The organism is Hallella seregens ATCC 51272, from assembly GCF_000518545.1.
GTDB classification, from domain to species: domain Bacteria; phylum Bacteroidota; class Bacteroidia; order Bacteroidales; family Bacteroidaceae; genus Prevotella; species Prevotella seregens.
Genome location: NZ_JADU01000017.1, coordinates 1 through 57671 on the forward strand (window position 1 = coordinate 1; position 57671 = coordinate 57671).

At 53.2% G+C, this 57671-nt stretch carries 36 protein-coding genes and 1 tRNA gene; 18 read left to right on the top strand and 19 right to left on the bottom strand.

Annotated features, from left to right (window positions below):
- Positions 1–150 (bottom strand): Arm DNA-binding domain-containing protein (locus tag L888_RS14050; protein WP_245594842.1); only part of this gene is annotated, 150 nt, incomplete at its 3' end.
- Positions 151–624: 474 nt separating this feature from the next.
- Here L888_RS14050 and L888_RS0106770 point away from each other — a divergent pair.
- The gene (locus L888_RS0106770) at positions 625–2190 is read left to right on the top strand and encodes an alpha-L-fucosidase (protein WP_027952341.1); all 1566 of its coding nucleotides are present in this window, start codon (positions 625–627) and stop codon (positions 2188–2190) included.
- Between the two features lie 138 nt (positions 2191–2328).
- Here L888_RS0106770 and L888_RS0106775 read toward each other — a convergent pair whose 3' ends face one another.
- Together L888_RS0106775 and L888_RS0106780 are read right to left on the bottom strand one after the other, a co-directional pair.
- Entirely contained in the window at positions 2329–3033 is a 705-nt protein-coding gene (locus L888_RS0106775) for an FKBP-type peptidyl-prolyl cis-trans isomerase (protein ID WP_027952342.1), read from the bottom strand.
- A gap of 7 nt (positions 3034–3040) precedes the next feature.
- Complete coding sequence (locus L888_RS0106780) at positions 3041–4609, bottom strand: glycine--tRNA ligase (protein WP_027952343.1); 1569 nt, start codon at positions 4607–4609, stop codon at positions 3041–3043.
- A 254-nt stretch (positions 4610–4863) separates the two neighbouring features.
- Here L888_RS0106780 and L888_RS0106785 point away from each other — a divergent pair, with 254 nt between their 5' ends.
- The 9 genes from L888_RS0106785 (at position 4864) to L888_RS0106825 (ending at position 16248) form a co-directional block, all read left to right on the top strand.
- Complete coding sequence (locus L888_RS0106785; protein ID WP_027952344.1) at positions 4864–6429, top strand: AMP-binding protein; 1566 nt, start codon at positions 4864–4866, stop codon at positions 6427–6429.
- Entirely contained in the window at positions 6408–6650 is a 243-nt protein-coding gene (locus L888_RS0106790) for an acyl carrier protein (RefSeq protein ID WP_005844721.1), read from the top strand. Before L888_RS0106785 ends, L888_RS0106790 begins: the two co-directional genes overlap by 22 nt.
- An 18-nt stretch (positions 6651–6668) precedes the next feature.
- Entirely contained in the window at positions 6669–8039 is a 1371-nt protein-coding gene (locus L888_RS0106795) for an MBOAT family O-acyltransferase (RefSeq protein WP_027952345.1), read from the top strand.
- Positions 8040–8070: 31 nt separating this feature from the next.
- A complete protein-coding gene (locus tag L888_RS0106800) occupies positions 8071–9117 on the top strand; it encodes a hypothetical protein (RefSeq protein WP_027952346.1) in 1047 nt (348 codons plus the stop codon).
- A 79-nt stretch (positions 9118–9196) separates the two neighbouring features.
- Positions 9197–11953: a DNA gyrase/topoisomerase IV subunit A gene (locus L888_RS0106805; RefSeq protein WP_027952347.1), complete on the top strand. Its 2757-nt coding sequence runs from the start codon at positions 9197–9199 to the stop codon at positions 11951–11953.
- Positions 11954–11981: 28 nt separating this feature from the next.
- On the top strand, positions 11982–12797 hold the full coding sequence (locus tag L888_RS0106810; protein WP_027952348.1) for a DUF3316 domain-containing protein: 816 nt from the start codon (positions 11982–11984) through the stop codon (positions 12795–12797).
- A 65-nt stretch (positions 12798–12862) separates the two neighbouring features.
- Positions 12863–13861: a S41 family peptidase gene (locus L888_RS0106815; RefSeq protein WP_027952349.1), complete on the top strand. Its 999-nt coding sequence runs from the start codon at positions 12863–12865 to the stop codon at positions 13859–13861.
- A gap of 17 nt (positions 13862–13878) precedes the next feature.
- The gene (locus L888_RS0106820; RefSeq protein ID WP_027952350.1) at positions 13879–16005 is read left to right on the top strand and encodes a Tex family protein; all 2127 of its coding nucleotides are present in this window, start codon (positions 13879–13881) and stop codon (positions 16003–16005) included.
- A gap of 161 nt (positions 16006–16166) precedes the next feature.
- A tRNA-Leu gene (locus tag L888_RS0106825) sits at positions 16167–16248 on the top strand.
- Positions 16249–16349: 101 nt separating this feature from the next.
- On the opposite strand, the gene L888_RS0106830 is transcribed toward L888_RS0106825, so the two are convergent.
- From L888_RS0106830 to L888_RS0106900, 15 genes are all read right to left on the bottom strand, one after another.
- Positions 16350–17981, bottom strand: a complete 1632-nt coding sequence (locus L888_RS0106830; protein WP_027952351.1) for a beta-N-acetylhexosaminidase — start codon at positions 17979–17981, stop codon at positions 16350–16352.
- A gap of 103 nt (positions 17982–18084) precedes the next feature.
- Entirely contained in the window at positions 18085–19455 is a 1371-nt protein-coding gene (locus L888_RS0106835; protein WP_027952352.1) for a sialidase family protein, read from the bottom strand.
- Positions 19445–20635 carry an AGE family epimerase/isomerase gene (locus tag L888_RS0106840; RefSeq protein WP_027952353.1) on the bottom strand — a complete coding sequence of 397 codons (1191 nt, stop codon included), beginning with the start codon at positions 20633–20635 and terminating at the stop codon, positions 19445–19447. Before L888_RS0106840 ends, L888_RS0106835 begins: the two co-directional genes overlap by 11 nt.
- A 3-nt stretch (positions 20636–20638) precedes the next feature.
- A complete protein-coding gene (locus L888_RS0106845) occupies positions 20639–21556 on the bottom strand; it encodes a dihydrodipicolinate synthase family protein (RefSeq protein WP_027952354.1) in 918 nt (305 codons plus the stop codon).
- 77 nt (positions 21557–21633) lie between these two features.
- Positions 21634–22875 (bottom strand): MFS transporter, encoded by a 1242-nt coding sequence (locus tag L888_RS0106850; protein ID WP_027952355.1) that lies wholly within the window; start codon positions 22873–22875, stop codon positions 21634–21636.
- Positions 22876–22887: 12 nt separating this feature from the next.
- Positions 22888–23979 (bottom strand): cyclically-permuted mutarotase family protein, encoded by a 1092-nt coding sequence (locus tag L888_RS0106855; RefSeq protein ID WP_044248892.1) that lies wholly within the window; start codon positions 23977–23979, stop codon positions 22888–22890.
- A gap of 211 nt (positions 23980–24190) precedes the next feature.
- Positions 24191–24925, bottom strand: a complete 735-nt coding sequence (locus L888_RS13460; RefSeq protein WP_044248872.1) for a creatininase family protein — start codon at positions 24923–24925, stop codon at positions 24191–24193.
- A gap of 251 nt (positions 24926–25176) precedes the next feature.
- Positions 25177–28614: a glycoside hydrolase family 2 TIM barrel-domain containing protein gene (locus L888_RS0106865; RefSeq protein WP_245594839.1), complete on the bottom strand. Its 3438-nt coding sequence runs from the start codon at positions 28612–28614 to the stop codon at positions 25177–25179.
- Between the two features lie 258 nt (positions 28615–28872).
- A complete protein-coding gene (locus tag L888_RS0106870; protein WP_027952358.1) occupies positions 28873–29517 on the bottom strand; it encodes an RICIN domain-containing protein in 645 nt (214 codons plus the stop codon).
- Between the two features lie 179 nt (positions 29518–29696).
- The gene (locus tag L888_RS0106875) at positions 29697–31706 is read right to left on the bottom strand and encodes a SusD/RagB family nutrient-binding outer membrane lipoprotein (RefSeq protein ID WP_027952359.1); all 2010 of its coding nucleotides are present in this window, start codon (positions 31704–31706) and stop codon (positions 29697–29699) included.
- Positions 31707–32032: 326 nt separating this feature from the next.
- Positions 32033–35605: an endo-beta-N-acetylglucosaminidase gene (locus L888_RS0106880; RefSeq protein WP_005844787.1), complete on the bottom strand. Its 3573-nt coding sequence runs from the start codon at positions 35603–35605 to the stop codon at positions 32033–32035.
- Positions 35606–35845: 240 nt separating this feature from the next.
- Positions 35846–36019, bottom strand: a complete 174-nt coding sequence (locus tag L888_RS14655) for a hypothetical protein (protein ID WP_169732670.1) — start codon at positions 36017–36019, stop codon at positions 35846–35848.
- A gap of 12 nt (positions 36020–36031) precedes the next feature.
- Positions 36032–39433 (bottom strand): SusC/RagA family TonB-linked outer membrane protein, encoded by a 3402-nt coding sequence (locus tag L888_RS0106890; RefSeq protein WP_044248874.1) that lies wholly within the window; start codon positions 39431–39433, stop codon positions 36032–36034.
- Positions 39434–39715: 282 nt separating this feature from the next.
- Positions 39716–43510, bottom strand: a complete 3795-nt coding sequence (locus L888_RS0106895) for an endo-beta-N-acetylglucosaminidase (protein ID WP_027952361.1) — start codon at positions 43508–43510, stop codon at positions 39716–39718.
- A 111-nt stretch (positions 43511–43621) separates the two neighbouring features.
- Positions 43622–43909 (bottom strand): hypothetical protein, encoded by a 288-nt coding sequence (locus tag L888_RS0106900; RefSeq protein ID WP_005844796.1) that lies wholly within the window; start codon positions 43907–43909, stop codon positions 43622–43624.
- A gap of 530 nt (positions 43910–44439) precedes the next feature.
- On the opposite strand from L888_RS0106900, the gene L888_RS0106905 reads away from it, so the two are divergent.
- The 8 genes from L888_RS0106905 (at position 44440) to L888_RS0106940 (ending at position 55655) form a co-directional block, all read left to right on the top strand.
- Positions 44440–44973 (top strand): RNA polymerase sigma-70 factor, encoded by a 534-nt coding sequence (locus L888_RS0106905; protein ID WP_005844797.1) that lies wholly within the window; start codon positions 44440–44442, stop codon positions 44971–44973.
- Between the two features lie 140 nt (positions 44974–45113).
- Complete coding sequence (locus L888_RS0106910) at positions 45114–45872, top strand: FecR family protein (RefSeq protein WP_245594840.1); 759 nt, start codon at positions 45114–45116, stop codon at positions 45870–45872.
- Positions 45873–46082: 210 nt separating this feature from the next.
- Entirely contained in the window at positions 46083–46871 is a 789-nt protein-coding gene (gene nagB / locus L888_RS0106915; RefSeq protein ID WP_027952364.1) for a glucosamine-6-phosphate deaminase, read from the top strand.
- Between the two features lie 37 nt (positions 46872–46908).
- Positions 46909–48900, top strand: a complete 1992-nt coding sequence (locus L888_RS0106920) for a glucosamine-6-phosphate deaminase (RefSeq protein WP_027952365.1) — start codon at positions 46909–46911, stop codon at positions 48898–48900.
- Positions 48901–48922: 22 nt separating this feature from the next.
- A complete protein-coding gene (locus L888_RS0106925) occupies positions 48923–51088 on the top strand; it encodes a GH92 family glycosyl hydrolase (RefSeq protein ID WP_027952366.1) in 2166 nt (721 codons plus the stop codon).
- 4 nt (positions 51089–51092) lie between these two features.
- Positions 51093–52388 carry an MFS transporter gene (locus L888_RS0106930; RefSeq protein WP_027952367.1) on the top strand — a complete coding sequence of 432 codons (1296 nt, stop codon included), beginning with the start codon at positions 51093–51095 and terminating at the stop codon, positions 52386–52388.
- The gene (locus tag L888_RS0106935; RefSeq protein ID WP_027952368.1) at positions 52385–53383 is read left to right on the top strand and encodes a glycoside hydrolase family 130 protein; all 999 of its coding nucleotides are present in this window, start codon (positions 52385–52387) and stop codon (positions 53381–53383) included. Before L888_RS0106930 ends, L888_RS0106935 begins: the two co-directional genes overlap by 4 nt.
- Before the next feature lie 13 nt (positions 53384–53396).
- Entirely contained in the window at positions 53397–55655 is a 2259-nt protein-coding gene (locus tag L888_RS0106940) for a GH92 family glycosyl hydrolase (protein WP_027952369.1), read from the top strand.
- Positions 55656–55898: 243 nt separating this feature from the next.
- Here the strand turns inward: L888_RS0106940 and L888_RS0106945 are convergent, their stop codons facing one another.
- On the bottom strand, positions 55899–57290 hold the full coding sequence (locus L888_RS0106945) for an MATE family efflux transporter (RefSeq protein ID WP_027952370.1): 1392 nt from the start codon (positions 57288–57290) through the stop codon (positions 55899–55901).
- Positions 57291–57671: the final 381 nt, after the last annotated feature.

Consider the following 57671-nt stretch of genomic DNA (forward strand, 5'->3'; position numbering starts at 1 on the left):
GATGTCCCACAAATCAGGATGGATATCGCATTTGCAACTGAACTGGGCAATGGTGCCGTCAATGGTGATACGACACATCACGGGAACGGAACCGTTCTTCTTGGGAGCGTTCTTTTTGAGGTAGAACAGAACCTTAAACGTACTACGCATAACTCTGACTTTTTACGGTTTACAAAACTATTCATTGTCAGGTTATTTGTTGCTATGCAAAACATTGTCGTTCAATGGTAAAGAAACAATCCGCAATTTATTTGCCTGTTTCTTTTCATCGACGTACCTTTGCAGGAGGTAATCCCCGAAGTTCAGGTCGGATTTTGCACTGTTCGTTACCGCTTTTCCCAATCCTCATTTGCAAAGGAGGTGGTAATGTTTTGGTAACGCTGCTCTGTCCGAAGTTGGTATAACCCCGTCTTTTCGAGGTTTTGCGTCGAAAGGGTCAAAAAACAGAACTGACTGACTCACAAATCATTCACGCTATTTCGCCTTTTCTTGAACCTTGGGGATAGATTTTTACAAAAAGGAGTGCAGCCCCAAAGAAATGCTGAACTTTTCTGCGCCAAAACGGTTTTTTCACAAATATTATTCGTAATATTGCAGTTATTGTTTAACCCTCTATGTCATGATATGAACAAACAAAAACAACTGTTCCAGATACCGGCCCGATGGCTTCCGCTTGCCATGAAGGCAGGTTTGTGCCTCTCGTTGGCGCTTCTGCCCCACCTCGTCAAGGCTCAGGAACCCAACATCGTGGTCATCGACCCAACCGATTCGCCGGCAGAAATCATCAGGAAGGCGGTTCGGGTGAGACCCTCCGAGCGGCAGTTCCGCTGGCAGCAGCAAGAGCTGACGGCCTTTATCCACTTTGGTATCAACACCTTTACCGACCGCGAATGGGGAGACGGAACCGAGCAACCCTCCGTATTTGCACCCACGGCCTTGGATGCCGACCAGTGGATCAAGGTTCTGAAAGACGCCGGTTTCAAGTGCGCCATCCTCACCTGCAAGCATCACGACGGCTTCTGTCTCTGGCCATCTGCCTACACGGAGCACAGCGTGAAGCGCTCGCCTTGGCAAAACGGGCGGGGCGATGTGGTGCGCGAGGTAAGCGACGCATGCAAGAAACATGGCATTTCATTTGGTGTTTATCTGTCGCCCTGGGATCGCAACTCCCCGCTTTATGGAACGGAGGACTACAATGACTACTTCGTTCATCAGCTCACCGAGCTGCTGACCCGGTACGGCAAGGTGGGCGAGGTGTGGTTCGACGGTGCCTGCGGCGAAGGCCCAAACGGGAAAAGGCAGTCCTACGACTTTGTCAGATGGTACCAAGTAATCCGCCAACTCCAGCCGGAAGCGGTCATCGCAGTGATGGGGCCCGACGTGCGCTGGGTGGGAACAGAGACCGGACGGGGCCGGGAGACGGAGTGGAGCGTTGTTCCCAACGACAACCTCGACCAAAAAGCAATAGCCCAAAACTCGCAGACCGAAATGCTCGCACAACCGGCAGGAGACATGACCGGGCAGGATTTGGGCAGCCGGAAAGTGATAGAGAAAGCCAAGACGCTCGTGTGGTATCCCGCAGAAATAGACGTGTCCATACGCCCGGGATGGTTCCATCACGACCATGAAGACGCCAAAGTCAAGACTCCACAGGAGTTGATGGACATTTATTTCAGCTCCGTCGGGAGAAACGGTGTCCTGCTGCTAAACGTTCCGCCCAATCGGGAAGGCCGCTTCTCAGAGGCAGACGTACGAAGCCTGAAGGACATGAAAACACTGCACGACAGCATATTCGCCCGAAACCTGCTGTCCAAGGCGCATGTCAAATGCCCATCGGGAAAAGGAAACTTAAGGGCCATAACCGACGGAAATTACGACACATCCTATCAGCTGGCCGGCAAACGAGGCGTGGCGACCATCACCTTTACCCTCGGTCAAGAAGAAAAATTCAACGTGCTCGCCCTTCAAGAGGACATTCGCCAAGGGCAACGCGTGGAGAAATTCACGGCCGAAGTGAGGAATCAGGACGGCGAATGGGAAAAAATCGCAGAGGGAACAACCGTGGGCTTCAAACGATTGCTAAGGTTCCCGGCGGCCCAAGGAAAGCAAATACGCGTGAACATTCTACAGGCAAGGGATGTGCCTTGCATCGCAGAAATCGGCCTTTACCATTCGGAAGCCCTGTATTGATGATATAAGATGACAGGCATGCAGCGGGGGCACACCTTGGGTGTGCCCCCGCTGCATGCTTGGTTTTCGGGACATACAGGGCGTATGTCCCTATGAATCGGCAACAAACCAAGGGGTTGACCAGCCCTCGTTGGGGAGTTACTCGCTCACCCAGTCCGTGCCACGCTTGGCGTGGAAGTTGGGAACGGGGGTGCCTGCACGGAAGTAAGCCACGAGGTTGATGTCGAACGTCAGCACCGAGTAGGCAGGGATGGCCGCATTGCCCTTGGTTCCTGCACCCAAGGGCCACGCCATGTAGACCTCCCACTCGTCGCCGATGTGCATGCGCTGCAAGGCGGTGGCGAAGCCGTCGTAGAGGCCGGCCACGGCAAACTGGGCCGGTGCGGCCGTCGCCGTGGACGTGGCCTTGTTCCACGAAGAGTCAAACTCGCGGCCGTTGGGATAGGATGCGGAGGGCAGCAGACGGCCCTTGTAGTGCACCCGCACGGAGTCGGTGTAGAGCGGACTGCCCGAACCCGTACCCTCCTTGAGCACGTGCACTATAATAGAATAGGTGTTGTCCGTGCGCAGGGTGTCGGGGATGCTCCAGCTCTTGTATATCTTCCACGTGGTGTCGCCGGCGGCAATACGCTGCTGGGCCTGGGTGTAGAGGTTATTCCAATAAGCGGTGTTGGTGTTCCGCCAGTCGGGGTACTCCTCGGTCTCGTCGGTGGCTTCCGAGCACGAGGCCAGCCCCAGCGCCAAAGCCATGAGGGCCAGGGGCAGCAAGGCCAAGGCACGGCGCAGGGCGCGGCGGGCATTGGCCGCCGCGCCTTGCAGGATGATATTGTCGTGATGCTTCATACGGTGTTTACTTGTCGAGTCCGGCAATCTGCTGCCCGAGCTTCTTCAGCACGGAGATAATGCTCACCCGGTCTTCGATGATGGCACGCAGCTGGTCAATGTCCACACGCTCCTGCAGCATGGTGTCGCGGTGGCGCAGCGTCACCTTGTGGTCGTTGGGGGTGTCGTGGTCCACGGTGACACAGTAGGGAGTGCCCACGGCATCCTGACGGCGGTAGCGTTTGCCGATGGAGTCCTTGGGGTCGCCGTAGTGGGTGTTGAAGTGGAATTTCAGCTCGTCCACTATCTGATGAGCAATCTCAGGCAGCCCGTCTTTCTTGTCGAGCGGGAACACAGCGCACTTCACCGGGGCCAGCGCCTCGGGCAGTTTCAGCACCACACGGCTCTCGCCGTTCTCCATTTGCTCCTCCGTGTAGGCGTGGCACATCACGCTGAGGAACATGCGATCCACGCCGATGGAGGTCTCCACGTCGTACGGCGTGTAGCTCTCGTTGGTGTCGGGGTCGAAGTATTTGATGCTGCGGCCCGAGTATTTCTCGTGCTGCGACAGGTCGAAGTCGGTACGGCTGTGGATGCCCTCCACTTCCTTGAAGCCGAACGGCATCTTGAATTCAATGTCGGTGGCGGCGTTGGCATAGTGGGCCAGCTTCTCGTGGTCGTGGTAGCGGTAGTTGTCGTTGCCCATACCCAGAGCCTCGTGCCAGGCCAGGCGCACCCGTTTCCAGTATTCAAACCACTTCATCTCGGTGCCGGGCTGGCAGAAGAACTGCATCTCCATCTGCTCGAACTCGCGCATGCGGAACACAAACTGGCGGGCCACAATCTCGTTGCGGAACGCTTTGCCTATCTGGGCGATACCGAAAGGCAGCTTCATGCGGCCCGTCTTCTGCACGTTCAGATAGTTTACAAAGATGCCCTGTGCCGTCTCGGGGCGCAGGTAAATCTTGTTGGCGGCATCCGACACGGAGCCCATTTCGGTGGAGAACATCAGGTTGAACTGGCGCACGTCGGTCCAGTTTTTGGTGCCCGAAATGGGGTCTGCGATGCCCTCGTCAAGGATGATTTGCTTCAGTGCTTCGAGGTCGGGGCCCTGCATGGCCTCGGTATAGCGGGCATGAAGCGCGTCGCGCTTCTGCAGGTTTTCCAGCACGCGGGGGTTGGTCTGGCGGAACTTGGCCTCGTCGAACACGTCGCCAAATTTCTTCTGCGCCTTTTTAACCTCCTTGTCTATCTTCTCCTCGTACTTGGCAATCTGGTCTTCTATCAGGTTGTCGGCACGGTAGCGCTTCTTGGAGTCGCGGTTGTCGATGAGGGGATCATTGAAAGCATCGACATGCCCGCTGGCTTTCCACGTGGTGGGGTGCATGAAGATACTGGCATCGATGCCCACGATATTCTCGTGCAGCAACACCATAGACTGCCACCAATATTGCTTGATATTATTCTTGAGCTCCACGCCATTCTGACCGTAGTCGTACACGGCGGCGAGCCCGTCATAGATTTCCGAACTGGGGAAAACGAAGCCATACTCCTTGCAATGGCTTACAATCTTCTTGAAAACATCTTCCTGTGCCATGTTTATTACTTGCTTGTTTTGATATAATTTGGTGCAAAGGTAAGGCTTTTTCAGCGATTACGGCCGGGACGAAGCGTTAAAATAGGGTAAAATAGAAACTTCCCGCCGACAGACAAAAAAGGCATTGCCCGATGCAAGAAATATGCAGAAAGTGCATTAAAAAAGAGAAAAACGAGTAGGGGAAAAACGTTCCTTTGCCGTTATATTTCAAAAAACAAGACTGCAAACAGAAAAAAGAACGTTAGCAAGCAACCATGCAACAGACAACCGAAAACACCGCAACATCGACAGACGGACCGTTGGCCGCGCCCATGCTGGCCCGGCTGCGCCAAACCATGCAGCAGCATGCCGACCGCCCCGCACTGTGCATCGACGACCAATATTACACTTACCGCCAGCTGGCCCACGCCGTGGGCACCCTGCGCCACGCCCTGCATCCCCTGCCCGACCGCCACGTGGGTCTCGTGGCCAACGACGACCTGCACACCTATGCCGCCATCCTGGCCCTGTGGATGGAGGGCAAAAGCTATGTGCCCCTGCACCCGTTGCAGCCCCTGGCCCGCAGCCTTGACATCATCGGGCAGGTGGACATACAGACCGTGATAGACACCTCGGACAATACGCGCTACACCGAGCAACGCGTTATCCGCCCTGACCGTCTGGAGCCACAGCCGACAGGCTGGGCCGCAGACGGCCCCACGACCGACGACCAGACGGCCTACATCCTCTTCACCTCGGGCAGTACGGGGCGGCCCAAGGGCGTGACCATCACCCTGGGCAACGTGGCAGCCTTTGCCGACTCGCTCTTTGCACTGGGCATCGAGCTGGGGCCCGACGACCGTTGCCTGCAAATGTTCGACCTGACGTTCGACATGTCGGTGGGCAGCTACCTGGCCCCATTGCTCTGCGGAGCCTGTGTCTACACCGTGCATCCTGGCCGCATCAAGTGGCAGGAGGTGTACCGGCTGATGGAGCAATACGCCATCACCGAGGCCCAGCTGGTGCCTTCGGTCATTCATTACATGCGCCCCTACTTCGATGAGATAGAGGCTCTGTCCATGCGCTACGTGCTCTTCGCGGGCGAGGGACTGCCCGCCGACGACGTGGCGGCGTGGCAACACTGTGTGCCCCGGGCCGAAGTGTGGAACGTGTATGGCCCCACGGAGAACACCGTCTACAGCACAGGCTACCTCATCCCCCGCAACAACATGGCCGCCTACAACGGCATCGTGGGCATAGGGCGCGCCATGCGCCACGTGCAACTGCGCGTGGCTGACGGGCAAGGCCGCCCCCTGCCCGCCGGACAGCCGGGCGAACTGTGCCTGGCCGGCCGTCAGCTCACCCCCGGCTACTGGGCCAACACCGAGAAAAACCGAGAGGCTTTCTTCGAGGCCGACGGCCAGCGTTGGTACCGCACGGGCGACATCTGCGAGCTGCAGGCCGACGGCACCCTGCTCTATCAGGGCCGGCGCGACTCCCAGGTGCAGATACAGGGCTACCGCGTGGAGCTGAGCGAGATAGAGCATGTGGCCCGCACGTTCTACCATAAGGAGACGGGCGTGGCTGTAGTGCCGATGAACAACGGCAGCGGCGACATAGCCCTCTGCCTGGCTGTAGAGGGCACAGACGGGCAGACCGACAGGCCCTTGATGGCCCATCTGCGGCAATATCTGCCCCAGTACATGCTGCCCACGCAGATACTCCACCTGCCGCAATTCCCACAAAATACCAGCAACAAGATAGACCGCAAGGAGATTCAGCGGTTGGCCATTGACCATTATCATCACAACATCCCATCATGGAAAGAGAAGAAGTATTGACTCAACTCAACGAGATTTTTGCAGAAGTATTCAAACGTCCCGGCATGCAGCTGGACTATGCACAGTCGGCCGATGACATAGACGAGTGGGACTCGCTCACCAATATGACGCTCATCAGCGAAGTGGAGCACCGGTGGGGCTTCAAGTTCAAGCTGCACGACATCATCAAGATGCGCAACGTGGGCGACATGGTAGACTGTATCGTGAAGCGCGCCAAATAGTCCTCAGACACCTTTTTTATGGAATTTCTCACCTTTGCGTTCGTGGCGCTCTTCGGCATCACGTTTCTGCTCTATTATGCCCGCCCGTCGCGGGCTTGGCAGCACGGCGTGCTGCTGGCTGCAAGCAGCATCTTCATTGCCTATTACCACTGGCAGTATCTGGCGGTGGCAGCGGGCGTAACCCTGTTCACTTTCTACATGGGCCGTTGGCTCCACCGCAGTCTCGACACGCGGCAGGCACCCGTCCTCTTTTGGAGTAGTGTGGCGGGATTGGTCGGTTTCTGGCTGCTGGCCCGCTACTGGTCGGGCATGTTCCCGCTGGGCATCTCGTTCTACACCTTCCAAGCCCTGGCCTATCTCATTGAGATTTACTGGGAGGAGGAGCCCGAGGACAGCCTGCCCGACTTTACTCTTTACATGCTGCTCTTTGTAAAGTTTCTCTCAGGCCCCATCGAACGGGCCGACAACCTGCTGCCACAGCTGAAGACCGGCCGCCGGTTCGACTATGTGGAAGTGACACGCGGACTGAAACTCCTGGGCTGGGGCTGCTTCCTCAAACTCGTCATTGCCGACCGCATCGGGCCGTCGCTCGACGGTATTCTCGACCAGGTGCGGCAGGCCTCGGGCATGCAGATTCTGGTGGCCACCCTGCTCTACCCCATCCAACTCTACGCCGATTTTGCCGGCTACACCTGCATGGCTCTCGGACTGGGACGCATGCTGGGCTTCAACCTGCAACCCAACTTCGACCGGCCGTTCCTCTCGCAGTCCACGGGCGAACTGTGGCGGAGATGGCACATGTCGCTCTCGTTCTGGGTGCGCGACTACGTGTTTACCCCACTCAACGCCTCGCTGCGCGGCATGGGACGCACGGGACTCTGCCTGTCGCTGCTCGTCACGTTTGTGACCATCGGTGTGTGGCACGGTGCCGGATGGACGTTTGCCGCATACGGACTGTTCCAAGGCCTCATCATCATCTACGAAACACTTTTCAAGACCCAGCGGCAACGGGCCGAGCAGTGCGTGGGGCACCGGCTGTGGGCCGTGGTGATGCGGTTGCGCACCTATCTGCTCTTCGCCCTGTCGCTGCTCTTCTTCCGACTGCCCACCATCGGCGACGTGGGCTATGCCTACGCCCATCTGGCCGACGGGTTCAACACTGACGTCAAGGAGTTGCGCTTGGGGCTGCCCGACCATCTGTGGATTGTCTTTGGCATCGCCGTGGTGCTCATGTTTATCATCGAAGCCCTGAACAGCCGCCGTGACCTCATACAGTGGAGCGAGCAACAAAGTGCACCCCTGCGCTGGACGCTTTATGTGGTGGCCGTGTTCATCATCTTCCTCTACGGCTCGTTCGGAGTCGAGAACTTCATCTATGTGCAATTCTAAACAGACATCACCGTCCCATCCCAAGCCGAGCATGAAAAAACATCCTCTTGCCATCCTCTGCCTCAAGGCCTTGGCCCTGAGCCTGCCTTTCCTGCTGCTGGTGGCCTATTATATCCAGCGCGATCCGTTCATGGTGATTCGCCATTATGCGGACTACGACCATAGTCCCATCTGCCAGAATGAGGGCTATGTGTCGTGGCAGAAATACAAACGCTACCGCGACACGCAACGCTATGATGCCTTTATCATGGGCAACTCGTGCACCATGGCCTTTGCCTGCGCCGACTGGAACCGGCACATTCACGGCCGCCCTTTCCGCCTGTTCTGCAACAACCTGGGGCTGGCCGACCTGCTGGAACAGCTCCAGGCCCTCGACCGGCAACCCCGGCAGCCGTTGCGCCACCTGCTCGTGGTGCTCGACCGACAGTCGTTTGTGAACTATCATCCCAGCACGGGAGCCATGCACATCATGCCGCCCGAGGTGAGCCACAAGCGGTGGCTTAAGGTGCAGACCGTCTTCCTACAGGCCTTTCTCGACCCCAAGGTACTGCTGCCCTATCTGCAATATGAGCTGACGGGCCAGCTACGCTCCTCGATGAGGGGCATCGTCAACGCCCATGTACCCGTGCGAACCACCTATACCAACGATGCCATCCTGGCGCAGGAAGACTCTATCCGCAAACAAGGCGAGGCTTATTGGAGCGGAGACTCATGGAAACACGCCCGAGAGACACGCCCATCGACAAGCCCCCGGCTGCTCTTTGCACCCCATGTGAGGCTGCTGCGCGAGATTCGCACCATCTGCCGACGAAACAACACCGACCTGCGCCTCGTCATCGGGCCCAACACCGACCGCATAGCCATGAATCCGCACGACGTGGCCACCCTGCGAGCCGTGCTCGGCCATGGCCGTGTCTACGACTACAGCAACGAAGACCGACTGAACGACTGCCACAACTTCTACGACGCATGCCACTACCGCCGACCGGTGGGCCGGCAAATCATGGATGCCATCTACCGGCAGCCTACAAGGCCAAGCCCAAGCCAACACCAAGGCGCGGGCCTCACTAAAAAATGACCACAAAAGGGCGGGAAGCCTCGGTTTTTGTCGATTTTTTGCTATCTTTGCAAGGAAATCCCAATGACAACCCATTCTTATGGACGACGATAGAACGAAAGACAAAGACCAAGACATGCCGGAAGACACCAGCAGCCACGCCGAAGAAACCAGCACAGACAGAGACGACGAGCTCACCGTGGACCTGCATTCCGACTACAAACCGGCCGGGCGTTTCGACGCCTCGGCCGTGCACCATCTCTCGGGCATGTACAAGAACTGGTTTCTGGACTATGCCAGCTACGTGATTCTGGAGCGGGCCGTGCCCAACATCGAAGACGGGCTGAAGCCTGTGCAGCGGCGCATCCTGCACTCCATGAAACGCATGGACGATGGCCGGTACAACAAAGTGGCTAACATTGTGGGGCATACCATGCAGTTCCACCCCCACGGTGACGCCTCCATCGGCGATGCCTTGGTGCAGTTGGGACAGAAAGACCTGCTCGTCGACACGCAGGGCAACTGGGGCAATATCCTGACAGGCGACCGTGCCGCCGCCCCCAGATATATCGAAGCCCGGCTCTCGAAATTCGCCCTGGAAACCGTCTTCAATCCCAAAACCACAGAGTGGCAACTGAGCTACGATGGACGCAACAAGGAGCCCATCAGTCTGCCCGTCAAGTTCCCCCTGCTGCTGGCACAAGGCGCAGAGGGCATCGCTGTGGGCCTGTCGAGCAAGGTGCTGCCCCACAACTTCAACGAGCTGTGCGATGCCGCCGTGAGCTATCTGCGTGGTGAGGACTTCCAACTCTACCCCGACTTTCCAACAGGCGGCGCCATCGACGTGTCCAAATACAATGACGGACAGCGTGGCGGCATGGTACGCGTGCGGGCCAAGATAGAGAAACTGGACACCAAGACTCTCGTCATCCGCGAGGTGCCCTATTCCAAGACAGCCGCCTCGCTGCAGGACTCCATCACCAAAGCCATCGAAAAAGGAAAAATCAAGGCCCGACGCGTCATTGACATGACGGCACGTCAAGTGGAGATACAGGTGCAATTGGCCCCGGGAGTCTCGTCGGACAAGACCATTGATGCCCTCTATGCCTTTACCGACTGTGAAATCAACATTTCGCCCAACTGCTGCGTCATCGATGAAAACCGTCCGGAATTTCTCACCGTAGGCGAGGTGTTGCGCCACAATGTGGACCGCACCATGGGACTGCTGCGCCAAGAACTCCTCATCCGAAAGGGCGAGTTGGAAGAGCAGTTCTTCTTTGCCTCGCTGGAGCGCATCTTTATTGAGGAGCGCATGTACAAGGAAAAGCGTTTTGAACAGGCTCCCAACCAAGAAGCGGTCATCGGATTTCTCCACGAGAAATTCTCCCCTTTCAAGGAAAAGCTCATCCGCGAGATTCGGCAGGAAGACTACCTGAGGCTGCTCGAAATCAAGATGCAGCGCATCCTGAAATACAACAAGGAGAAAGCCGAACAGCTTCTGGCCAGAATCAAGGCGGAGATTAAGGGCATCAACCACGACCTGGCCCACATGACAGATGTGACCATTGCCTGGTACGAACACCTGAAAGAGACCTACGGCAAGGACTATCCCCGACTCACCGAAATACGCAGTTTCGACACCATTGAGGCGGCCACGGTGGTGGAAGCCAACGAGAAGCTCTACATCAACCGGCAGGACGGCTTCATCGGCACCGGGCTGAAAAAAGACGAACTGGTGTGCAGCTGCTCCGATCTGGACGACATCATCATCTTCTATCGAGACGGAAAGTACAAGATTATCAAGGTGGCCGACAAGATATTTGTGGGCAAGAACATTATATGGCTGCAGGTGTTCAAGAAGAACGACAGCCGCACGATATACAATGTGGTGTACCGCGACGGCAAGCGAGGCAGCTGTTTCATCAAGCGGTTCAACGTGACGAGCATGACGCGCGACCGAGAATACGACCTCACGCAGGGTACGCCCGGGTCGAGGGTGATGTATTTCACGGCCAACCCGAACGGCGAGGCGGAGGTCGTCAAGGTGACGCTCGACCCCGAACCGAAAAAGAAAAAACAAAACATCTTCCTGGAGAAAGACTTCTCCGAGATAGCCATCAAGGGACGCACAGCCAAAGGCAACCTGCTCACCAAGAAGAGCGTACACCGCGTGACACTGAAAAGCCACGGCCGCTCCACGCTGGGCGGGCGAAAGGTGTGGTTCGACCCCGATGTGAACCGAATCAACTACGAGGAGCACGGACGGCTGCTCGGAGAGTTCAACGACGGCGAAAGCATCCTCGTGGTGCTCAACGGGGGCGACTTCTATATCACGGATTTCGATGTGAACAACCACTTTGAGAAAGGCATCAGGATTATTGAAAAGTGGAATCCCGAGAAAGTGTGGACGGCAGTGCTCTTCGATGCCGACAACGAGGGCTATCCCTACGTGAAGCGTTTTCTCATGGACGCCACAAAGCGGCGGCAGAACTACATCGGCGAAAATCCCAACAGCCAGCTCGTACTGCTCACCGACACCGTCTATCCACGCATACAAGTGACCTTCGGTGGCAACGATGCCGTGCGTCCTCCGATGGAGATAGATGTGGAGAGTTTCATTGCCGTGAAGGGATTCAAGGCCAAGGGAAAACGCATAGCCACTTGGCAGATAGACAAAATAGAGGAGCTGGAGCCACTGCGGATGCCCGATCCTGTCACCATGGAAGACGACGACGAGGACGAGACCGACACACATGCCGAAGAAACTGACCCTGATGCCGGCAAAAGTCAGCAGCAGATTATCGACGAGATGACAGGGCAACTCAGCCTCTTCCCGGATACCGACAACCTGGGCTGACATCCCGCCCCCTAAGACAAGACGAGCAATGAAAAAAGTGACGACCATGACCAGACCGCTGAAAATGCTTTTTCTGGGTGGGGTGCTGGCGACAAGCCAGACCGCCCTTGGGCAGACCGACTCTACAGGCCGACGGCTGCCGGCCGTCACCACACACCTGAACGTACTCGGCATGGGACACACCGATTTGCTCGACACCTATCTCTCACAGGAAAGGTTCACAGGGACGGAATTGGGCTATCTGTCGCAATCGGTGAGGCGGCGGCTTGACAGTAGAATCTCCAGTACATTCGTTCACCACATCATGCTGTCATCGGCCGGCACACGGGGCAACAGCAACTCTCTACTGACGGCAATGTACCATTTCATGCTGGGTTGGCACTACAACTGGAACTGGCCAGTGCCCCGCATCAGCGTGGCTCTTGGCGGAATGGTGGACGGCACACTCGGCGGCACCTACAATACACGCAATTCCAACAATCCGGCTCAAGCCCGAGCCGCCCTGAGTCTGGATCCGGCTGTGAGGATGGCATGGCAGTTTTCCATTGGCCATTGTCCGCTGGCCCTGCACTACGAGGCGGCCCTGCCGCTCATCGGTGCCGCGTTCTCGCCCAACTACGGACAGTCGTACTACGAAATCTTCTCGCGCGGCAACTACGACCACAACATTGTGATGACCTCGCCATTCAGCGGTCCACAGCTCCATCAGATGCTGCTGCTCGACTTTCGTCTCTGGCGCGTCACTTTCACCATCGGCTATGGGGCTGACCTAAGACAAATGCGAGCCAACCAACTGAAATACCATCAATATACCCATGCGCTGCTCCTTGGGTGGCGGTACTAATCTTTTGTCTCTCATCCCACAAACCATCTCATAGCCAGAAGACCCATACATCCAAAATATCACCCATGCTCCGTCATCTTGCACCTTTGCTCCTGCTGCCCCTGCTGCTCGTCTCCTGTGTCACGGAGATTGAGTTTGCCAACGACCCACAAGGCAACTTCGAGGCCTTGTGGAAAATCATGGACGAGCACTACTGCTTTTTCACAGAAAAAGGCGTAGACTGGGACGATGTGCACAGCCGCTACCAAGCCCAGCCCAATGCTGGAATGACCGACAGCCAACTATTTGAAGTGCTCAGTAACATGCTGGCTGAGCTAAAAGACGGACACGTGAATCTCTATACCTCGTTCGACACCGGCCGCTACTGGAGCTTCCATGAGAATTATCCAAGCAACTACAGCGACACCCTTGTCAACCGTTATCTTGGCACCGACTATCGATTGACCAACGGACTGCGCTACCGCATACTCGACGACAACACGGGCTATATCCGCTGCACCACTTTCGAGCGGGCTCTGGGAGGCGGCAACCTCGACAACATTCTGCTTTTTCTGGCTCCTTGTCGTGGCCTCATCATCGACTTGAGACAAAACGGCGGAGGAATGCTCACGGCAGCTGAAGAACTGGCGGCTCGATTCACCAATGAGAAACGTCTCGTGGGTTACATGCGTCACAAAACAGGACGCGGACACACCGACTTTTCGGCCATGGAGGAGCAGTGGCTGAAGCCCAGCAGAGGAATGCGCTGGCAGAAGCCGGTGGTGGTGCTCACCAACCGCTCTGTGTTCTCTGCCGCCAACGAGTTTGTGAAATATATGAAATGTTGCCCGAAAGCCATCATCTTGGGCGACCAGACCGGCGGCGGGGCGGGACTGCCTTTCTCCAGCGAACTGCCCAATGGCTGGAGCGTGCGCTTCTCGGCCTGTCCCATGTATGACCGCGAAGGCCGCAGCACTGAAGACGGCATCGCACCCGACGAAGCCGTGACACAGACCATGTTCGACTTTCTCAGAGGGCGCGACACGCTTATTGAACAGGCACGCCGACTTATTTCCAATCACTAAAGAAACTCTCACTCTATATGAACCCATTCACCCCATACATTGCCGAGAAGCTCCATATTCGTGAGCCACAAGTAGATGCCACCATCGACTTGCTCGAAGCGGGCTGTACCATTCCTTTCATCAGCCGCTATCGTAAAGAGGCCACCGGGAACCTTGACGAGGTTCAAGTGGCAGCCATCAGCGACTTGAACGACAAGCTCAAGGAACTGCAGAAAAGAAAGAAAACTATTCTGAAGACTATTGACGAGCAGGGAATGCTCACCGACGAGCTGAGACAACGCATAACCGGCACATGGAACACCACAGAGCTCGAAGACATCTATATGCCCTACAAGCCACGGCGGCGCACACGGGCACAAGTTGCCCGCGAGTTGGGCCTCGATCCGCTGGCCACGCTCATCATGATGCAGCGCGAGCGTAATCCCGAGGCTGCTGCACTGAGGTTTGTCAAGGAGGGTGTAGCCAACGCTTCGGCTGCCCTAAAAGGCGCACAGGACATCATTGCTGAGAACGTAAGCGAGGACGAGAGAGCACGCCAGAGCGTGCGTAGCGTGTTCCGCCGCGGAGCCACTATCTCATCGCGGGTCGTTCCGAAAATGAAAGACAAGGATCGAGCTCAAAAATATTCCGATTACTTCATCTTCAGCGAGGAGCTGCGCCGTTGCTCCTCGCACCGTCTGCTCGCCATGCGCCGAGGAGAGGCCGAGGGCATCCTACGCGTCAGTATTACAGCCGATGATGATGAGTGCACCGACCGACTGCGCCGCCACTACGTACATGGCTACGGCCCTTGCCAGACTCTCATGGCCGAGGCCGTGGACGATGCCTACAAACGACTCCTCCGCCCGTCAATAGAGAACGAATTTGCCGCACAGAGCAAGGAACGGGCTGACGATGAAGCCATCAAGGTGTTCAAGGAGAACCTGCGCCAGTTGCTCCTTGCCGCCCCGCTCGGTCAGAAGCGCGTCATGGGTGTGGATCCGGGCATTCGTACAGGCTGCAAGGTGGTGGTACTCGATGCACAGGGGAACCTGCTCTACCACGATGTGGTGTTTGCTGTGGGCCATCCATCCGGCAGCCCCAAAGCCGACACACCACTGCAGCGGTTTACCGACACTGCCATACGCTTCCAAGCAGAAGCTATTGCCGTGGGCAACGGTACAGGTTCACGCGAAACCGCCGACATCCTACGACAGATTCCCAATATCCCCACCTATGTGGTCAGTGAGGACGGGGCAAGTATCTACTCGGCTTCAGAGGTGGCCCGCGAGGAATTCCCCGATCAGGATGTTACCGTGCGAGGTGCGGTGAGCATTGGACGTCGGCTCATGGATCCGCTGGCCGAACTCGTGAAAATCGATCCTAAGAGCATCGGTGTGGGGCAATACCAGCATGATGTGGATCCCAATAAACTCAAGCACGGGCTTGACCAAACCGTGGAGCTTTGTGTCAACTCTGTTGGCGTAAACCTCAACACGGCCAGCAAGAACCTGCTTGCCTATGTTAGTGGCCTCGGACCGGCCTTGGCCCAGAACATCGTGGACTATCGACGCGAGCACGGAGCTTTTAGTTCACGTGCTGAACTGAAGAAAGTGCCTCGCCTCGGACCGGCCGCATTCCAACAATGTGCCGGTTTCCTGCGTATCCCCGGTGCCCGGAACCCTCTTGACAGCAGTGCCGTCCATCCAGAACGCTATGCGATTGTAGAGCGAATAGCGGCCGACTGCGGCTGCAAAGTGCCCGATCTAATGAATGCCCCCGAGCTGCGCAAGAAAATCAACATCCACCAGTATGTATCGCCCGAGGTAGGCTTGCCCACCCTGAATGACATCATGCAGGAATTGGAAAAGCCTGGGCTTGACCCACGCGACAAGATAGAGACGTTCGAGTTCGACCCGCGCGTCAAGACCCCGGAAGACCTTGTAACAGGCATGGAACTACCGGGAATCATAACCAACATTACCAACTTTGGTGCCTTTGTCGACATCGGTGTCCATCAAGATGGCCTCGTCCACATCTCCCAACTGGCCAATCGATTTGTCAAAGATCCCAACGAAGTGGCAAGGCTCCATCAGCACGTGCGTGTCAAGGTGCTGGAGGTCGACCGGCGTCGTCACCGTATCTCGCTCACCATGAAATTCTGACTCCATTGTATCATAGCGTTCTGATGCTGCATCATACGATTGCGCTGCCTCTCATTTACCATATAGCATATGGTTGAATTCCGTCACATGGTCGCTTCTGCAACTTTTCGGCCGTTCCAGGCCTTGATTTAGAAATATATGCTTACCTTTGCAGCACAAATGCGCCTGTGGCGAAATTGGTAGACGCGCTGGACTTAGGATCCAGTTGTTCACGCAGTGCAGGTTCGAGTCCTGTCAGGCGCACAACACCAAGCATGACGCTTTCCTCCCTTGCAGGACATAGAAAAGCAGATGGCATCGGTTTGATATGCCGATGCCATCTGCTTCTGCTCTATAAGGTTTGTTTACCAGAAAGACCTATTATGATTAAAACGTTCTGGCCAGAGGTGTGTGGCATACGTATAGCCATACCTGTCATAGAGCTTGGCCAAACGTGTGACACGAAGGGTGAAATCCTCAAAATTCTTCTTCTCATCATCCATCCACTGACTTTCGCACAGAGCGGCCATACGCGGCAACACGCCATACTCAGCACGGCTGGGCCAAGCTATGTATTCTGTCCACAGGTTTCCTTGGGCACCTATCACATGTTTGCGCACGGATTCAGGCATGTCGGCCGGGGCTGGATTCATGCTGTACACCTTGGAGACTGGCAGATACTGATGCTGTCCTTCGGGCTCGGTGTCCTCGTCCTTGTTCTGGCAATAGTCAAAGTAGCAATAGTCCACAGGGGTCATAATGACATCGTGACCCATTTCTGCCCCTTTCTGTCCCGGACCTACACCACGCCAACTCATGATGGTCGCACTCTTGTTGATGTCGCCTTCAAGAATCTCATCCCATCCGATAATGTTACGCCCTTTGCCATTGAGATATTTTTCCAGACGATTGGTAAAGTAGGCCTGCATCTTATTCAGTTCCAAATGATGGTCGGCCGCCAGTTTCTGACATCTGGGACATGTTGCCCAGCGGTCTGTCGGGGTCTCGTCGCCGCCTATATGGAAGTATTTGGCCGGGAAAATGTCCACCAGTTCGTCGATGATGTCCTGCACGAATCCGTACATTCTCTCATTGCCCAAGCAGAACACGTCACGATAGACACCCCAATGGTGACCCACCTCATAGGGGCCACTGGTGCAACCCAGCTCAGGATAGGCGGCCAGTGCAGCCTTTGTATGACCAGGCATATCCACCTCGGGAATGACAGTAATGTGACGCTGACGAGCATACTCCACTATTTCGCGGGCCTGTTCTTGGGTGTAATAACCACCGTGGGGCTGCTTATCGTCCACATCGGAATTGTGCCCCATGATGGTACCAGAGCGCATCGAACCGATTTCCACCAGTCTGGGATACTTCTTGATTTCAATGCGCCATCCTTGGTCATCAGTGAGGTGCCAATGAAAAACATTCATGTTGTGTAGGGCAATGAGGTCAATATACTGCTTTACGAAATCGATTGGAAAAAAGTGACGGGCACAGTCGAGCATCATTCCACGGTAGGGGAAGCGTGGCGCATCTGTCACCACGGTGGCTGGCAGGGCTACTGTGCCACCTGACACTTCAGTGGGAAGCGACTTGCGCAACGTCTGCATGGCGTAGAATACTCCCGCACTTGTGCCTCCAGCAAGAGTAACTTGGTTGTCGGTCACGGTGAGTCGATAGGCCTCTGGCCCCTCGATCTTCTTGTCAATAGCCAGCACTATGGCCGGTGTTTTCTTCGGCTTTTGGTTCATTACAGAGGCTTTGATGCCAGTGGCCTGTTCGATATAATCGGCCAGGAACTGTGCTTGTCGCTTCATGTCGGCATCCTCGCCCTCGTAGACAATGGGCGTGGCGGCTGAGAATACGAACACCGGATGGCGGGTAGGCGTGATGCTCTGCGGAAGAGGCACCACGCGGTAGTCAGCTTGCTGAGCATATCCCCCCAGTGCAAGCAGTGCGAGCAAAGCTGCGAACAGTTGTCTTTTCATCATCGTGTTGTTTGGTTTAAGTTGATGTTTTGTTTTCGTATGCTTGGGGGCAGGGAAATCCCCACCCAAAATTCACGTTCTTGAGATCAGGATAAAATTGGTTTCATCATGTCGGCCGGCATGGCTGCGTATCGTCGTAGTGGTATTGGTTGCCCGTAATCTCGTCCAACGAGAGGCGCTGGAACACAATATCGTAGCCGTCGTTATGAGAATTCTTTTCATATAGCAGCCCTATGTATCCGTCATCCATTAGCACCATCGTGGAATAGCATGCCGTAGCATCAGTGATTTTCAACCCTTTAACCCATCCGGCAGCAAGCCGACTGGGCGTGGCATAATCCGTGCGATTGGTCACAACCTTATAATAGAACCCCATGGTACGACGCTCGGGGCTCTGCGGAACAGACTGAAGCAGCAGACATATCGGCCGGCCGGTTGACGTTTGTCGGGCAGACACTACCATGATGCCTCCGTTTACTGCATTGATGCTGTCGCGTGTCATGTTGCTTGGCATCACCTCCTCACCCCATGTGCCGGCGGCTGTCTTCGGGTCGGTATAGGTATATACATTAAACCGGCGGCCCCCGTCTTTATCACGACAACTTAACAACACACTGCCATCCGGCAATTCCTCCACTTTTGATTCATCCTGCGCTATGGAAGCCGGCGCAGCCGTTCCGCCCAACACCCGCCAAGTCTTGCCGAAGTCGTCCGAATAAATAACAAAAGTGCCCATACGTTTGTCGAAGCTATCGAGTCTCACTGGGTGGGCAATGTAGAGCCTATAGTGCGAACCGGCCTTGACATATCGGCTCTGCATAATCTTTCCCGAAGTAAGAAACAGTCCATGCGCCGACTGCCCCCCAGGCAGGGTTCCCTCATAGAGGTTCCAAATGTCGTCGGTACGTAGTTCTCCCGGCCCCCAAGTATGGCCCCCGTCATTACTGCGAAAGAACACACAGTCCTGACGCCGACCACGTGTCGACCGGTTCTCTCCCCAATATCCTATCTTCCCCGCCACGCATCCCATAAGGATCTGGTCGCTTTCCCGGTCGGCCACGATGCAGGGATCGCCAAAAGCGGCATGCCAGTCATCTGCCAACTCGTTGCCTTCAGCTACAGTCTTGACAGCTCCCCACGTCCTGCCATTATCCGTACTCATACGCATCACCTCATTGATTTGCCACAATCCGTTGCGATTGTTAATACCGATATCCGACTTACTGATGCGATAATCGCACACTGCTATCAGCCGGCCGTCGCGGGTGTAGGCCAAAGCTGGAATACGGTAGGGAACCTCACTGTGCGCATTGTCGAAAACGACAACTTCCTTATCGGTCGTCTGCGCTGTTGTACCAATAGGAAAACCTACAAGCAATACGAAAGCAAGCTGCACGGGCGTAACTCTTAAGCCTTTGATTCTTCTGCAAAAATTATTTCTCATCAACATCTGGGATAAGGGAATACTATTCTTCATGTTTTTTAAAAATATCGTTGCAAAGCATATAACCTTTAATCAACATGCGTGGAATATGGAACGGCCCCTTAAAAAGATTGCCCTTGGCCGTCTGTGCCACCGTCCCGTCCCGGTGCAGGTATCCATACCATTCACCATATTCCGGGTCGGGGAAATGGGCATAAGCCCAGTCGCTCACCTGTTTGTGACGCAGGAGATGACGCTCGTCGTCAGTAGCAAGATAGGCATACAGACAGGCGATGACCGTCTCCGTCTGTGGCCACCAGAATTTCATGTCCTGCGAATAATCCTGTGGTGGGAAGTTTCGACAGTCGCGGAAATTGATAATTCCGCCATACTCCTTATCCCATCCCCATTCCCACGACCAATCAAGAATGGTCAGTGCAAGGTCGGTGAGCTTCTCGTCCCAAGCCCGATGGCGTGCTTCCTCAAGGATAAACCATGAAGTCTCAATACAGTGCCCGGGATTGATGACACGCCCGTTGCAGGTATCGATAAACTCACCTCGGGGACCAACCGTTTCGAGTACAGCCTTGAATTCGGGATGTACGAAGTAACGCTGCAGTGCCTGTATCGACTTTTCTATTTGTTGATCGAGCATTGAATCCTGCAGGGCAGCACGAAGCCGTGAGGCCGTGTTGATAAGAATCATCGTAAGCGAATGCCCTTGGCACTCCATGTCAGGAAGATACTTGGGTTGTAGAAGACCCGGAGTGTCTTTATAGTGCAGGATCAGCCGAAACATATCCAATGCGCGCTGTGCATACGACTCGTCGCCCGAGGCGATGGCATACTCTGACATAGCAATAGCTGCAAAACACTCGGAGAACAGATACCGGCGCATACGCAGCGGCTTGCCGTCAGCAGTCACCTCAAAATACATGCGGCCATGCTCGTCGCAGCAATGCTGAATGATAAAGTCTATACAACTTCTTGATGCCTCCAGCCACTCCTGCCGCCTCTCAATATTGTTATAGGCGAAAGCGGCAATAAAACCAAAACGTCCTTGGAACCATACAGACTTAGTGCCATCCATCAGTCTTCCCTCACGGTCGAGACAGGTATAGACACCCCCGTTCTCGCGGTCAAGACCATGATTGAGCCAAAAGGGCATGATATTGTCGGTCAAGTCTTTGCGATAGACCTCTGCCCAATTTCTTAAATATTTCTTAACATCCATAGTTCAGAACCGATTGCAACGTTCAAAGAAACCTATCTTCTCCAGTTCACGACACATGGCTACTTCCTCATCATCAGTCATGTTGCGGAACGGTACGCGGTTGGGGCCAAGGTCGAAGCCCATGAGTTTCATGATGCGTTTCCCCCCTACGATGTTTCCACGATAACGGCAGATTACATTAATGACCTCCTGGGAGAAGTTCTGCTTCTCTCGGGCCGTCTCCACATCTCCACGTTTCCATGCTTCGATTATGCCCACAAGCTCACGCCCGTTATAGTTCGTCGTGCCGCCAATACCGCCCTTTGCACCTCCCTGTGCCAGGCTCGGCAGGATGGTCTCGTCTTGACCGTGAAGCATATCGAACTTACCATTTTTGTACAGACAGCACTGATTGTACTCGTACAGACTCTCATAGGTGTACTTGATGCCGGCAAAATTAGGTATGCGACCGTCAACGGCTTCCAGCAGGGAGATCATAGGGAGGTACGCTCCGTTGAAAGCGGGGATATGGTAATAGTAGAACGGGAGTTCAGGAGCAGCAGCAGCGATGACCTCGCAGTATCTCACGAGTTCCTCTACCCTTCCGATTTTTGGGAAAGGAGGAGCCATGGCTCCGATGCCCCATGCACCAATTTGCTGTGCATGCCGGGCTAATTTCTCGCTCTCGCGCAGACAGCAACTGCCCACATGCACAATAACCTTGAAACCTGCAGAAGCCGCCACGGCCCATTTCTCTGCCAACAGCATGCGCTCTTCGGTGGTAAGCATATAACCTTCTCCGGAAGAACCATTGATGAACACCCCTTTCAGTCCGTTCTTCACCAGCACGGACGCATAAGCCTCAATAGGTTGCAGATTAACGTCACCATTCGGATGGAATGGAGTAAAGGGGGCATCAATCAGCCCAATGATTTTCTCCATAGTTGTTTGCGTTTATATTTTTTTGTTTATGATTCCTTGAACTTGCCGCCGGACGAGCTTCTGCTGCCGGCTACAAATCATTCCATATCGTCCGTCTTCGGTCGAAGGCAGGAGAGTTGCAAGACGAGAGCCAGCACCACCACGCCGCCCAGAATGGCGAAACCCAGTCCGAGATTACCGCCGTCTGTCCATTTGCCCAATACCTGTGTCACTGCAGCACCGGCGAACACACCGGTCATGTTCATGATACCGTAGGCAGTGCTGCGGTATTTCGACGAGATTAACTGGCACAAGATGGGCATATTGTTGGCATCGAAGATGCCATAGCCCACCCCGAAGCAGAGACCCGCCCCCACGACAGCCACGAGGCTATGGCCGAAACCGAGCAGTATCAAGGCGGGTACCGTGAGTCCCAGGCCTATGGCACTGGTATAGATGCGGCCACGCAGGTTGCGTTGCACCCAGCGATCGGACACTACACCACCCAAGAGTACGCCCACGAACGATGAAACGGCAATGGTGATAGTAGAGATGGGACCTGCACTCGACATAGGAATTCCCAAGCTATCGGCAAAAAGTGTCGGCAGCCAGTTTTTTGTGGCCCAGCCTGGAAGACTCGGCACGGCGAAATAGAACAAGATAATCCAAAACGCCCACGTGGACAGTACCACGGAAAGCCCTCGGAACGGGTTGCCCCGCTTCGTCACCATTGCCCCGGGTTGGGCTTGGGAGTGGTTGTGCTTGGGGTTCTCCTTGAGAAGTACCATGAGCACCAGCGAGTAGACGATGCCGACGATGCCGAACCCATGAAAAGCGGAGTGCCACGAGAAGAGGGCCGCCACTGTGGCTCCAAAGCCGCCGATGGCCTGGCCCACGTAGAGGCCAGTCATGTGCACACCGATGGCCAGCGAGCGGGACTTGCCTTCGTGCCAGTCGGCGATAAGCGAAAGGGCCGAGGGGATATAGAGAGCCTCACTGACCCCCATGAACGCGCGCAGCCAATAGAGTTGTTGGAAATTCTGGGCATAGCCCATGAGATACGTCACCGTCGACCACACAAAGATACTGCCCACCACGAGCCATTTACGACTCACTCTATCGGCCACAATGCCGGCAAAGGGGCTCACAATGCCGTAGACCCAAAGAAATACGGCCATCAGCGCGCCGAACGCCTCGGCACGGTTCAGCTCGGCAATGTCTGCTTTCATAGCCTCTTGCATGGTCGAGAGCATCTGCCGATCCATATAGTTCAGCAGGGCCACAAACCATAGCAGCCCCACTAATATCCAAGGATAAGATTTATTTTCAAGTTTAAACATAGTGAGGTGAAATTAGAACTTAGAACCCAATGCTTGCTGATTCCTGAGCCGATATATCTTGCTTGTTCTCACTCTCGGCTTCAACTCGCCGCCTATCACGTATATGCCGTGTGACGTTTGTGCCAAAGCCACTCCGGAACGGGCCGTTGACTGACTTTTGGCAACAGTCTTCCAATGCCCTCCATTATATAATAAGGTATAGGGATTGAAGCGGTACCATGCTACAGGATGAGACAGATAGTCGGACTGTGGATGATTCAAGGCATCGAGGAAAACTTCTTTGTTCACGCCTCCCATCACCAGCAAGCTGTCTTCCCCTACGTTGGCGGCAATGCCACCCCCCACGAAAAGGGGCTCGTTCCAATTGTCTGCAGGTCCATCCACTACCGTCCACTCGCCGCTACCCTCGTCGTAGACACATCCGTCCATCGCCAGTTCGGCCGGGCGCCCATCCGCTGCAGGGGCAAATCCTCCGAAGAGGCACAGTCGGCCCTTGCCCATACTGCCCGCCACGGGCTGCACCCGTGCGATGCCAGGAAAAGGAGTAACTTCTTCCCATCCTCTCACCACGTTATCCATATCAAGACGGAACACCCGGCAGGATGCCTTGCCGTTTGTAAAACCTCCTGCTACATACAGTTTGCGGCCCACCAAGGCTCCGGCCATGTTGTCCATTGCGCAAGGTAGTGACGGCAGTTTTCTCACGTGCACCTTTCCCTCCATGAGTTCAATGCGACAGACATCTTTCAAGCTGCCTTTCGCATTGATACCACCGGCTACGACCAACCCACCGTCGCACGCCACAGCCACGCCATAGGCCATTTCCTGGGGCAGCACCCCCGCTTTCGTCCAGTCCAGCCGGTCGGTGCCACTGGCTTTGGCCACGTAGATGCCTTTATAAAACCGTTTCTTGCTGTCGGGATCCAGCGTGTTCTCGGGGAAATTACAGCCACCGGCCATCACCACCCATCCATCCACACCTCCGGCGTAACATGCCGAGACACCTAGTTCTATCCCTGCTTCCCCGTTAGGGAAGCCAATCACCGGTTGTAGATGGCAGGTTTGTCCAGACAGTCCACTCAATCCTATAAGAGTCATCGCCATTGTCAGTATATTCCGCATTTGTTCAGATAGGAATTAGATCGAAGCGCAAAGGTCCTGTTGCTTTTCCATAGATGTCATTCCGTTTAGGTTATACAACATATTGAACACACGTAACATGAAAAAAGTACGTACTGCCCCCCTTTCTTCCTAATTATCCCCATGGATCGTAGAGGTCGGTAACAGTGTCCACCTTGGCGAAGTCGTTAAGAAATTAGGCGTAGCTGGAGGCCACAGCCTCGGCAAACCTACGGCCTTTCTCTGCGGTGGCGAGTGAGGGGTCGCCAATGCCTGTATCGCACGAAACCATATTCCAGTGCCGCGGCAGCCACACCTTTCCCGTGCGCAGAGCTTCAGACGCAAAACCCCGGTTAGTACCCTTTCCAGCTTCGTCAAGCCTCACCAATTCGGGATGATAGTACATCATCACCGAAGTCTCCAGTTCATCAGCATGGTCCTCGGGCGCATCGAAATAATCTGTGGCCCGTGCCTGACGAAACCACTCGCTCGTAGCCAACAGCATATCGGGATAGTCCGCGGTGAGGTCACGTATCATGTTCTTGAAGTTGTTGCCGCCATGTCCGTTTACAATCAGTATGCGACGGAAGCCCTGTCGGTTCAGCGAGTCCACGATGTCAGCAAGGATAGCGCGCTGTGTGTCGTATCGTGCGTGCACACAGAAAGGCAGTTCACGCTGCCCAGGATTCTGCGCACCCATTGTCACAGGGGGCATCACCATCGACAGTACACCATACTGTTCTCGGGCCAGCCGTGCAGCATCCACTGCAATGTCGTGTGCCAAGATGCAGTCGGTCATGTAGGGCAAGTGCAGATTGTGAGGCTCCGTGGCACCCCAAGGCAGCAACACCACCTCATAATTGCGTTTTTTCGTCATGCCATACGGAGCGATGGACAAATCAAGCTCACGGATATTCTTTTTGTCGGTCATCAGTCAATTATAAATATCAATTAAAAGAAAAATCCTTAGAAACAGTAACAACTCCAATCTTTTCGGGTCTTTTTAGGGCAAGCCACAAGCTAAGGAGTCAACCAGCAAGTGCAATATTACGAATAATATTTGTAAAACTTTCGCTTAGGGATATAGGTTATTTAATTTTAGCTGCCTCAGATGTGTTCATTCCATACAGGATAGGAATACGTCCGACAAGGTAGACATGAGCCCTGCGCTATATTAGGAGACTACTTTATCAGACTTGGCGTCAGACGCAGGGTATAGGTGTAAGAGCCGGATGTGGGGCATACATACTCCGGAAGGCAGATATCTCCACCGCACGAGTTGTTACCCAGTCCGCGCTGCATGTAGTCGAAGTGTGCGTATATCTGCGGCTGGCGCACCATATCCGTCCAATGTAGCTTTGTGCTCCACATGCGGTCACCATTGTAGCACCATCGTGTCTCGTCATAGTGGGACAGCGAGAAAGATACTTGACCGCCAGAAACAATCCTCAGAGCCACGCCGTCAGTGCTGTTGGTGAGCGTGAGGTCACGCATGTCCTGACGGTCGCCATAGGTCTGCGGATGGGTCAGTTCCTCCACCATATCATCGACAGTAGTGACATAACGTCCCAAGAATGATCCCGTCTTACGGTCAGTGTAATTGCTCCACGGGCCGCGGGCATAGTATTCCACATTCTCAAATCCTTTTGCAAACTGTACGCCGAGACCAATCCTGCGGTTGCCGCCAGTGGGCGTAAAAGTCACTTTCATGTCCACGGTGGCATCGCCGTAGAAAGTATAGGCAATGGTATAGTTGCAGTTGGGGGAACGGCCTTCTACGACCATCGTGGCCGTACTGCCGTTTTTGGTCGGTGGTGAGGTGACTATGACAGTGGAGCTGTTGGCATACGGCAAGCCGGTAACTTGCCCGTTGCGGTCGTTCTCAATGTCACGGTAGTTGTTAAAATCAAAGCCCTGCTGCATAATCTGTTTGCCGGCATAAGTCCACGAGTTAATTTTTCCTCCCGCAAAGACTATGCTGAAAGTCTGACCATCTGCCGTCATACCTGTCACCGTCTGACCGGAGACACTGATTGTACCCCGGCTGCTGTATGCCTTGAGTTCCGGCCTTTCGGTAATCTTGAACTGTTCGTATGCCACAGCATATCCAGCCATGCCCCACGACTGGGCGGTTTTGAGTGTCAGTGAGAGCACGATGAGATACTCAGCACCGTCGGTTGTTTCAGTGGTATATGGTACCTGTACCGTGCCTGTGCCCTCAGGAGCCACACCGGGCATAGGCACCGCCCCACGTTCCACCACACTGCCGTCGCGCAGCACTTCATAGGCGAGATTGTAATCGGAGAGGTTAACGAAGCTGTTCTTATTGCGTATCGTGGCTGTTTTGTTCTCAAACTTCTCAAATACGGCATTCTGGTACACTTTGCGTACCTCAGTAAGTTTGCCCGTCCATGCACGGTCGGGGGTTATAATGCCGTTGTCCATAAAGTTACCCTGAAAGCCGATATCGGCATTTACAGTATTATAATCATAGCCCGCTGTCCAGTAATGGAAACCCCTTGAATCTGTTTTCTCACCTTGCTTCAGCCGCACGGGATCATAGATGGCCTGATCCACCCAATCCCATATACACGCGCCGATGATACCCGTGGAGTTCTCTATAACATCCCAATATTCCTTGAAGTTGCCAAGCGCCTGCCCCATGGCGTGGGCATACTCGCAGATGAAGTACGGTTTGCCGGCATAACCTCCCTTTCGGGCTGTCACATCACTGACCGTGGGATACATGCTGGAAGAAATATCGGCGATGACATTGTTACCTTCATAGTGTATCATGCGGTCATCAAGTTTTCTCACCTCCGCTATGGCAGCTATGAGATTCGATGCGCCGCCACTCTCATTGCCCATTGACCAGAAGATAATACTCGGGTGATTGCGGTCGCGCAGCACCATGCGCACTTCGCGGTCGGTAATGGCAGCACTCCACGAGGCATTGGAAGCCAGACTCTGGTTGTAATGGCACTCCATATCGGCCTCGTCCATGCAATATAGTCCGTAGTAGTCGAACATGGCATACATCTTCGGTTGGCGCGGATAGTGGCTGGTGCGCACGGTGTTGACATTAGCCTGCTTCATCAGCGTCACATCCTTGAGCATCGTAGCTACATCAATGGCACGACCGTACTCAGGATGTGTGTCCTGTGTATTGACACCCTTGAAAAATACGCGCTTACCGTTGATGTAGACGAGGTTACCGCTCTTGGTAATCTTACGGAACCCGTATTTGGTGGAGAATACCATCTCCTCGCTGCCGCCTTCGGTTTGGCTGACAGTGACGGTGTAGAGATTCGGAGTTTCGGCCGTCCACGGCTTGAGTTGGGCGAGGGAAGAAAGCATCACGCTGAGTTTCTGCGTGTCCGTACCGCTGTAATAGGTCGTGCCACTGGCTACGGTAGCACCATCGGGGTCGAGCAACTTCACTGTAAAAGTTTTCGCTGCGGAAATGCTGTCGCGGTTGTCGACGGTTAACTCCACGGTCATGGAGCCGGAAGTGGCATCAGCGGTGAGGTCGGCGGTGATGCGATGGTCGCGAACGAACACCTTCGGCGTGGCCACGAGGTACACATCACGGTGTATACCGGAGAGATGCCACATATCCTGTCCTTCGAGATAAGAGCCATCGCTCCAGCGATAGACACGCACGGATAGCTGGTTGTCACCCCGCCGTACAAGTTCTGTAATATCAAACTCTGCATCATTATTGGAACCTTGTGAGTAACCGGCATACTGTCCATTGACCCATACCACGGCGGCACTGTACACACCATCGAAATGGATGAACACACGCTTGTCGGTCCACCCATCGGGCAACCGGAACATTCGGCGATAGAAGCCAATGGCATTGTCATCAACGACACCGTTACCACTGATGCCGGTCATGGCACACGGCGGTGTATTGTAAAACGGGTATCCGACATTAGTATATACCGGCTTACCGTAGCCCGCCATCTCCCACGACAATGGTACACGGATGGTATCCCACGACTCATCATCGTACTTGTCTGCGAAGAAGTCGCTTTCGCCCGGACCGCTGGAAGTTCCGGCAATATACTTGAACTTCCACACACCATTGAGGTCGATGGTCTGTGCTTTCTCCGGTGTAAGCCATGGACGGTCATAGTGGGCATCGGCCTTCATTTCTGCCTCTGTAGTATAAGGGATAAACGTGGCATGCCCTACCTCTTTTTTATGTTGGAAAAACGTCTGATCACTGATAAAACCCACGGAAAAGTCGGCGGGATTCGGCTTAGATTGCGGAGCCGTATAGGGTATGAGACTCACATCCTTGTAAGTAGCCCACGAACGTGTATTGCCCTCTGTGCTACCTATCTCTATGTGATTCATGGAACTAATCAGCTGGCAGACAGTTGCACCAGCATAGCTCTCGCCATTGACAATGAGACCATCCCTGTTGAACTCCACGGTGAGATCGGTGGAGGGCAGAATAATGTCTGTGCGCACGACATTGCCCTGCCCAGCTATGAGCACGTCTATCTGGAGCGACTGCGAGGAACGAGTATAGTAAAGGTGTACATGTGTGCCGTTCCACTGCGATATGTTGCTGCCAAAAGACAATATGTCCTCCAACTGCCTGTCCATACGACACGTACTCAAATCGATGACGGCTCGGAGGGCATGCTGGGAAAAGTCTATATCGGTAGTGGTGGAGAATGGCTGGCCATCGGGAACGTAGTTCTTCCACAGACTCTTAATGTTGTCTGCACCAAAAACGACGTTTGGAATAAAAAGCCCCAACAATATGATAAGGGGCAAAAGGGTTTTACGGGTGTTGGCTATCATTGTGGGAAGCAAATGTTTTTATTTTCTTAGATAACACAATTCGGCACTTAAAGAGGATCAATATTTAGCAGTCTTTTTACCATCAACAATATATATACCCGAGGGGAGATTGGCAAGCCCCCCCACTTTCTCAGAGCATTTGATACCGGAAACGGTATACACACCTTCTTGAGAATGAAAAGCAGGCATTATCGGCTGTGTCGTCACGCCGCCCATATCCGTCGTTACCTCTGTGACAAGTCTCCACTGCGCCGGCGCATAGTCGCCGGGCTTAACGGGCGAGAGCATTAAAGAGAGAGAATCTGTGACGTCGTCTTTGGAAAAAGCGAGAAAGTGGAAGCTGGCTGATTCCCTCTGACGGTTTGCCAGCAGATAGACACCCTCCTTTCCCTCAACAGGCTCAAGCAGCCAGTCTTGATACTGTCCGCTACCATCGGTAGAAATCGGCATATGAATAGAGCCACCGACAGTGCCGGAGGTTGAGGAGACCGTATAAAAACCGTCTGCGGAGACTTTGAAAGTAAAAGGAGAGGAAACTGTGGACAGCACCAAGCTACCTTTTGTGACAGAGAGGTACATACCATTGGCTACATTGCATATATAATATGTCTTGGCTATTGCAAAAGACGAAGCAGCAGTCTCGGCATGGGCTGCCACAAGACAGCACGCCAGTATAAATGTCAATATCACAGGGTTCTTCATAGATTGTCAGTAGAATTCGGTGTCACACCAATCGCAAGAAGATAATATACTGTAAAATATCCGATGATGCTTATTCCGTACATCCCGCGACAGCATGTGGAGAAAAAGCAACTAAAAGATTGTCTCTGAGCGAGGTAGTACCTTTCTCAGAGACAATCTTGCATGTATGGTGTAAGCGATTACTTCGTCATGAACTTCTGGGTCTGAGTACCAAGGGCACCAGTAGTCTTGATGATGTACAGGCCTCTAGGCATAGACTGTGTAGACACGTTGCCGGGATTGGCAATTGTCTTGACGATACGGCCTGTGGTATCGTAAATATCTACCTTGTTTACGCCCTCAAATACGAGGTTTCCGTTGATCATCTCCACAGACTGACGGTCACTATTGACTGTATTGATGCCAGTGGGGAAATTTCCAGCGGTGGTGTCCCACCACAGGCGTGTAGCCATCTGATCTGCTCCACCGAGGTTGGGAATACCCGTGTTGTTGATATCATCAATCGTCGACGGATCTGTCGAATTCCATGGGATACGACGAATCTGATCTCCCTCGTGTAAACTTCCGTCTCCATCGGCAGTGTTAATAACCGGGAATACCTTAGGATAACCTGTGCGGCGCATATCCAGCCACGGTTCGGTGGGATTGGGATATGCAGCGATATACTTCTGCGTGATAATCATTTCGAGTTTGGTCTCAACGGGGAGGTTGTCATCCCACGCCACGCCGATTTTTGTCACACTTGGCATGTCTGGGGTATTGCCCGTGGGATCAACATATGTATAATCTTTTGCAGCTGACTGGCTCATGTATTCGTCAACATAATTCTTATACTCATCTTCATCCACATACGCTGGGTCAGAGATGGCTGCATTCCGCACTCCCTTCTCATAGAAGTCTTTTGCCGTACCACGGACATCCCATCCACGTAGTGCGGCCTCAGCAAGGTTGAAGTATTGCTCTGACAGCTTCATGAAGAACATCGGAGGATTCTGTTGTCCGAAAAATTCAGCTTTTACCTTACTCATAGCTACATAAGAGTTGCTGGCTACAGCCTGGCCTATGCCGCCACTTGTGCCATTGCGCATACCGATAAGACGATCTTCAGGACCTGTAGATTGAGGAGCTGACCCTTGGGTACCTACCTTAAGGATGGGATCGCTGTTTTTGTCGAACATATACTTTGCAAACGGGTGGTCGAGACTCTCAAGGATGCTGACAAAAGACGCGCCAAGAACGTTGTCGTGCCATGATGTCTGTATCTCGACAACTGGGTGTGTGGCTCCGTTAAGCCCTACCAGCACCTGCTCCTGAGGCTTGTCGGCCATCAGCCCCCCGTTGGCAGGGTCAGCAGCCTCTTCTGCCCACTTCTGTGCACTGACTGGATCAACCTTGGAGATATGTATGGCATAGCGTAGCTTTAAGGCATTGGCAAAATGTATCCACTGGTTGAGGTTATTGTGGTAGTCGCCATTCGGAATGAGGTCACAGCTACTTTTGATGACATTGTGGAGCACCGTTTTGTATGCAGGAGTGCGATTGCCCTCATAATACCGCAGACAGGCAATAATTTTGTCAATGTTGGCAACTGCAGTATAATAAATATCACTCTGCTTATTGTAGGTGAAAGGATTCGAAGACTTGTTCTTTTTAAAATCCTTGTAAGGTAACGGGCCGAACATATCTGAGTTTTCCACAGCTCCATAGTCATAGAAGAGAAGACAAATGGCCTTGAACTCAGGAAGGTTGTTAAAACGACTGTCAACCATCAGTGGTACAACGGTTGTACGGTAATCGGTAAAAAGGCCACCACCTCCGCCCATAGCCTTATTGACAGAATAGGTCGATGGTATTTCAAGACCCGGACTGTAAGGATAGTCCCTATGGGTGACGCAGGAATACTGAGCATAGTTCTCGAGGCTCAGCGAGTATTTGACTTGATAGGAGTGGGTGGCAATCTGCCGAGCATCCTTGGATCCGCGAAGATACCAGAAACCGGCTCTGGCCGTAGCAAGTTGTTGGCTAAGGTCGCCCATGGCCTGTCGTGCCTCGGCATCAGTTATCGTGCGTTGGTAGTTAAGCTCGTCGGCCTCAGTGTCATTGAGCAAGGTGGTCTGGGCAGAGAGTCCCAAGGAGAACAAGGCTGCACCAGCCACTAATAAGGCTCGGGGTGATGTAAAAATGTTCATAGCTTTTTTAATGAGGTTATCAGAATGTTGTTGATTATAATAATTGGTACAAATTTAAGAAATTATTTTTATAAGGCAATGATGAATTGCTTAAAAAAACAAAAACTTTTCTCTTGGTATATATGTCACTTGTTTTAAATATCCTACTAAAAGTGGCAGGAAAGAAAATTTATTTCTATTCCTCCTGCCACTTTTAGTGAGATATAGAGCATACTTACAGTAATATTAACTGTAGGGTATCAAACGATAGATTCCATAAGCAAGTGCAAAGTCACGCACGTATTTTCCTTTATGTCTTTCACTTTGCTACCTGCTTGTTATAAATTCTACTCAATGACAATCTTCTGGCTACGGAAGAGACTTCCAGACTGCATCTTCACTAAATACACACCCTGTGGCAAACTGGCAGCAACCATCGTTGGATTTACATGGTAACTTACCATGGCACCTGAAAGCGTATAGATCCATGCCTTGTCGACATTCTGGAAGTTGATCTTGCCATCCTCCACAGAGACACTCGACACTTGACCAGTTGTGGCTGTGTGGATGCCTGTTGGTGTACCGTTGAGATCCTCGGGCTCGTCGGCTATGCCCTTGTCGTGGTTGTCAACAGACTCGCGACCCGGGTTGGTTCCCTTAATGGTCACCCCGAAATCGATGGAGAAGCCCTTGGCAGTATAGCCCGTGGGCAAGAAAGTACCAGCAAACCAAGCATCAGTGAACACGATGCGCAGACGGCTGGGGCCAGGTTTGGCATCCTCAGGAACAACGAAAGTGGTGGTGATTCCTTGTGTTTCAAACTCTGGTGTGCCCTTACGCAGTGTGCCCACTGTGAAGAGACGCTCACCGTTTTTCGGATCAGAGACAACATCTGTAGGTTCAAACATCTTATTGCCGTTGAGGTCAAGCCATCCACCACCAAAGCAGTAGCGCAGACCGTCGGGAGAAGCAAGAGCCGTGCCATCAGGAGCTACGAGGTCAGATGTATCGTAACACTTGATGAAGAGCTTGACTGTCTGGCCCTGATTGATGGTAAGCATGTGGTCTGTGGCATCAACATACTGCGTGCCGTCAGCCGGTGCTGTTGTAGCAGAATAGTCGATATTCTGATCTGCACCTGTAGTGGTAACCTTTGTCACGAAACGTATCTTGCGTGCAATGTCGACACCCTCGGCATTGGGATTGATTTCACTCACACCGTAGGAGAGATCCTTCTTGGCGGGCAGCTTGTCCTGTTCGGCACGTGCAAGTTCCACCCATACGGGTGCAGAATAAGTCTTGAGGTCTGTGGAGACACTGCGTACACCGATGAACGGACGGTCAGCCTCGCTCTCAAACTCAATGTTGGGTACAAGTGTGCCCCACGTAGTGGTGCGGCCCACCTCGGAAACCTTGCCATCCTCACCGTTCTTGTAGAGAATCTCGAAGTGGTCAATGTTGCCCTCCTTGTTATAGGCGAGATCCCAATCAGCACGCTTGGTAGCCGTAGCAGTGGTATTCCACCAAAGTTTGGCCGTGAGAGAGGTCTTGGTCTCTTGCTTGATCTCCACATTAAGGTCGGTGACGGCTGCCGGTGTGGCTTTCACATCGTCGTTAATCTCGAGCTTGCCGACCAAGAGTTTATAGTTGTCGTCGCTGCCTTTCACACGGAGGCCGATAGCCTTGACAACATCGCCCTGGGCGAGGCCGCCGATGACAATTTTCTTCTCCTGCCATGTATTGCCTTCTACATTGCCATAAGCAGTCTCCACCCATGAGCCATCGCCTTTCTGCACGATGACATAGAGGTTGGAAGGATTGGTAGCGTTCTTACCGTTCTTCACGGCCACCTTGGCATAAGGGTTGGCAGCACTCACGTTGAGATCTGTCTTATAGAGCACGATATCGGTACCGTCTGCGGTTGCCTTGCCAGTAAGTTGCAGTGCCGTGCCGCCGGTGTACTGATCTTCGGTGGTGAACTCCGGCTGGATGTCCTGACTTGCAGTCTTGGTGCCGGGCTTCACGACAAGCCAGCGATAGGTAGGCACGATGTCTTGTGATGCCATATTGTACCACGAGCCGGTGGTACGTTTGCCTTTATAGCTGTAGCGGTCACCGTTGCCAAGGTTGAAGCCTGTAGCAAAAGGCAGGTTACCCGTTATCGTGGTGCGCTCGGGTATCCACGTAGCCAGTCCGGCAAAGGTAGACAGCGGGTTTTCACCCTCCCAATTGTTACCACTATTACTTATCTCCGGTCGAATGAGCGGGTTGCGGTTGCCACCAGAGAAAGCACGTTCAAGAAGTCGCTGGTAGTTATTCATCTTGGTGTAGGCATCGGCACCACTGTTGTAGCTCCAGAAACGGCTCTCATTATGCTCACCCCAGAGACAGATTCCTACTTTTTTAGCATCGTCGTCAGAGTTGAGGGAATTCCATCTGCGATCCATGGACACGATCCACACGCCAGCATAGAGGCCATCGGTGGTGCCCATGGCAGCCTGAGCGGCCTTTGATGTACGGCCAAGCGAATAAGCAAAGTCACCGTTGGAATAGTTGAGCATCAAGTCGTGCGTGCGACCCTCACTATTACCGAAAAGAGCATTGGTATTTTCAGGAGATGCGGCATTGAGCTGGGACACCGATGTGTAGATACCACAATGGAAATTGTCAAAGCCCTTTCTGGCAGCGATCTTATAGAGCTGCTTATGGAAAGCCACAATATCGTCGTTGCCATATCCTGAATCCTCCCAGTTGTAGTTGATACCGTCAAAGCCAAAGTACATCAGTAAGTTGATCATAGGCTCGGCATATACGAAGTTACCGTCGGCATCTTTTTCAGTGATGAACTTCATCCAGCCGCTGGCGTAACCGGTACCTCCTCCCGTTGTATCGAAGAACTTCATGCCAGACATGATGTCTGTTCCGTTCTTATGGGCAGCATCAGTCCATGCAGCAGGAGCCGTAAAGAGTCCACGATTCCATGAACCAAAGATGTTGGTGTAGTTCCACATTGAGAAGTTGTCACTGGCAAAACTTCCATTGGGCATTCCAGAAGAAAAGTCCTTGCCCACGTCCATGGGAATATTCATCCAAAGATTGCGATTCTCATAAGTGTTGCTCAACAGCCTTTCGGAGCGCGACTGTATGCCGGGGTTGGGCACATGGGAACGCACGAAAGCGATGTCACTCTTCTGTATGCCGGCCTGCTCAAACGCTGCATCTGTTGGGAATGTGCGTCCATTGTCGAAAGCCTCCTTGAAAAGTTTGAGAAGCTTCTCGTCTGACCATCCACTGCCGTCATACACCTGATCGGTGGCCGTGGGTGAGTATGGCCCAGGATCCGGCGTAGGTGGTGTGGGCGTGTCCCCGACGGGTTGGATACATATCTTCTCATAGGTGGCGTAGGAACGAGTGTTTCCCTCCTGTGAGCCGATCTCAATGGTAGGCATGCCCCAAAGTGCTGCGCAAGCTGTAGTCACATCCACCGTATTTCCGGAATGGATGTTGTAAGCTTTGCCATTGACAGTGAGCCCCAGTGCCTTACTGATTTCAATTTCAACAGTGCCAGAGATGCCATTGACATCAGTTCGGATGACATTGCCGTTTGAGGCTGAGAGATAGTTAACCTGCAAGGTCGACGATGATTTTGTGTAATAGAGGTGCCAGTGCTCTCCGTTCCATGCACTGATAGCGGAACCAACTGAGAGGATGCCCTCATTCGTTTGTGTACATGAAGATAGGTCGGCCTTGACATAGACTTTCTGCGCATTCCAGTCGATGGCAACCTGATCTACCCATTTCTCGCCATTGGGCGAATAATTGCTCCTTAGCACGGTCTCCGTACCTTGGGCATAGGCACCCATAGTGAAGACGAGTGATGTCGTCACCATGAAAGCCTTAGATAGTCGTGTAAAGTTCATACTATAAAATTTAGTTTTTTAATTAGGGTATATGTAAAAGTAAAAACAAGAAGTTTCTTTGATATACATTCTATTCTGAAATTTTCAGTACATATTCTCAATATCTCGCCAAAACAAGCAAGAAGATAGAAATATTCCGTGGTACGGTGTTCCCATCACTCGTCTTTGGCAGATATTGAGAATAAAGTATGTATTCAAAATTAAACGTATTTATAATTGCCTGATAAACTTTTCCAAAGATTACCGCTGCTGTATTCGCTGTGGGATAGCTGTCTTAGCTTTGCTTGACGAGTCTGGAGAAGCAGGCTTTAACTGCCCCATCTCAAACTCATCTCCCGGCTCGTCATACTGGAGGCAAGACTGCATCGACAGTGTGGCGATGCTCATGACCGCAATTAGAAAGATTTTTTTCATACTGTCTGGTTTTTAGAAATTCATATTGAGCGAGAAGCCGAAAGAGCGTGCCGACGGCATGTTGAACATCTCGAAAGCTCCAAGTCCGTTTCCCGTTGCCAGCGACACGTCAGGATCGACGGGGGCATCCTTATAGATAAAGAACAGGTTACGGGCTATGAACGAGAGCGAGAGGTTGCGGTTGGTTCCGAAGAGATTGCGGAATGTGTAACCAAGCGTGAGCTCGCGCAGACGGAAATTAGTACCGCTGTAGATATAGCGTTGCAGGTCTTGGGGGTTGTTGCCTCCGACTGACTGATAGTAGGCTTCGATGGGCACGATGCGTCCCGAACCGTCATCAAGTTGTACACCGAGCTGTTTACCGTCGCCGTAGCCTGTGGCATAGATCTTGTTCTGCTCGGCATACATACGTGCATCGGCGGTACGCTGCGAAAGGCCGTAGGAATCAAGGAATGCTTCGGTAAACGACAGCACTTTGCCACCAATACGTCCGTTGATGAGGAAAGTAAGCGTAAGTTCTTTCCATGTAAACTGATTGCTCCATCCAAGCGTCCATGGCGCATTCATGTTTCCCACATACTTCTTCAATGCCTTGTCAGACTTGGTTTCAGTCTGCAGACCACCCTGTGAGTCAAGCTGATACCACCCGGCCTTCACAGGATTACCCTTGTCGTCTACACCATCTGCTTCGTAGCGACGAATATCAGAGATATACATATCGCCCACAGAACCACCCTCAGCGTAGAGTACTCGCACTTGTCCCACATTGGTAGCAATGATATTTTCTTTCTCCTTGCCCGTTGTCTCGTCAACACTGTAGGCTGTGCGGAGAATTTTGTTCTTGTTGTAGGCGAAGTTGACCGTTGTTTTCCACGTCATATTCCTCATAATCTTCCAGTTGTAACCTACTGAGGCCTCAAAGCCTTGGTTGCGTATCTTGGCCGAGTTCATCGGAATACTGCGTCCGGAAGCATTGGTTCCAACCATGTAGAGATTAGACGTTGTGGAGTTATAGTATGTGAAATCGACGCTGAGCCTGTCGTTAAGGAACATGGACTCGAAACCCGTCTCGAAAGACTGTGTCTTTTCAGGCCTGGGATCCTTGAAGTCGGCCCACAGGTTGGTGGTATAGGTCTTCTCTCTCCAGTTGATGGACACAGCGCCGAACACCTGGTTGGGTATGGAGTTACCCACCTCAGAATATGAAACACGGTATTTGAGATAGTTCCACCATTCGGGCATCTTGACGAGTGAGCTGACGATGGCGTTAGCTCCAAAGCCGAAGTATCCGTACGATGCCGGTGTACCGCGATCCTTAAACTGCTTGAACGAGCGATACCAGTCGCGACGGTATGATCCGTCAACATATACCTTTTCTTTCCATCCGAGCTGTGCGGTGAATACAGCACCCTTGTTCCAGTCTGACGAACGGCTTTGTGTATTCTTGCCTGCACCGCCTGCCGAAACGGAGAACCAATTGATAAGGTCGGAAAGATAGATATTCTGTGGATCAACATAGGTGGCATCACCGGTATCTACGCTCTTGTTCTGCCCCTTAATGGTGTGTCCCACGAAACCGGCCGTTGCCGATACCTCCCATGTATCGTTGAAAGTTTTGTTATAATTGAGCATGTAATCGGTATAATACTCCGTGGTCTTGTTGTAGCTCCACCAGTAGCGTCCGTAGGGCTCTATTCCACTGGGTATGTATGTCGTTGCGTAGCGTTTGGCCTCATTCTCATACTTGTCGAAATCTATACCGAGACGCGCTTGAAATGACAACCCGTCCCAAATATCAAGGGTGCCGGTGATGTTGCCGAAGAACCTGTCTTCGCGCTGAACGCCCTCGTTCTGATACATCAGCCAATAAGGGTTGTTATGGTTGTTAGAGTATGTATACCAGCTCATCATCGGTCCGGTGAGCGCAACCTTGTCCGCATTATTTAGGCGATAGGACCCGTTGCTACGTTCTACAAAATGACTCCGATTATTAGCGTTCCACCTGCCGTTTTCTATACGATAATTGTTACGGTAGTAGGCCATGTCGATATTCCGAGGCATGGTGTACACATCGAAGATAGGATTCATGTTCGTACCACCACCGGGTCGGTTCTTTGTCTTGGTGGAGATGTAGTTCATTGAAACGTTGATTGTTGCCCTGTTGAAGAACTTGAACATCTGCCTAAACGATAATGTATTTCGGTTGTAGGAGTTGCTGCGCATCATGCCATTGGAATGCGCGTTACCGTAGGAAAAGTACGAACTCATGTTCTCCGTCCCCCCCGAGAGTGCCAATGAGTTGTTGGCGGTAACTCCTGTGCGGAAGAAGTCGCCAATGTCGTCGGCGGCATAGTTGCGCAGATGCACGTCGTTGTACTGACGGATGGTTTGCGGTTTCCCATTCTCACCAATAACAGTATACTTGAACGTATCTCCATCCATGGGTGTGCGTTGCGTGAGCTTGTCTGATGAGCGGTCAGCGAGACGAGGTCCCCACGAGTAATCAGAAACCTGCCCGGCAATGTCGTTTTCGAGAACGTTGGCTCCGTAAATATTCTGTATTTTCGGCTTGGTGAGTGGATTGTCGAAAGTAATGTTCGACGAGAAGTCGATGCGCATTTTACCCTCACGACCTTTTTTAGTGGTGATCATCAGCACGCCGTTGGCTGCCACCGAGCCGTATAGGGCAGCGGCATTGGCACCCTTAAGCACGTTGATGGACTCAATGTCCTCAGGATTGATCATCGACAACGCGTCAGCACCCTCTGTTCTGCCTTCTGCCATGAACGAACCATCGGAAAGCTGTCCATGCTGTGAGTTGGTCATGGGCACACCGTCAACGACAATGAGCGGTGTAGAGGAGCCCAGAATCGACTTGTTACCACGAAGAATGATCTTTGACGCACCACCGGCACCACCGGCTGATGGCGTGATGGTAATGCCGGCTACCTTGCCCTCGAGCGAGTTGGCGAGGTTGGGATCCTGAACACGATTGAGTTCGGAAGCTCTGACCTGTTGTGTGGCATAGGTCAGCGACTCTTCCTTACGGCGTATACCCATGGCCGTTACAACCACCTCGCTGATGGTGCTACTCTCCGGTTCGAGCTTAATGTTGATACTTTGTCCACTCCATGTCACCGTCTGTGATGCATAGCCGATGTACGTTATCTGGAGCTTCGCCCCACGGCTGACACCGCGCAGTTCGAATCGACCGTCAAGATCGGTTACGGTGCCCGTGCCTTTCTGGCCTTCTATCGTCACCGTGACCCCTATGAGCGGTTCACCATTCTCGTCGATCACGGTGCCATGTGCTACATTCTGCTGTGGTTGCTGCATCATTGGAACTACCGCCGGGGCAGCCGAAAAATTGGCGTAGGCGTAGAACATGGGCAACCCGGCAAAAAGGAGAACCATGGCAGTTCGGTTTCGCCTTTGCTTTCTGTCAGTTGAATAGTTGTTCATTTAGATTTGATTATAATAGGATATTAATAGTATAGTTCCCGTTTTCTCTGTCACCTTGGAGGATTAGAGAATATGTAACGAAAGATTCAGAATATCTGTTTACTATTTTCTTGTTTGTCAATAGTTACAGCTAAACAGGAATACTTTGCAAAAGTCGTAATGCTTCTAAATTTATTTTCAGATAGTTACAACTGATTTTTTGCAAAGTTTTCCTGTTTGACTATAAAAAGACAATTACTTCTTCACGACCTTAACGGTCTTGTGGACCTTTCCATCTTTAACTACCTGCACGAGATAGAGACCTTCTGGTGCAGTTACGGTGACGCTGATCACCTTTCCTGCCTGTGCATTGAACGAATTGGTCTGCATCACTGTCCCAGCTGCGTTAATGATGCTGACCGTGTAATGTCCTGCCTCAGCAAAACGGAAATTAACAGATTCCACAAACGGGTTGGGATAGATCGCTAAGTCAGACTCCTGAGACATAGCATTGATGGATGTGGGCACACTGACAATCACTGCATCTTCAAGTGTCCGCTCATCAGATGCCCAGTCATTGGTTACGTTGAGTGTAGCACTGTAAGTGCCTGCAGCATTGTACTTAACCACAGCAGCCTTGTCATCCTCACTGGAGATTGTTGTCATAGGAGAAGAGAATGTTCTGGTAGCCTTTATCTCCATGGTTCCCTCTATACCTGGGTATCCCTGTGTGCTGTTATCGGCTTCTTGCGTGACATATGCTGCATTGCCAGTAGCCTCACCGCCGGAACCCTGTGTCCGCACCATACGTGCCTTGTACTGCTCGCCACCATGTCCGTAGTTAGCAAAAGTGGAATCTGCAGTGTTATAGGTCTCAAAGGTGTAGTAAGCCTGAAGCCCCTCGGGCACTTCTTCAGCTTTGTAGCCCTGCATAGCTTGGAGTACCTCGGCTTCCGTGAGTGCCTTATTCCATACCTGCACCTCATCGACCCATCCGTTGAAGCCGGCTTTGTAAACACCGCCACCACCGATGAAAATGTTGGCAGTTGCTGACTTGTCAATACGAGCGTCAGAAGAGTTCTCGCGACGCGAATTGTTGCTGGATGCCTCTGCATAAGCCACTCGCTTGCCGTTGAAGAAAATAGCCTGCTGATTGCCTTTCTGCGTCACAGCGATGTGGTTCCATACACCAGGGTTAAGACTGTAGCCGGTCGACATCATCTCCTCCCATGGGGAGTCGTGGTGAAGCCATCCGAAAGTATTGAACGACACCTCGTTCTCTGTATGCTGCGAGCCATTATTGTCGCCACCGTACCAACCAGATCCAGCATCGGCAGTGCATGCCGGACGAACCTGTACCCAAAGGTCACCCCAGTTGTTGTGCGGCCATCGGTCGGCGATAGTGTTCTTGCTGATGAGATTGGTGCCCTGCGAGTCATGAGCATACTTATTGGCTTTCACCCAGAGGGCATAGGTATAGGTTTTGCCCACTTGCATCTCGCCGGGTATCATGAGCATGTCCGGGTCGTTAATGGTAAGTGCACGCGACACTTTTCCCTCTCCTTTATCAATGGTATAGTTGTAGGTAACGTCCTTGCCGGTTTCTACTTCATGTTTATCAACGGCGAAGTCGATTATCTCAGGCACCTTACCCGTAGCCTTGGGCGAGATGACAACTTTTCCGCGAGTGATGATATTTGCACCACTTGATGGAGTGAGGATAAGATCATAAGTTCCTACCTCGTCGATCTTTGTTGTGATCTTTGTTGTGTTCTCTGCTGTGTATACCACTGTGCCTGTCTGCGAGTTGACGAGCTGCCACTTTTGTGCAGGCTGAGCCATCTCGTCCTCAAGACTCATGGTGAAAGATTGTCCTGGTTTGATGACTGGCATATCTATGACGACCTCCGTTGATGGTGTGTCGTAGGGCACCTGCTTATAGGCCGTCCATGTCGTGTCTGACTTCTGCAGACCATCCGGCGATACTGCCACAACACCGAAGCGTGCGTTACGTCCCTCAAAACCACTCTTAAGTGGTGCGTCAACGACATAAGCTGCCCACGATGTTGTAGCCGTGAGAAGTTGCACTGGCCGATTCTCTTGCTGCATGAAGATTTCATAGTACCATGTGTCGACCTCGTCATTATAATACTTGGAGCCGTCACTCTCATCCTTAGCAGAATAACGCATCTTGAAGTCAACACTGCTGCCCTTGCCGCGGATGATCTCCACCTCGTTGATCTCAGGAGCCACAGGGGCAAAGCTCTTCTGCGGATCACGGACGGCAATCTCTCCGACATACATCTTATAGTCTGCCGGTGCATCGGCTACAGTGATGCCAATCATAGAAATGACATCGTCTGCAGAGAGCCCGAGCTCGCCGAGAGTTGTGGTGAAAGTCTGCCATTGACCGTAGGTCTTAGCCTCAGGTATATCTATCTCCTTGTAATCGGTGAGCTTATCCTTTAGAGCTACAAAAAGCTTTGCATGCGTCTTGGTGTCGGAAGGCACCTTGTAGGTAACGGATATATTATATGTGGGCTGTGTAGTGAGCGCAGTCTTGAAGAGTTTTACGCGGGAAAGAGCCGTCTGTCCGCTGAGTTGCAGACATGAGCCGCCGAACCAAGAGTCGTTCCATGTGAGGTCGGCATTGACAAGGCCTCCATTCTTAGCACTCTCACTGCCGTCAACGATCCACCAACGCCATGTGGGCATGATGTCCTGAGTGGCGATGTTGTGCCATTTATGGTTGAATGCCACTTGTCCGTCATTACGGAACACCAAGCCGTTACCAAGATTGAAGCGTGAAACGAAAGGCACAGCTTGTATAGTCGACTTAGCAGAGAGGAAGCGCGACAGACCATGAAAGTTTTGTAGGCTGGCATTGCTCAGGTCACACATCATATTGATGCTCGGCGTATTGGCAGGATTGCGGTTTCCACCTGAGAAAATAAGTTCCTGCTTGTCAAGGTAGGTCTTCTGTATGGCCACGTCCGAGGTACCGTTGTCAGTGGCACTCTGGTGTATGAGACTCTGTTTGTGGGCACCCCAGAATCCGATGGAAATCTTCGATGCGAGCAAATCGTTCCACCTGAGGTTGCGCAGTGCGCGCCCTTGAATATCGAAACCAGCATAATAGTCGTAGCTTGAGCGGCCAAGTTCCTCTGCTTTCTGTTCAGACCGCGTCAGTACACTTTTGTTCCAATTGTAATTGGCAAACATCATGTCAGTTACAACCTTTTTGCTACTTCCGAACATCAACGCATTGTTACTGTTGAGACCTTGGTCGAATTGAATTGAACCATAGTCGTTGGTACCGTCATACCAGTGCAGCTGGAAGTTCCAGCCAATCTCCTTGGCTTTGGTATGGCATTCTGCGAAGAAATTTCGGATATTTTCCATCGAGTTGGCATCGGAACTAAATTCGGAGTTGACCCCCACACCGTCGATGCCGTAGTATTTGAGGAACTTGACAAACTTCTCTGTATTCTTGAAATTTCCGTCGTTGTCTTTCTCGCAAAGCATAGAGAAAACAGCACTATAGGTGTTTGCCCCCGAACCCACTTCTACAAACTGGGCCCATGGTACGGACATCACGCATCCCACTTTCACTCCATTTTTGTGCGCCACATCGGCGAGACCGGCGGTCACGCGGAGCCATGGCGCTGTCCAGTTGCCGTGAATGGTGACATACGACCAGTTGCTGAAATTATCACCCTCAAAACAGTAACGTGGGAGTGCTTTCCAAGTAACAGTAGGGTCGTCAAGGGGAACCCACAAACACAGGTTGCGATTCTCGTCGCCCTCGCCGTCAGCCTTGTAGTCAAGGGAGCCGGCTATGCGCTCAAGCGGGCGCTGACGAGAGATAAAGAACTGCTCGTCAATTTTTGATACACCACCAAAAGTTTTCCCTGTTTTCCATGCATTAAAGTTACTCACAAGTTGGTCAAAATCCGAAGTTTGGATGTCAAGAGGATGTAGAGGAGTCCTCTGTGCCCATCCTACGGCACAAGCAAGCAGTGCCGATCCCAATAGATAAAATTTTCTCATTTTTTAGGTTTAAATTAACAATGTTTTGAAAAGATTGCTGCTAACTCTTGCAAAGATAGGCAAAAATTTTTGTAATAAACACGAATATTTAAAATTTTTCGGCTGTAGAGATCAAAATTCTGGCCTTTTTTCAATGTTTGCGCGAACAACTAAAGAAAGGGATGAAGCCGGTTCAATAAATTGCAGTTTCTTCCAGGTGATCCGCAGCACATTTGCTGGGCAGCATACCGATTTTTTCTTGAACAGGTGTGAAAAATACTTCGGTGAGTTGAATTCCATATGTCCAGCCAGTACGCTGATGGCAATGCCGGGCTGGAAATCAAGGTTCTTCTTTACCTCGTTGAGGCGTATGCCGTTGATAAACCCCACGACGGCGTTTCCCCGCCACACACCTTTCATCTGCCGCCCACGGCTCAACGCGCCATCTTTTTACCCGTCTTCATCCAATGAATAACCCTTTGACGTATGGCGTGAACAGGTTATTCGCCTGGCGTTTAGACGTTTGCCATCGGGCGAAAAGGCGCGAAAGTCCGAACCACTACCCGAAAGGCAGACGTACACCAGTTATTTCAGCATCGACAATACACCAGTTCCGAATACAGGGGGAACACGTCATCAAGACAGTCGTGGCCCCAAGGCCTCCAATTATAAATAGGTACGCGCGAGCCACTGCCATCCAACAGACGGTTCATGCGTCCCGGCCGGCAAGGAGAAAAGCCGTGTCGCCAATGCAAATATTTTCCTAAAAAGGCATGCCGTTCAGAATAAAACACTACCTTTGCATAACAATATCACCATCGTTCCTTGTTTAATACGCAACGGAATAGAACCGAAAAACCGACGCCACCTCCCTACCTACCACAAAACAGGACTGGCAATGCCGACAGTGCCCTACCCTTTCGGCCAGACAGAAATTACTCATTGTAGATATGGAAACTATAACCGAAGACCATTTCAGACAAATATTCCGGAATCAGTATTCCGCCCTGCTCAACTATGCCCTGACCCTTTTTGCCGACGAGGAGGTGAAAGACATTGTGCAGGAGGCGTTCGTTGAACTATGGAAACGGCGGGACACCCTGAACGACGACGACCATATCAAAGCTTTCCTGTACAAGACCGTTTACACGCGCACGCTCAATATGGTGAGGCACCGGCATATCGTGCAGGGATATTCAGAGCAGAAAAAACAGATTGAGAACCGAAGAATGAAATACTACCAGCCCGATCAGAGCGACGTGATGCGCCACATTGAGAGCCGGGAATTAGGACGGCAGATAGACACTGCCATTGACGAACTGCCCGAAAAATGTCGCATGGCTTTCACGCTGAGCTATCTGCATGGCATGAAGAACAAGGAAATCAGTGGTGTAATGAAAATATCTGTTCGCACGGTAGATACGCACATTTTCAAGGCTTTGCGCTACCTGCGGGGGCGCCTGGGATTTCTTGCACGTGAATAATATATAAGAAAGGAGTACGTTGTTTTTCATTTCCGTTTGTTATTAGTATGATTTTTGTAAGAATCATCACGATTTCGACAGAAATTGCAACAAGGTAAACAATGTCAATAGCCAATTTTAAGATCATAAAAGATTATATTTTGGGTAAAAGCTCACCTAAGAATACATCACTCCTTCTCGATTGGCTGAACCAGTCGGAAGCCAACGAAGAGATGTTGTTCCAGGCAGAGCGAATGTATCATGAGGGGAGGGGTGATTATCGTCCCTCTGCCATGGAGATGGCACAGGCGGAGGCCGACGTCATGGACAGAATCATGCAACATGAAGACCGGTACCGGGTAAGGATACGCCGGCTGGTCTTCTTGCGCCATACGGCCGTAGGACTGGTGATAGTGGCGAGTGGTTCCATCGCCCTTTGGGCGGGGCTGCACATGGGCGCGGACGACATGGTCTGCATCACGGCCCAAAACAAGAAAGAACTGACGCTGCCCGACGGAAGCCGGGTATGGCTCAACAAGAATGCCACCATCAGCTATCCGAAAGACTTCGAGGGCGACACGCGCGAGGTAAAACTAGCAGGCGAGGCCTTGTTCCGAGTGGTGAGAAATCCGGCCAAGCCATTCATCGTGTCGAGTGGAAACGTCTCTGCCAAGGTGCTGGGCACTGTGTTCGACTTCAAGACCCAGTGCAAGGGGAACACCGAAGAGGTGACCTTGCTGGAGGGGCGGCTGGAAGTAGCCGAGAAAGCCGGCAGAAACAAGGTGACCATTCGCCCCAATCAGAAAATCATCGTCGACAAGAACACCCACACCATGGAGGTGAGAGAGGTGCATGCACCGACAGGAGCCATGTGGCATGACAAGAAACATACCATCGGACGGGCAACAAAATCGTGCTGACCCGGAAAGCTGCGGCAAGCACCGCCACCTCCCCGGTGCCCCCTCCACAGGGAGGACGACCGGCAGAAACCGCCTTGGAGGGCTGCGGTATGGAGCGGAACCTGCGGGATTGCAAGATATGCCCACCCTTTTGCATCCCCAAGGCCGTTATCCGTATGACCGGCCTTGAAGTCAGGCTACACCACTTTCATCTTTAACATAAAAACCAATATGCGACTAATTATTAGAAAAGACTATGAAGACCTCTCGAAATGGGCGGCAGACTATGTTGTAAAAAGCATCAATGACTTTCAGCCCACAGCTGAACGGCATTTCGTTCTGGGCCTCCCAACGGGCTCGTCGCCCAAAGGCATGTATGCTCATATCGTGAAAGCCGTGAAAGAAAAACGCGTGTCGTTCAGATTTGTGGAGACTTTCAATATGGACGAGTACGTAGGGCTGCCCGAAAACCATCCCCAGAGTTATCATACGTTTATGCGCGAAAACCTCTTCGCACACATAGACTGTCCCGAGAAAAACATCCACATTTTGAACGGCAATGCCGAGGACATAGAGGAAGAATGCCGGCATTACGAGGAAATGATTCGTGCAGCCGGAGGCATCCGCCTCTTTGTAGGAGGCATCGGGCCCGACGGGCACATCGCTTTCAACGAGCCTTTCTCCTCGCTCACCTCGCTCACCCGCATCAAGTCGCTCACCGAGGATACCCGCATTGCCAACTCCCGCTTCTTCGACAACGACCCGACTCAGGTGCCCGAACGGGCGCTCACCGTGGGCGTGGGCACCGTGATGGCGGCCGATGAGGTGCTCGTTCTGGTCAACGGTCATGGCAAGGCGCGTGCGTTGCAGGCCGCCGTCGAGGGGCCCGTCACCCAAGCGTGGACCATCAGCGCGCTGCAGATGCACCCCCACAGCATCATCGTGAGCGACGAAGCAGCCACCGACGAACTGAAAGTGGCAACCTACAGATACTTCAAGGACATCGAGCGAAATGCTTGATTTCACATTTTAACACCCCAATAATCATCTAAAAACTATGGTAAATTTAAATCTGACCTCACAGATCGCGTTAAACAAAGTACCCCAGAAACTCTACCAGCCCGCTACGGCAGTAGACCGTTCGGAACTGACCCGGATGGAGAAAATACCAACAAACATCTTCGCCTCCACCGAGGAGGGTGCCGCCCATATCGCCGACGCCATCGAGTCAGGCATGGCAGCCAAACGACAAAAGGGCGAGTTCTATGTCATGGCCCTTGGCACTGGTACCTCGCTGACGCCTGTGTATCAGGAGCTCATACGCCGTCATGAGGCGAACGGGCTGAGCTTCAAAAACCTCGTCGTGTTCAACGGCTATGAGTATTTTCCGCTGACGCCGAAGAGCACTTGCCAGAGTTTGCTGCAACTCAAAAAACTCTTCCTCGATCATATTGACATCGAACCACAGAATGTGTTCTCGCCCAACGGCACGGTCAACCAAGACGACATCCAGGAATATTGCCGTCTTTACGAACAACGCATACAGACTTTCGGCGGTCTTGACGCAGCCCTCTTCGGCATTGGCCGTACAGGCAACATCGCCGTGAACGAGCCGGGCTCGAGCATGGCGTCGAACTCGCGCCTCATTCTGATTGACGCTTTGTCGCGCGAGGAGATGTCAAACAGCTTCGCCACGAGCGAGGCCGTGCCACCGTGCAGCATCACCATGGGCATGGCTACCATCCTGAAAGCCAAGAAGATATTCATCACGGCATGGGGAGAAGAGAAGGCAGGCATCATCAAGGAAACGGTGGAAGGCCAAATCACCAACGCCGTGCCCGCCACATTCATGCAGACTCATCCCGACACCCATGTGGTGATCGACCTCTCGGCAGCCGCCGAACTGACACGCATCAAGCGGCCTTGGCTCGTCACCTCATGCGAATGGACCGACAAGCTGACACGCTCTGCCTTGGTGTGGCTCTGCGGCATCACGCAGAAGCCCATTCTGAAGTTGACCAACAAAGACTACAACGAGCATGGTCTGAGCGAACTGCTCGCCCTCTACGGGTCGGCCTACAATGCGAACATCAAGATATTCAACGACTTGCAACACACCATCACAGGCTGGCCCGGCGGCAAGCCCGATGCCGACGACACCCACCGGCCCGAGCGAGCCACCCCTTATCCGAAGCGCGCGCTGGTATTCTCGCCCCACCCCGACGACGATGTCATCTCCATGGGCGGCACCATCCAGCGGCTGGTGAGCCAAGGGCACGAGGTGCACGTGGCCTACGAGACCAGCGGCAACATTGCCGTGAACGACGAGGAGGTAACCCGATTCATGCACTTCATCAACGGTTTCAACCAGCTGTTCAACCAGTCAAAAGACACGACCATTTCTGATAAGTATCAGGAAATCAAGGCTTTTTTTAAGGCCAAGAAAGCGGGCGACCTCGACAGCCGCGACGTGCTGACCCTCAAAGGACTTATCCGCAGGGGCGAGGCTCGGACGGCCTGCACGTTCAACAAGATACCCTTGGAGCATGTGTACTTCCTCGACCTTCCTTTCTATGAGAGTGGGGCCATCGAGAAGTTGCCGATGACGGAGCAGGATGTGCAGATTGTAAGAGAACTGCTACAGAAGACCCAGCCCCACCAGATCTATGTGGCCGCCGACTTGGCCGACCCGCACGGCACGCACCGCAAGTGCACGGACGCCGTGCTCGCCGCCATCGACCTGGAACGACAGGCCGGCGCCAAGTGGCTGGACGACTGCCGCGTGTGGATGTATCGGGGGGCATGGGCCGAATGGGACATTGAGAACATCGAGATGTGCGTGCCCATGAGCCCTGAAGAACTGCGCACCAAACGGAATGCCATTCTCAAGCACCAGTCACAGATGGAAAGCGCACCGTTCCTCGGCAACGACGAGCGCCTGTTCTGGCAACGCGCCGAAGACCGCAACCGCGGCACGGCCGACCTCTACGACAAGCTGGGACTGGCATCCTACGAAGCCATGGAGGCTTTCGTGGAATACAAATCCTAAAGACCCTGACAAACGGCCTAATATGAAAAGACCAAGATTGCTATTACTTGTCATCGCTACCCTCTGCCTGGCGGCCCTGCCCGCCAGTGCGGGGGAGCAGACAGACGGACCGGCACGATATGTGAACCCATGGATTGGCACGGGGGGACACGGACACGTGTTCCTCGGTGCCAACGTGCCTTTCGGATTCGTTCAACTCGGCCCCACACAGACCCACAGCGGGTGGGACTGGTGCTCGGGCTATCACTACAGCGGGCGCATGCTGCGGGGCTTCTCGCACTTGCACCTCAGCGGCACGGGCATCGGCGACCTGGGAGACGTGACGTTTTTGCCCGTGGCCGACGAGGAACAGGACTCCACGGCGTTCAGCCACGACGACGAAACGGTGCGTCCCGGCTATTACGCCATACGGTTGCAGAAGCCCGAAGTGAAAGTAGAACTCACGGCCACGGCACGCGCTGGCTTCCATCGCTACACCTATGCTCCGGGGGCGAAACGCCTGATGAAGATTGACCTGCGTCATGGAATAGGATGGGATGCACTGTCGTCAAGCTCCTTACGGCAGGTTGACGGCAGGACCATTGAGGGCTGCCGCCTGTCCACCGGGTGGGCCAAGAACCAGCAGGTGTACTTCACGGCGGTCTTTTCCTCAGCTGTGAAACTGCTGTCATGCAACGACAACATCTATACCATCCAGGTGGAGGATGACGGGAAGCCGCTCTTGGTCAAGCTGGGACTCTCAGCCGTAGGAACTGCCAATGCCAAGAAGAACCTTGAGCACGAGATTCCCGAGTGGAACTTTGGGGCCGTGGCCCGCGAGGCAACACGCCTTTGGAACCAAGAGCTGGGCAAAATCAGCATCAAGACCCGCAACGATGCCCTGCGCCGCACTTTCTACACGGCCCTCTACCACACGATGGTCGCCCCCTCCGTATTCAGCGACGTCAACGGTGACTACCGCGGTGCAGACGGAAAGGTACACCAAGGAAACTTCACCAACTACACCACGTTCTCGCTATGGGACACCTATCGTGCCGCCATGCCCCTGATGACGCTCATCCACCCCGGCATGATGAACGACATGGGGGAGACATTCCTGCACATCTACCGCGAGCAGGGCAAGCTGCCCGTGTGGCATCTTGTGGGCAACGAGACCGACTGCATGATTGGCAATCCGGGTATCATTGTCCTGGCCGACTTGGTGCTGAAAGGATTCGTCAGTGACAAGGAGGTTGCCTTTCAGGCCATGAAAGTCTCTGCCCTGAAAGACGAGCGCGGACTGGGTGCCCTGAAACAATATGGCTACGTGCCGTTCGACAAGGACGAAGAGCGCGAGACCGTGGCCAAGACGCTGGAATACGCCATTGCCGATGCCGGCATCGCCAAGGTGGCACGGCTGTTGGGACACGAGGAGGACTACAAGTATTTTCTGGATCGCTCGCAGTCGTACAAGAAACTGTTCGACCCGCGTGACGGATTCATGAAAGGACGCGACTCTGAGGGACGGTTCCGCACACCGTTCAATCCTTTCCATGCGGTACACCGCCAAGACGACTACACCGAGGGCAACGCCTGGCAATACACGTGGCTGGTGCCACACGACGTGCACGGACTGGTGGGGCTGTTCAAGAACGAGAAGGCTTTCACGCAGAAGCTCGACTCGCTGTTTCTGGCACAGGGAACCCTTGGCGAGGACGCTTCTCCCGACATTTCCGGGCTGATAGGACAATATGCCCACGGCAATGAGCCCAGCCACCACATCATCTACATGTACAACTACGTGGGACAGCCTTGGAAAGCGGCAAGGCTGCTGAGACAGACGCTGGCCACCATGTACCATGACGATGCCGACGGATTGAGTGGCAATGAGGACGTGGGGCAGATGTCGGCCTGGTATATTCTCTCCGCCTTGGGCCTCTATCAAGTAGACCCTGCCGACGGCGTTTTCGTGTTCGGTTCGCCTCTCGTCGATGAGGCGGAGCTGCAAGTAGGCAGAGGCAAGACTTTCCGCATCATCTCACACAACAACAATGAACGGAACATGTACATCCAACAAGTAAGACTGAACGGGAAGCCATACCCCAAGTCGTACATCGACTACAAGGATATTTGCCATGGTGGGACCTTAGAGTTCACCATGGGCGGCAAGCCCTCCAAGTTTGGAACCTCTGTCAAAAACCGTCCTTGAACAAATGAAAAAAAGACTGAACAACGGTATCGCCATCAGTCCTGCCGCATGGGTACCGACACTCTACTTTGCGATGGGCATGCCCTTTGTGGTGCTCAACATGGTGTGCACGCTGATGTACAAGGGGCTGGGCGTGAGCGATACGCAAATCGCTTTCTGGACATCACTCATCATGCTGCCTTGGACTTTGAAGCCTCTGTGGAGTCCTTTCCTGGAACTGTACAAGACCAAGAAGTTCTTTGTTGTGCTCACCCAAATGCTCAGTGGCGTGCTGTTTGCCCTTGTTGGCCTTGCCCTACACCTACCGCAGTACTTTGCCATCACCATCGCCATGCTGGCGGTGATTGCCCTCAGTGGCGCCACGCACGACATTGCCGCCGACGGAACCTACATGAGCGTACTGTCCAACGAGGAGCAGGCACGATGGATAGGCTGGCAGGGAGCATTCTACAATATTGCCAAAATCGTGGCAACGGGTGGATTGGTCTATCTGGCCGGCATGTTCATCGACCTGTTCGGCGTGACCCAAGCATGGACGGCCGTCATGCTCATCATAGCCGGCATCATGTGCGCCATCGGCATCTACCACTTCTTTGTGCTTCCCTCCAAGGACGAGCGGACAGAGAAGACCCTGCCGCTGGGCGACAGCCTTCGGGAGCTATGGGCTGTGTTCCGTGACTTCTTCGGCAAGCGGCACATTGTCTATTATGTCTGCTTCATCATCCTCTACCGCTTTTGCGAGGGATTTGTGATGAAGATAGTGCCCTTGTTCCTCAAGGCTCCACGAGACGGACAGGGACTTGGGCTGACCGAACAACAGATTGGCCTGTGCTATGGCACGTTTGGTGCAGCCGCTTTCGTCGTGGGGAGCATTCTGGCCGGTTACTACATCGCCCACCGGGGACTGCAGCGTAGCCTGTTCTCGCTGGCCCTGATCTTCAACCTGCCCTTTGTCGCCTATACCCTGCTGGCCCTTTATCAGCCCACTAGTCTGTGGCTCATTGGCGGTGCCATCACAATGGAGTATTTCGGCTACGGATTCGGCTTCGTTGGGCTCACGCTTTTCATGATGCAACAGATAGCCCCCGGCAAGCACCAAATGTCGCACTATGCCTTTGCCTCCGGCATTATGAACTTGGGAGTGATGCTGCCAGGCATGCTCAGCGGTGCGGTGAGCGACTGGCTCGGCTACCGGCAGTTCTTCCTGTTCGTGCTGCTGTGCACCATCCCCGCCCTACTCATCACTTATTTCGTACCTTTCACTTATCCTGATACAAACAGAAACCGACAACAGACATGAACACATTGAAAATCCAAGGTCCAGCGCTACCCGGCATGCCGTGGGAAGACCGAGCAGAAAACGACAAGCACGTGATGTGGCGCAGCCATCGCAACCCCATCATTCCCCGCGACCTGCTGCCTACAAGCAACAGTATCTTCAATAGTGCCGTGGTGCCTTTCGGCGACGGCTATGCAGGCGTATTCCGCTGTGACGACACCAACCGTCGCATGGCTTTGCACGCGGGCTTCTCCACAAATGGCATAGACTGGCACATCAACGAGACCCCGCTACGCTTTCTGTGTGACGACGACGAGGTGGGGCAATGGGTGTATGGCTATGACCCGCGTGTCTGCCGAATTGACGACCGCTACTATGTCACTTGGTGCAACGGCTACCACGGCCCGACCATCGGCGTGGCTTGGACACAGGACTTCGTAACGTTCCATCAATTAGAAAACGCCTTTCTACCATACAACCGCAACGGCGTGCTGTTCCCCCGCCGGATAAACGGCCGCTTTGCCATGCTCTCCCGCCCGTCTGACACGGGGCACACAGCCTTTGGCGACATCTTCTACAGCGAGTCGCCCGACCTAGAGTTCTGGGGGCGGCACCGCCATGTCATGGCTCCAGCAGCATTTGAGAAGAGCGCATGGCAGTGCATGAAGATTGGGGCAGGCCCCGTACCCATCGAGACGAGCGAGGGCTGGTTGCTGTTCTACCATGGCGTATTGCACTCGTGCAACGGCTATGTCTACAGCTTCGGGTCTGCCCTGCTCGATCTGGAAAGGCCATGGAAAGTCATCTATCGCTCGGGCCCCTATCTCATCTCGCCGCAGGAGACGTATGAGCTCACGGGAGACGTGCCCAACGTGTGCTTCCCCTGCGCCGAGTTGCACGACCCCGCCACAGGTCGCGTGGCTGTCTATTACGGCTGTGCCGACACCGTGACGGGCATGGCTTTCGGCTACATTCCCGAGATTGTGGAATGGACTAGAGCAAACAGCATCGTCTAAAAACGAAGAGCGTATGCACAAGAGACTATTACTGTTTGTCCTCTGCCTGTTAGGCGGACTGTCGGCCGCAGCCGATTCCAAGAGCCCCGTGGATTACGTCGACCCGTTCATCGGCACCACCAACTTCAGCGTGTGCCATCCCGGTGCGGTGCGGCCCCATGCCATGATGTCGGTTGTGCCGTTCAACGTAATGGGGTCTGACTTGAACCGCTACGACAAGGACGGACGGTGGTGGTCGGCGCCTTATGAGTTTACCAACCGATATTTCACCGGCTTTGCCCACGTCACCTTGAGTGGCGTGGGCTGTCCGGAAATGGGTACACTGCTGGTGATGCCCACGAGCGGGCCGCTCAGCGTGGATCACCGCAACTATGGTTCTGCATATCAGGACGAACTGGCCACCCCCGGGTATTATGCCAACTACCTGACCAAACACAACATCCGCTGCGAGGTGACCGCCACCGACCGCACCAGCATAGAGCGGTTCACATTCAAGAAAGGCGAGGCCCATCTGCTGATGAATATTGGCGACGGACTGACCAACGAGACAGGAGGATACATCAGACGAGCATCGCCCACCGAAATCGAGGGGTCTCGCCTGTGCGGCACATTCTGTTACAATGCCCAAGCCGTCTTTCCCCTCTACTTCGTCATGCGTGTAAGCAAAGTGCCGCGTGAGGCTGGCTTCTGGAAGAAACAGCCCTTGATGACGGGCGTGGAAGGACAATGGGACGCCGACAACGGCAAGTACAAGCTATACAAGAACTATGGCCGCGAACTGGCGGGCAATGAGGTGGGCTACTATTTCACCTACAACGTGGACGAGGCGGAGCAAATAGAAGTACAAGTGGCCGTGAGCTTCGTGTCGGTGGACAATGCACGGAGGAATCTGGCACACGAACAACAGGGGTGTGACTTCGAGAAAGTGAGGCAGGAAGCACGCCGCGCATGGGAGAAGACGCTGGGCGTAGTGAGTGTCGAGGGAGGCACAGAGGCGCAGCGAAAGATATTCTATACGGCCCTGTACCACACGCAGATACATCCGGGTATCTTGCAGGACGTCAATGGAGAATACCCCAAGATGCAATCAGCCGACAACGGAACGACCCAAGGCAACCGCTACACGGTGTTCTCCCTATGGGACACTTACCGCAACCTGCACCAGCTGGAAACACTGCTTTATCCCGAGCGGCAGACCGACATGGTACGCTCCATGATCGACATGTACAAAGAGTGGGGCTGGATGCCCAAATGGGAACTCTTCGGGCGAGAGACATGGACGATGGAGGGTGACCCTGCCATTCCCGTCATTGCTGACACTTACCTAAAAGGGTTGCGCGACTTTGACATAGAAACGGCCTACGCGGCTTTTCATAAGAGTGCCACAATACCAGGCGACAGCAACCTGATGCGGCCCGACATTGACGAATACATTCAAAAAGGATATGTGCCCATGGGCACGTATGTACAGGACAACTCGGGCGACAACAGCGTGTCCCACGCCCTGGAATACTACGTGGCCGACCATGCCTTGGCCAATTTGGCCGAAGCCTTGGGCAAGAAACAGGATGCCAAACTGTTTCGCCAGCGTAGCCTCGGCTACAAGCACTATTACTCCAAAGACTACGGCACACTCCGCCCCCGCCATACCGACGGCAGCTGGCTCTCGCCTTTCAACCCCGAAGACGGGGCCGACTTTAGCAATGCCCCAGGCTTCCATGAGGGATCAGCCTGGAACTATACGTTCTGCGTTCCACACGACATCATGGGGTTGGCCCGCCTTATGGGCGGTAAGCGTGCGTTTGTCGACAAGCTGCAGATAGTCTTTGACAAAGGACTGTACGACCCTGCCAATGAACCCGACATCGCCTACCCCTATCTGTTCAACTATTTTAAGGGAGAGGAATGGCGCACGCAGGAACAGGTCTACCGATTGCTACATAAATATTACAAGGCAACCCCCTACGGTATTCCTGGGAACGACGACTGTGGTACCATGTCGGCCTGGGCACTATTCTCCATGATGGGCATCTATCCTGACTGCCCCGGAAGTCCTTGGTATTCCGTCACGGCCCCGACATTCGACAAGGTGACGTTGCACCTCGACAAGCGTTATTACCCCGATGGAGACATCGTAATCACGGCTCAGCGGCCGACACCCGATGCGCACCTCATTGCCCAAATGTCCTTAGGAGGCAAGCCTCTGTCACGGTACCGGATTAGCCATCAAGAACTGACAAAGAGCAAGACCTTGCATTTCTTGTTGAAATAAAATCCCGGCAGCAATATCCGGGTCAAGACATTGTCGAAAAGAAAGAAGCGTTATGCTTACATCGGTTAGGCCTAAAGCCTGAGAAAATCCAAATCGCGGACAAAGAGTTGCATGGCAATTCTCACGCATGTGGGTGAGCTACGCACAACCGTCCACTCGGATTTTCTCAAGAGCACAGGACCGAAAGGGTAGACATAGTCAGTTTCACTCTTCTTAATGATAAACTATAAAGGCCAAGAAGGCTTACCCCGTTACCGTGGGCTTCATCGACTTCATCCAACTGCCGCGCCAAATGCGTATCAAGAAGATGCAACCGCGGAAGATGAGCTCGGTAGCCATGGCAAACCACACACCGCGCAAGCCATAGTGCTGAGCCAGCCACCAAGCCAGCGTGAGCCGCACACACCACATGGACACAAGGTTCATGATGGCGGGCTTCAATGTGTCGCCGGCTCCCACACACACACTGTAGCTTACGATGCTGGCCGCAAAGAACGGTTCAGCAAAAGCCTCGATACGCAACACACTGACTCCCAGTTCGCGAATCTCGGCTACAGGTGAAAGAAAACCTATCATCTCAGGAGCAAATACATACATCACCACACCCATCAGTGCCATGACGGCCATGCCCAGCCCAATGGTCTCATGGGCAAAACTGCGGCACAAGTCCATACGTCCAGCGCCATGAGTCTGCCCGACCAGTGTCGAGGCTGCGTCGCCAATGCCGTAGCCGGGCATGTAGCAAAGGCTCTCTGCCGTGATGGCAAACGAGTTGGCTGCGATGGCAAAATTGCCCAGTGGAGCCACAATGAGCGTACTCACCACCTGCGCCCCACTCATCAAAACCGACTGCACAGCAATAGGAAGACTTATTTTAAGTGCATTGCGCACATAATCCCACACCCACCGGAAAGGATCAGAGTCGAGATGCAGGGCCAAAATCTTATTGCGCCACAAAGCCACATAGGCCATCGGCATCACCGTCACTACATAGGCACACAATGTACCCAGGGCAGCACCCATCACCCCCAGATGGATAATATAAATAAAAAGGTAATTGAACGCCACGTCGAGGCCGCACATCATAATGCTCAACACACTGAGCACACGCATGTCGCCCGAACTCTTGAGCATGGCTGCCATGAGATGATAAAGCAGTACCACAGGCAGTGTGAACGAAAAGATGAGAAAATAAGTCGAGGCATCGGCAGCTATGTCGTCACCGCCACCCAGCCAATAGGGCAACGGACGGTGAACCCCCACACCCATCAGACCAATAAACAGTGCAAACACCAAACCACATACTAGCGCATGACGGAACACTTGGCGTGCCTTGGAAAAGTCATTGGCACCAATAAAATGGGCCACCTGCACCGAGAAACCGATGGAGGCGGCACTCATTACAGACCCCATGAGCCACGTGGTGGTCTCGACAAGTCCGATGCTGGCCGAAGCCGCGGCACCTAGATGGCCCACCATTGAGGCATCAATGAAGAACATCATCACCGAAGTAATTTGAGCCAGCATCGAGGGAATACTCAACTCCACAATGAGATTCAGTTTCTCACGACCCACAAGAGGCTGGTTCTCGCGTATCTTGGCCAGCAAGGCCTCACTTTTCTTGTTGCTTAACATCTTCTTTCGTTCGAGTGTGTAAAGATACGCACATTTCACCGACTGACAAAATCGAACTCACAATAAAGGCGGCCGTCTGTCGACGGCCGCCTACTTATCTCTACCACTTGATATACTTCTTTGCTTCTCTCCTTTCATCGGGGGAGGCTTGGTCAGCTTTTCAGCATTCCCGTGCCATCGCCCGTCATACATGTGGCAACCAGTGCTGCACACAAGATACACATTGTTGTCAAACTCATCTTTTTCTTTCCTTTGTTTGTGTTTCCTGAATGTTATCCTTTTAGACGTAGTCTCACGACTGGTCGAGTCATACTCTTTTTTACCTTGTCTAATACCTTTCCTGACAATCTTTTACCGTCTATCAAAGACCCTATTGAGAAT

What these genes read in the sequence shown, in the direction of transcription:
- L888_RS0106770 (WP_027952341.1), top strand. Translation starts at nt 625, where the DNA reads ATGAACAAACAAAAACAACTGTTCCAGATACCGGCCCGATGGCTTCCG.
- L888_RS0106775 (WP_027952342.1), bottom strand. Translation starts at nt 3,033, where the DNA reads ATGAAGCATCACGACAATATCATCCTGCAAGGCGCGGCGGCCAATGCC.
- L888_RS0106780 (WP_027952343.1), bottom strand. Translation starts at nt 4,609, where the DNA reads ATGGCACAGGAAGATGTTTTCAAGAAGATTGTAAGCCATTGCAAGGAG.
- L888_RS0106785 (WP_027952344.1), top strand. Translation starts at nt 4,864, where the DNA reads ATGCAACAGACAACCGAAAACACCGCAACATCGACAGACGGACCGTTG.
- L888_RS0106790 (WP_005844721.1), top strand. Translation starts at nt 6,408, where the DNA reads ATGGAAAGAGAAGAAGTATTGACTCAACTCAACGAGATTTTTGCAGAA.
- L888_RS0106795 (WP_027952345.1), top strand. Translation starts at nt 6,669, where the DNA reads ATGGAATTTCTCACCTTTGCGTTCGTGGCGCTCTTCGGCATCACGTTT.
- L888_RS0106800 (WP_027952346.1), top strand. Translation starts at nt 8,071, where the DNA reads ATGAAAAAACATCCTCTTGCCATCCTCTGCCTCAAGGCCTTGGCCCTG.
- L888_RS0106805 (WP_027952347.1), top strand. Translation starts at nt 9,197, where the DNA reads ATGGACGACGATAGAACGAAAGACAAAGACCAAGACATGCCGGAAGAC.
- L888_RS0106810 (WP_027952348.1), top strand. Translation starts at nt 11,982, where the DNA reads ATGAAAAAAGTGACGACCATGACCAGACCGCTGAAAATGCTTTTTCTG.
- L888_RS0106815 (WP_027952349.1), top strand. Translation starts at nt 12,863, where the DNA reads ATGCTCCGTCATCTTGCACCTTTGCTCCTGCTGCCCCTGCTGCTCGTC.
- L888_RS0106820 (WP_027952350.1), top strand. Translation starts at nt 13,879, where the DNA reads ATGAACCCATTCACCCCATACATTGCCGAGAAGCTCCATATTCGTGAG.
- L888_RS0106830 (WP_027952351.1), bottom strand. Translation starts at nt 17,981, where the DNA reads ATGATGAAAAGACAACTGTTCGCAGCTTTGCTCGCACTGCTTGCACTG.
- L888_RS0106835 (WP_027952352.1), bottom strand. Translation starts at nt 19,455, where the DNA reads ATGAAGAATAGTATTCCCTTATCCCAGATGTTGATGAGAAATAATTTT.
- L888_RS0106840 (WP_027952353.1), bottom strand. Translation starts at nt 20,635, where the DNA reads ATGGATGTTAAGAAATATTTAAGAAATTGGGCAGAGGTCTATCGCAAA.
- L888_RS0106845 (WP_027952354.1), bottom strand. Translation starts at nt 21,556, where the DNA reads ATGGAGAAAATCATTGGGCTGATTGATGCCCCCTTTACTCCATTCCAT.
- L888_RS0106850 (WP_027952355.1), bottom strand. Translation starts at nt 22,875, where the DNA reads ATGTTTAAACTTGAAAATAAATCTTATCCTTGGATATTAGTGGGGCTG.
- L888_RS0106855 (WP_044248892.1), bottom strand. Translation starts at nt 23,979, where the DNA reads ATGGCGATGACTCTTATAGGATTGAGTGGACTGTCTGGACAAACCTGC.
- L888_RS13460 (WP_044248872.1), bottom strand. Translation starts at nt 24,925, where the DNA reads ATGACCGACAAAAAGAATATCCGTGAGCTTGATTTGTCCATCGCTCCG.
- L888_RS0106865 (WP_245594839.1), bottom strand. Translation starts at nt 28,614, where the DNA reads ATGGACAGGCAGTTGGAGGACATATTGTCTTTTGGCAGCAACATATCG.
- L888_RS0106870 (WP_027952358.1), bottom strand. Translation starts at nt 29,517, where the DNA reads ATGAAGAACCCTGTGATATTGACATTTATACTGGCGTGCTGTCTTGTG.
- L888_RS0106875 (WP_027952359.1), bottom strand. Translation starts at nt 31,706, where the DNA reads ATGAACATTTTTACATCACCCCGAGCCTTATTAGTGGCTGGTGCAGCC.
- L888_RS0106880 (WP_005844787.1), bottom strand. Translation starts at nt 35,605, where the DNA reads ATGAACTTTACACGACTATCTAAGGCTTTCATGGTGACGACATCACTC.
- L888_RS14655 (WP_169732670.1), bottom strand. Translation starts at nt 36,019, where the DNA reads ATGAAAAAAATCTTTCTAATTGCGGTCATGAGCATCGCCACACTGTCG.
- L888_RS0106890 (WP_044248874.1), bottom strand. Translation starts at nt 39,433, where the DNA reads ATGGTTCTCCTTTTTGCCGGGTTGCCCATGTTCTACGCCTACGCCAAT.
- L888_RS0106895 (WP_027952361.1), bottom strand. Translation starts at nt 43,510, where the DNA reads ATGAGAAAATTTTATCTATTGGGATCGGCACTGCTTGCTTGTGCCGTA.
- L888_RS0106900 (WP_005844796.1), bottom strand. Translation starts at nt 43,909, where the DNA reads ATGAAAGGTGTGTGGCGGGGAAACGCCGTCGTGGGGTTTATCAACGGC.
- L888_RS0106905 (WP_005844797.1), top strand. Translation starts at nt 44,440, where the DNA reads ATGGAAACTATAACCGAAGACCATTTCAGACAAATATTCCGGAATCAG.
- nagB (WP_027952364.1), top strand. Translation starts at nt 46,083, where the DNA reads ATGCGACTAATTATTAGAAAAGACTATGAAGACCTCTCGAAATGGGCG.
- L888_RS0106920 (WP_027952365.1), top strand. Translation starts at nt 46,909, where the DNA reads ATGGTAAATTTAAATCTGACCTCACAGATCGCGTTAAACAAAGTACCC.
- L888_RS0106925 (WP_027952366.1), top strand. Translation starts at nt 48,923, where the DNA reads ATGAAAAGACCAAGATTGCTATTACTTGTCATCGCTACCCTCTGCCTG.
- L888_RS0106930 (WP_027952367.1), top strand. Translation starts at nt 51,093, where the DNA reads ATGAAAAAAAGACTGAACAACGGTATCGCCATCAGTCCTGCCGCATGG.
- L888_RS0106935 (WP_027952368.1), top strand. Translation starts at nt 52,385, where the DNA reads ATGAACACATTGAAAATCCAAGGTCCAGCGCTACCCGGCATGCCGTGG.
- L888_RS0106940 (WP_027952369.1), top strand. Translation starts at nt 53,397, where the DNA reads ATGCACAAGAGACTATTACTGTTTGTCCTCTGCCTGTTAGGCGGACTG.
- L888_RS0106945 (WP_027952370.1), bottom strand. Translation starts at nt 57,290, where the DNA reads ATGTTAAGCAACAAGAAAAGTGAGGCCTTGCTGGCCAAGATACGCGAG.